We start from the raw sequence: 57,671 nt of genomic DNA, 5'->3' as shown, positions 1-57,671 counted from the left end.
GAGTGTGGGCCACCTCGGTTCTCGTCCTGTGCAGATGCCTACAGGGATTCGCTGCGGGTGGTGAGCTCGGAGGGGCAAACGCGTTCGTCTCCGAGTCCGCGCCGACGCGGTGGCGTGCGACCCAGACGTCGATGGTCAACACCGGAACCTATATCGGATCGTTGCTCGCCTCGCTGTGCGCACTGGCACTGAACTCCGTGTTCACCGACGAACAGATCCTCTCCTGGGCCTGGCGAATCCCGTTCCTACTCAGCCTCGTGATCGGCGGCGTCGGCATCTGGATCAGGAACCGTCTCGACGACACCCCGGAGTTCAAGGAGCTCGAGGACAAGGGAGAGACCAAGAAGCTCCCCATCTCTGAGCTACTGAGCACCTCGGGCGGCAGCGTTGTGAAGATCATCCTGCTCGGTGCGCTCATCACCGGCGGCTACTACATCGCATCGGTCTACGCCGCCACGTACCTCAGGACCGAGGGTGGCCAGACCTCGCAAGCAGCATTTCTGTCGACCTCGCTCGCGTTGGTTCTGGGAGTGATCACCCTGCCTGTTTCGGGCTACATGGCCGACAGATACGGGCGGAAGCCCGTCCTGTTCGCGGGTAGCTTCGCGGCCATCGTTCTCGGTGTCCCGATGTTCATGATGATGGCCGGCGGCACGCTGTGGCAGGCCGTCGTCGGGCAGTCGGTGTTGTTCATCGCGGTGTCCGTCGTCAACGGTGCCTCGTACGTGACCTACGTGGAAATGCTCAAGACCTCGGTACGGTACACAGGCCTGGCCCTGGGCAACAACACCACCAACATGTTGCTCGGTGGCACAGCACCTTTCATCGCCACGTACCTGATCTCACTCACCGGAAATCCGCTCGCACCCGCCGGGTACTTCGTCTTCTGCGCCGTCATCACCTTCGCCACGGTCTTCTTCGTGACCGAGACGAAGGGGACCGAACTGAAAACAGAGTGAGAGGCTCTCGCATGAACTTCGAGAACAAGACGATCGTGGTGACCGGCGCAGGCAGCGGCATGGGCCGAGTCGAATCGGAGATGCTGGCGGCCCGGGGAGCCAAGGTGTGGGTCACCGATATCTCGACGGCCACAGGCGAAGCGGTGGTGAAGAACATTCTCGATTCCGGCGGTCGAGCAGAGTTCTACCAGCTCGATGTCACCGCACCGGACTCGTGGACGGAACTGGTGAAATCCATCGAGTCATCGGATGGTGACCTCGACGGACTGGTGAACAACGCCGGTGTCAGTCACCGAGCGGGCATCGAGGACACTACCGTCGACGACTGGCACCGCGTCATGAACATCAATCTGAGCGCGGTGTTCTATGGAATGAAAGCTTGTGCGCCACTTCTCAAACGGGATGGTGGTGGTTCGATCGTCAACGTGTCGTCCATCGCCGGAATGCTCGGCTACTTCGCGGCAGGATACGGCGCCAGCAAATGGGGAGTGCGTGGCCTGTCGAAGGTAGGAGCACTCGAATTCGCCGAGTACGGAGTTCGAGTCAATTCGATCCATCCCGGCCTGGTCGACACACCGTTACTGCACTCCGGCTCAACGGCTTTCGTGGAGACAAGCCTGCAATCGGTACCCGCGGGGCGCGTCGCCGACGCCGAGGAAATCGCAGAATCGGTCACGTTCCTGCTGTCGGATTCATCGCGGTACATCACCGGCACAGAAATTGTCGTCGACGGTGGCCTGACCTCCGGCGGGATCTACCACCGCATCACCAACGAGTTGAAAGCTGGTTGCTGATGTCGAGTGACGACCGAGTGGAGATCACCGAGGTGCTGAATCGATACGCCCGGGCTGTGGACCGCTTCGAGGGACGGGACACGGGTGGCGGATAGCCGATCGAGTAGTCGTGTTCGACGAGTCGCTCCGCACCACTGCCGAAAACGTGCTCGACCGGTCTTGGATCACCTCCCGCCGTTCCCAAGCCGACCCGGTATTCGCACGTAGGGCCCGAAACAACAGGTGACACGTTGCCGACGCCAAGATCCGTTGGGTATCTACTATGGAGCCGGCATCATCGTCCACCCGCGCCGACAGGTTCGACCGGCGCGTCCGCGCTGCACTCGATGGGAGACTCGGTGAAACGTAAGTCCGCTTCCCAGTCGATGTTCCGCGACGGCGCTGGGAGCCTGGCGTTGGTGGCGGGCATCGTGGCTGTGATCTGCGCATTCGTGCCGTTCGTCGGAGACTTCGTGACCATCCCGGCCGGAATCGTCGCTGTGATCAGTGGCTGGATCGGTCTCGGCCGCGCGGTCGAGGGCGACGCGTCCAACGGTCGGGAGGCAGTGATCGGTGCGGCGCTCGGTGGCCTCGGATTGTTCATCGTGTTTCTGACCTTCGCGGCATCGTCAATGTGACCGCGACCGTCCCGAGCCGGTAGCGACGGAGCAGGCCGGATCGGACTACGCGCCGAGCTCCTTCTTCACAATCTTTCCGACGGAGTTCTTCGGTAGGGCGTCGTGGACGACCGTCCGGGTCGGCCTCTTGAACTTGGCCAGGCTCTGCGCGCAGTGCGCGTTCAGCTCGTCGACCGAGATACTGCGACCGGCTCGTGCAACGACGTGCGCGACCGGCACCTCACCGTAGATCGGATGCGCCTCGCCGACGACAGCCACTTCCAGGACGTCGGGATGCGATTGCAGGACGTGTTCGATTTCGCTCGGTGCGATGTTCTCGCCGCCGCGAATGATCATGTCCTTGAGCCGATCCACCAACACGAGATAGCCGTCTTCGTCGAGAACTCCGATATCGCCGGTGTGCAGCCACCCCTCTCGAACGGTCTTCGCGGTCACGTCCGGCAGTCCCAGGTATCCCTGCATGACCGTCTCTCCGCTCACCAACACTTCACCGGTCCGGCCAGGAAGGGGGCTCGGACCGTCGGGTGTATCGATCGCAATGTCGATACCGGGCAGCGCGATACCGACAGTGCCCGGCTTTCGAATCCCGTTCGGCGGGTTGATCGTTGCCGCCACAGTGCATTCGGACAGGCCGTACCCTTCGACGACGGGCACGCCGAAGATCGACTCGAACGACGCGATGAGGCCGGCAGGCATGGGCGCTGCTCCACAGATCACGAATCGAAGCGACGAGATGTCGCGGTCGGTCGAGCCGCGGTCCGCCAACAACGAGTACATGGTGGGTACCGCTGAGAAGTAAGTGGGCCGGACAGTCTCCACGTTGTCCCAGAACGTGTCCGGCGAGAAACGAGGCGCGATGTGCACACGTCCGCCTGCTCGCAGCGGAGCGACCGAGCCGACAACGAGTCCGTTGCAGTGAAAGAGTGGGAGCACCAACAGGCTCGTATCGGCATCGGTCAATTCGCAGGCCGTCACGATCGCGGCACTCATCCGGTCGACGTTGCGATGAGTCAGCACACAGCCTTTCGGCCGCCCCGTCGTTCCCGAGGTGTAGACGATCAAGGCAGGTGCCGAGCTGTCGACAGGCCCTGTTCCACGATGCATGCCGTCCAACTGCGGCGTCCGCGGACGACGGTCACAGGAATCCACGTCGATGAACGAAATACCCTGTGCACGTTCGAGAGTGCAGGCTCGCTCGCTACCGACGAGCACGCGGGCGGTCGAGTCCTCGAGCTGATAGCGCACCTCGTCGTCGGTGAGTGCGGGATTGACAGGAGTCAACGTTGCTCCCAGCACCCATGCTGCGAACATCGTGGTGATGATGTCGATGCGATTCGGGAGCAAGACTGCGACCACATCACCCGCTCCCAGCCCCGCGTCGACGAGTTCGGCAGCAACCGCGTCGACTTCGAGCCCGAACTCGGCATTGCTCAACCGAGTGGAGTCGTCGGACAGGCACGCGCCGTCGGGGTCGTTGTCGATGCGGCGGTACATGGACTGCAGAACCGGCGAGGAGGCGTCGAGAATTGGCAGCATGTGACGTAGGTTACGGATTGCCCATTCGAAAGACTTCGGTCCAGCAGCACAAAACCCGCGGATTATTTGTAGCCCGAAACGTAAAGGAACACCCGTGCCGATACCTGCCGACATCTCGCCTGCCTCTGCCCAGGCGGTGCGCACTCACGTGGCCGCGGTTGCCGCGCACCTCAATGCCCGGCTTGCAGATGTCGTGGCACAGATGCGCACGACACTCGCGTCGCGAATCACGGAACTGAACAACGAACCTTCGCTGATCGATCTGCTGGGATCGAGTATCGAGGGCAATGTCGACACGATCCTGCACGCCCTGCAGCACGACATCGGCGGTGCCGGATTCGAGCCGCCCGCGGCGGCCATCGAATACGCTCGCCGCCTGGCTCAGTGGGGCGTGCCGGTCAATGCCCTCGTTCGCGCCTATCGACTCGGACAGCAATTTCTGCTCGATCGAGCGTTCGAGACCTCGATGTCGTTGGACGCGCCCGACCCGGTCCGGATGGAAGCCCACCGCGTGATCGTCGATTCGGTGTTCGACTACATCGACTGGATCTCGCAACGGGTGGTCGCGGTGTACGAGACCGAACGAGAGTCCTGGCTGGCGGATCGCGAGAATGCTCGACTCGATGCGGTGCTCGATCTCCTGAACGGCAAGGGGTCGACGGATGTCGTCGAGCGAGTCACCGGGTATCGACTGCGCGGACGACACCTGGCCGTCGTGGCCTGGGTCGGCGAGTCCGCCGTTCGCGGCGACCGGATGCGCAGGTTCACCACCACCATTCGCGCTCTGGCGGCGGACGTGGACAGTCCAGCCCCTCCCCTGGTGGTCGGACGCGACGGCGCAACCGCGTGGGGATGGATTCAGATTCCATCGAACGACACAGATCTTGCCGCCGTTCTCGATCGCATCAACACTCGACTGCGGACCGAGGACGCACCCCTGTTGGCGGCCGGGGCGATCGGTCTCGACGCGGCCGGGTTCGTAACATCCCACAGGCAGGCTCAGCGCGCCCATCACGTGGCGGTTCTGGGTGGCCGAGGCCGAACGATCGAACGCTACGACGACCCCGGGTTGGCCGTGGTGGACCTGTGCTCTCGCGACCCGTCGGCACTGCAGGCCTGGGTCCTGGCCGTCCTGGGACCGCAGTTGGCCGCCGACACCGCACATGCCGAACGACTGCGCACCACGTTGCGGGTCTATCTCGCGTGCGAACGGAGCCTGGCCGCCGCGGCTGCGGTGATGACGATGCACAAGAACTCGATTCGCTACCGCGTCGACAACGCCGAGAAGCTGCTCCCCCGGCCATTGTCCGACGACCGACTTGCCGTCGAGGTTGCCCTCACCGCATGTCAGTGGCTCGGGGCTCGAATCCTCGCCTGAGAGTGCGTTTTGTGTCGGCGTCACAAATATCGACGTGAGCCTCGGGTCGGCGAACCATTGGGACTGCCGATACCGACCCCGTAGCTTTCTGTGGTGCAGGACACAGTCCGATGGTTGCATCACCGCAACCCGAGCCTCGGGCGACAGGGCTGACTCCTGCTCCTTCATCCTCAGCGCTCGCTACAGAAAGCTCACTCATGGGATTCAAGAACGGACAGTTTCCTCCTGTCGACCTCGAAACCTTCCTCGACCGGCCTCTGCTGGAACGGGTGAAAACCCTTGCACTGCACTGGGTCGACTACGGCTTCGGCTCGCCGAAGGTCATCCCCACCACCTATGTCGTCAAGCTCCTGGTGCTCTACATCGGGATCGGCCTGACTCTGGCAACACTGACATCCGGCGTCGGGATGCCGTGGGAATTCGGCTCGTGGTGGGACGACATGATCGTCTACCAGAAGTTGGTCTACTGGACGATGCTGCTCGAAACCGTCGGACTCGCGGGGTCATGGGGACCGATCGCCGGCAAGTTCAAGCCGATGACAGGCGGAATCCTGTTCTGGGCGAGACCGGGAACCGTTCGGATGCCTCCGTGGCCGGGCAAGGTGCCGTTCACCTCGGGGGACACCCGCACGCCGCTGGACGTCGTGCTGTATCTCGCGCTCCTGGTCAGTCTGTTCGTACCCGTCGTCGCGCCCGGAACACCGCCCGGTGCATTTGCCTCGATCCTGCCCGAGGGCATCGGCAACCTCGTCGATCCACGCTGGGCCATTGCGCCGGTCTTGCTCACCATCGCCGTGGGCCTCCGTGACAAGACGATCTTCATCGCTGCCCGCGCCGAGCAGTACGGTCCCGCGATAGTCCTGTTCGGCCTGGTGGGAATTCTCGGTGACAACGCCATCGTCGACCTCGTCGTCGGACTGAAACTACTCATCTTCTCGGTGTGGGTCGGAGCCGGCATCTCGAAATTCGGTGCACATTTCGCCAACGTCGTTCCACCCATGGTCTCGAACAGCCCCTGCATTCCCACTCGCTGGGCCAGGCGCAAGCACTACCGGAGTTTCCCGGACGACATTCGCCCCTCTGCAACGGCCAAGTCGATCGCGCACGTTTTGGGCACCACCGTCGAGATCGCAGTACCGATCGTGCTGCTGCTCACCACCAACACGACCGTCGCACTCGTCGGAGCACTTCTCATGGTGGCATTCCACCTGTTCATCATCTCGACGTTCCCACTGGCCGTGCCGCTGGAGTGGAATCTGCTGTTCGCCTACGCAGCGCTGTTCCTCTTCGTCGGACATCCTGCTGAACAGGGCTTCTCGATCTTCGACGCTTCGCCTTGGTTCGTGGCGACAGCACTGGTGTGCTTGTTCTTCTTCCCGGTTCTGGGCAACCTACGCCCGGACCTCGTGGCCTTCACGCCCTCGATGCGCCAGTACGCCGGCAACTGGGCATCCGGTCTGTGGGCGTTCGCACCGGGTGCCGAGGACAAGCTGGACCGAATCATCCGTCCCACGCGCAATCAGGTACGACAGCTCGAAGCAATGGGCTACCCGCCTGCCGTTGCCGAGATCACGATGCAGCAGACGATCGCATGGCGCTCGATGCACAGTCAGGGCCGCGGATTGTTCTCGCTTCTGATCCGCAACGTTCCCGATATCGACCGATGGACGGTGCGTGAAGGCGAATTCGCCTGCAACTCGATTCTCGGCTTCAATTTCGGCGACGGCCACCTGCACGACGCCTCCCTCATCGCAGCAATTCAGCGACGCTGCAGCTTCGAGCCGGGCGAGTTCGTCGTGGCCTGGGTCGAATCGCAGCCCATCCATCGAAAGACGCAGTCGTACAAACTCATCGATGCCGCCCTCGGCGTGATCGAAACCGGTACGTGGAACGTCGACGACGCGGTGTCCGCCCAGCCGTGGCTACCCGACGGCCCCATCCCCATGTCGGTGACGTGGCGGCGTCGCGCAGACTCGACAACCGCTCGACACTCGGCACCAGAGGCGTCGTCGGCGACGGCCGGTGCTGGAGAATCGACATCATGACACGATCCGCGACGATAGTGGGCAGCGGCCCGAACGGGCTCGCCGCCGCACTTGCTCTGGCACGCGACGGAATTCACGTCACCGTGCTGGAGGCGGAGAGCGAGATCGGCGGCGGCACCCGTAGCCACCGGCCGTTCACCACCGTCGATCTGCTCGTCGATCACTGTGCCGGTTTCCATCCGACGGCGGTGGGTTCACCTGCCCTCGCCGGTCTCGAGCAGCACGGACTGACGTGGCTGTGGCCCGAGATCGACTGTGCACATCCACTTCTCGACGATGCGGCGGCGCTGCTCCATCGTTCGGTAGACGAGACTGCCGCAGGTTTGGGTTCGGACGGCAGGCGATGGAAGGCGCTGTTCGGGCAGCCTTCGTCGGCGTACGACCGACTGTCCGCCGACTTACTCGGGCCGGTCGTCCACGCTCCCCGACATCCACTGCTGCTGGCGAGATTCGGTGCGCCGACTGCTCTGCCCGCTGCGGTGTTGTCACGCGCATTCGCCACGCCGCAGGCACGGGCATTGTTCGTCGGAGCAGCGGCACACGCGATGCGGCCGTTGACCGAAGTGTTCTCCTCCGCGATCGGGGTGGGAATCCTGACCGCGGGACACCACAACGGATGGCCGGTGGCAGAGGGCGGAACCGCGGCGATCTCACGGGCGATGCACTCCGCGCTCATCGAACTCGGAGCAACCGTGCAGACCTCGACGCGGGTTTCCTCGCGAGCCGATCTGCCGTCGTCGGACATCACGATTTTCGACACGACGCCGTCGGTGGTGTCCGACGTTCTGGGGCAGGAACTGCCGCCGCGCACACGTCGCTCCTACAACAAGTTTCAGCACGGACCAGCTGCGTTCAAGGTGGACCTCGCGGTGCGCGGCGGCGTCCCGTGGACCGACCCCAGAGTCGCACGAGCCGGCACCGTGCACGTGGGAGGTAGCGCCGCGGACACCATCGCAGCCGAGGCGGCAGTTGCAGCAGGACGAATGCCCGATCGGCCGTTCGTCCTCGTCGGGCAGCAGTTCGTTGCAGATCCTCGGCGCGCGGACGGAGACGTAGTGCCGCTGTACGCATACGCTCATGTTCCTGCCGGCCTCGACCGCGATGTCACCGACGTAGTGATCGACCGCATCGAGCAGTTCGCACCGGGACTGCGTTCGCGAATTGTGGAGACAGTCACCACGTCTCCGCGGAGCTTCACCGAAGGCAACGCGAATTTTGTCGGCGGCGACATTCTGTGCGGTGCGTCGTCACCGACACAATTGCTCCTCGGACCACGGCCCGGCCGAGACCCGTACCGCACGGGAACCCCGGGGATCTATCTGTGCTCTGCGGCAACTCCCCCCGGACCCGGCGCACACGGCATGGCGGGATGGAATGCGGCGCGACGAGCTCTGGACGACCTGAGGAAGTGCTGAACTACCTGCACAGAAGCAACTGAAATGCCTCCAGTGGGCTTTATCGGTCCTGACCGGAACCCTCGTAGTGCTGGGTGCTCAGCATGGTGAGCAGCCGAGGCCAACTGAGATCTTGTCGGGAAGCGCAGGAAAGCTGGTCGCGCGCGGGTAAGAAGCACTCGAATGCGCCCTTTCCCCCTCGCGGACTCTGCGGCGGGGTCGGACACTGTTGGGGCAGTGCCGACATCGGCGTGCGAGGTTCCGCGGTACGGCGGCTTCAGCAATTCCGGCGAAGGCCGGGAGTCATGGCAATGTCGGTCACTTGCCGGACCGTCAACACGCGGTCGGCGGATACATCGACGCGGCTGCCGTCGGTCCCGTATACCCGTACGCGACTGCCCCTTTCGGATGACCTGACATCGACGACGGTGCCGTCATTCAGTGTGCGACGCTCATCGACGTACCCGGCGATACACGGACCGGCGGGTTGGTCGGATGTCGACAGCATCACGTCCAGGTCGCCCACGGCCCCGCCCAGCGCAATTCGCCCGTACGCAGTGGCGCCGGTGTCGAAGGTGTCGAAGGTCAGCGGTGGGAACATCGCATCGGGCTCGACCGCGGTCCCAGCGGGCAGTGCCTGAATCAACGCGGCGGACTTGGCCGCTGCGTCGAACCCCACGGGGACAGAATCGGGTCCCGCGATTGCGTAATTGATTCTCTGCATGTCCTCGGGCAAGAGCACCTCCTCACAGCCGGGTATCGACACGGCGGCGGGTTGGGGATCGTGGAGTAGACCCGCGACTACGACGCCGGCTGCCACGGTGCCGACGACCACCGCCACTGTCGACCACACCGACCTCGGGTTACCTGGGCTTGTCATCTTGCCAGTGTCCACTGCCTACCTCGGACCAGAAAGAATCAGGCGACAGTGTCGAGACGCAATGCAGTTCGAACCCCATGCGAGCGGTCCTTCGACGGCATCGACAGCGCAATGTGCACGGACAGTAGATCGGCACCCATCGCGCGGACATTCACAGCATTGATCGCCCTGAGCGGATGCCACGCTGCAATCCGGCGCTGACGGGCCAGCGGATCGTCGTCCGGTCGAACGGTAGCGACACCGTCGATCCAACGGTACCTCCATCCGATGCGCAGGCGCACGCGTACTGCGTTGTTCTGCACTATGTTTCGGACGTAGCCGGCAGACCATCCGTGTTCGGCGATGATCCAGAAGTCGTCGCCCGAGCGCCCGTTACCGACAGGGGTACGCCGCGGTTGGCCCGAGATGCGTCCCCGAGTTTCGAGGATTGCAAGACCCAGCGGATTGATGTTCGACGCGAAGAGGAGCCGCACAACGGGGTTGACCACCCAGCGCTGCACCGTGCGGACCAGTCGAATCTTCACCCGTGGTGCGACCGTGGTGAGAACGAACAGGCCGACGTAGAGCCCACTCTGAACAAGCGCAGGGGTCGGACCTGTATCTATACCGAACACGAACGGTGCCCAGGCGGTACCGAGCAGGACCGCAGTGGCGGCGGCTGATCCAGCAGGAACTCTAATACGATCGTATTGCTTTCTCATACGACTGTATGATCCTCGTTATGGCAGAGAAGTCAAGGCCCCTGGATCGGCGTACGGCGATCTCCGACGCGATCCTCACGATCGTCGCCGAACGCGGAATCGAGTTCGCCAGCGTCCGCGAGGTCGCTGCGCTGGCGGCGGTGTCGATCGGCACGGTTCAGCACTACTTTCCGACCAAAGAAGCGATGTTGGCAGACGCATACACAGTCGTCTTCGACCGCATCCGGGCTCGCTTGAACGCAATCGCCTACGGAGACGACCTTCGCCGAAACCTGACGATGGTGATCGAGGAACTCCTCCCGCTCGACGACCGTCGAGCTGCCGAAATCCGGTTGCACGTCGCGTTCGCAGCCAAGGCGGCGACGTCGCCGTCGTTGAGGTCGATCGAAACGGAACTGTTGAAATCCGTGCACTCCGACTTGGCCGGCGCACTGGCGTCGATCTGGCCCGCGGGTACGTCGAACGGACGGCGCGCGGCGACTGCGCGAGCTCTCATCGCCTTCGCCGACGGTCTGGCGCTGCACGGCGTCAGCACAGACGGTCTGCTCACCCCGAGCGACTACAGCGACACGGTGTCGGTGATGGTGAAAGCGCTTCTTGCGGGCTGAGCGGAGTGCTCTCGAAAGGTGCAATCGAGCCGGCCGCGATGTCGACGAGCACGAAAAAACCCCGAACCGCATCGCTGCAATTCGGGGTCTTTCTTCTGTGCGCCCGAAGGGATTCGAACCCCTAACCTCTTGGTAGTAACTCACGCGGATTTGCGGACCGATATGGATCCACATACACCATCAGGCCAGCTGTTTTTGCAATTCGTGTATCCACCGAAGTTCTGGTGGAACCACACGACCCGAGATCAAAGTGTTGAGTAAGTGTTGAGCGAGTTCCAGGGTCGAGCGTCCTGCGGAGTCTCACGCAGTCCATCAACGTCTGCCCCGTTAACGGGCCCGGTGCCACCTAGGCAGGGCAGTTCCAACTGGTCTATGCGTCGACGAGCACGGAGGTCCGACGACGCAGCAGGTGACTGCGCATATCGGCACCGATCTAGCCGTGCGAATACGATGTCCTCGGGCGCTCCCGACGTAAAGGGCAGTTACCGCACCGTCAAGGAAAGTTGACGAAGGAAACCCACGGAGCCCGTCACACCGTGACCTCGTGTCAGGCGTCAGTCCGGCCCCTGTTCGGGAGGCGTCGAGCGGTGAATCCCGTTTTTCCCAATTTCTCGGTTAATCTTTCAGGAAATTACGGGCGCGAAAGTTGTGCTCGTTCGTCAGCTGAAAGTCCACCCCAGACGCCGTAGGGCTCACGTACTTCCAATGCTCGCCTAAGACAGTCGTTCCGAACTTGACATTGCCTACACACGGCTTTGGCGAACTGCTCGTCCATGATCTTGCTACGACGGCTCGCGTTGTAGGCCGAATAGAACATGTTCACCGGCATCGACCGGCACCGAGCCCTGAGCTGCCATTCCCAGTCCTGAGCGATTACCGGCGGAAGCGCTGGGGCGACGGTACGAATAGTCATCCGAGTCCTTTCGTGTTGGGTGTGGTTCGCTCCGAACGATTTCTATCGCGGCATGAAACCGTGAAGAGCATCGAGCTGCCACCCACCGGTTCAGCTGCCGCGGGTGATCCAGTCGGCGAGGTGGGGTGATTCGGTACCGATGGTGGTGGTGGCATCGCCGTGGCCGGTCAGAACGGTGGTGTCCTCGGGGAGGGCGAAGAGGCGGTCGCGGATGGATCCGATGATGGTGGGAAAATCGGAGTACGACCGCCCGGTGGCACCGGGGCCACCGGAGAACAGGGTGTCCCCGGAGAACAGGACACCGACCTCGGGGAGATAGAGACACACGGACCCCGGGGAGTGTCCGGGGGTATGGATGACCTGAATGTCAGTGCCGGCGATGGCGATTCGTTGGTGATCGTCGAGGGTCCAATGGGTGGTGTCGGGGTGGGTTTGTTTCCATAGGACGTCGTCACCGGGATGCAGCAGGATCGGGGCGTGGAGTTCGTGGCCGAGTTCGGGGGCGACGGTGACGTGGTCGTTGTGGCCGTGGGTGCACAGGACGGCATTGACGTGGCGTCCGGCGACGGCGTCGATGATCGGTGCGGCGGTGTGGGCGGCGTCGATGACGACGACGTCGGTGTCGTCACCGATGAGGTAGATGTTGTTCTCCACTTCCCATTCGCCGCCGTCGAGGGTGAACACCCCTGAGGTGACGACCCGCTCGATGCGTGCTCCGCCTTTGCTGACGAGGGTTTCGACAGTCATAGGACGACGACCGATCGCAGGACCTTGCCGTCGTGCATCGCCGTGAACGCAGCCTCGATGTCCTCGATACCGATCCGTTCGGTGACGAACTTCCCCAGCGGTAACCGGCCCTGCTCGTACAGATCCACCAACATCGGAAAGTCTCGCTCGGGCAGGCAATCTCCGTACCAGGACGACTTCAGCGAACCACCCCGGGAGAAGAAGTCGATCAGCGGCATCTCGAGGGTCATCTCCGGTGTCGGGACGCCCACCAACACCACGGTGCCGGCGAGATCGCGGGCGTAGAACGCCTGCTTCCAGGTCTCCGGGCGGCCGACGGCGTCGATGACGACATCGGCACCGAAGCCTCCGGTCAGCTCCTGCACCGCCTCGACCGCATCGATCTGCGAGGCATCGACGGTGTGGGTGGCTCCGAGATCCATTGCCCAGTCGAGCTTTCCCTTGTCACGATCGACGGCGATGATCGTCGACGCACCGGCCAGCCGAGCGCCGGCGATCGCGGCATCGCCGACACCACCGCACCCGATCACCGCGACGGAATCGCCGCGTGAGACGTGGCCGGTGTTCATCGCGGCCCCGAGTCCTGCCATCACCCCGCACCCGAGCAGACCCACCACCGCTGGATCGGATTGCGGATTGACTTTGGTGCACTGGCCCTCGTGTACCAAGGTCTTCTCGGCGAACGCGCCGATACCCAACGCAGGCGACAGCTCGGTACCGTCCTCGAGCGTCATTTTCTTCGACGCGTTGTGGGTATCGAAGCAGTACCAGGGGGTGCCTTTCTTGCAGGCCCGGCATTCTCCGCACACCGCGCGCCAGTTCAGGACGACGAAGTCGCCGACCTCGACGTGGCTGACGGCATCGCCGATCGCTTCGACGGTGCCTGCGGCTTCGTGGCCGAGCAGGAACGGGAACTCGTCGTTGATGCCGCCCTCGCGGTAATGCAGATCGGTGTGGCAGACCCCGCACGCGTCGATCTTCACCACCACATCATTGGGCCCCGGGTCCGGGATCGTGATGGTCTCGATCGAGACGGGCTCGCCCTTGGCCTTGGCGACGACGGCTTGAACGGTGTGCGGCATGGCGATTGGAACCTCTTTCAGCTGACGCTTGTTAGGGTTTTTTCTTCGTCGAGTGGGCAGGGAGTCGAAATGTATGAGGCCCGAAAGTCTCTGACGGGCTGACGGGCTGACGGGCTGACGACCGACACTGGGAGTCTGTGGAGGCCGAATGTTCCTGGCAGTAACTCAGTTCTGCACGGTCTCCATGAACGCTCGTACCGTGGAGACGAATCGGGCGGGATCGATGACGAACGGTCCGTGAGCTACACCCTCCCAATAGGATTCGTCGGCGCATGGGATCAGCGAGGCGGCGTGCCGACTCGACGAGATATCCACTACCGCGTCATCGCACCCGTGTATCAGCAGAGCCGGCACGTCGAGTCGCTCCAACACCTCATCGTTGGATGCCGTCCGGTCGAACAGTGCGGCGCGAACTCTGGGCGGCGTCACGAGACACAGACCCAGTAGAAGTTGCCGCTGCGCGCCGGTCACCGTCGCACTCGGAGCTATTGCCTCACAGAATGTGCCGAGAGCAATGGTTGCGGCCCCAGGATCGTCGGCCACCGCGTCGGGTAGCGCGGCACGCATTGCCGGGCCTACGCGGCCACCCTTCTCGCCACGGCCCAGGCTGGTCACTGCCCCCACGAGGATGACTCCGGACAGCGCGGCCGTGCCGTGGTGGGCGAGGAAGTCGCATATGACGAGGCCGCCGTACGACCACCCGAGAAGCACTGCATCTCGGGTGATGCACTCGGCATCCAGGATTCTTTGGACGTCCCCCGCCCAGATCGACGAGTTGTCGTAGCCGTCACTGGGCGCACCGGAGTAGCCGTGTCCACGAAGGTCGATTGCGACCACTCGGAAGTGCTCGCCGAGCGACGAGAGAACCTCATCACCCCAGCACGCCGACGATTGTGCCCACCCGTGGATCAACACGATCGGGCGTGAGGTCTTCTCCCCCATCGACCGGTATGCCAGTGTCGTTCCGTCGATGCCGATCGCACTGCAGTAGCGTTCTTCGATCTCAGCCAACGCCGACCTTACCCATCGCGGGCACCCACTCGACGATCGAGAGGGCTTCCACCAGACCTGCAGCTACGAACGGGTCACCGTCGAAGCATGCGCGCACCTCGTCCGGATCGTCTGCCTCGACGATCACCATGGCCCCGGTGCCATCAGGGTACGCACCCCCTACGTGTAGCCGGCCTTGGTCTGCCAGGTTCTGCAGCCATGCGCGGTGGTCGGCGCGGTGGATGTCTCGGCCAGGGCCAGACGAGGGTGAAAAGGCGTATTGCACAATGAAATGTGGCATTCGAGACCTCAATCTGTGGTTCGGTCGCTGGTCAGGTGTGCCTGCATGAATGCAGCTGTCAGTGCGAGATGGGCGGCACTGTCGAACTCGGGTCCCTCGTGTCCGGCCCCGCCCAGGGTGACCAACGTCGACGAGGCACCCGCGCGTGTCAGTGCATCGTGAAGGGTGTGGCTTTCCCTCTCGGCTACGAGCAGGTCGTGGTCGCCGTGGGCTAGGAGAAACGGTGGGGCCGCGGCATGAGCACGCCATGCCGGGCTGGCTCGGCGCACTCGATCCAGCTCGTCCTCGACCTTGTCTATCCCGAACAGCGGCGGCTCCGGCGGAGGTGGTACCAGCTGAGACTCCAGCGGACTACGCCGGGAACTCATCGTCAGATCGGACGGCGCGAACCACGCTACGGCGGCTTGCACCGAACTGTCCTGATCTCCGTGTGCACCGACGGTGCCTTCGAGCTCGGCGTCACCCGACGTCAGGGCGAGCATGCTGGCCACATATCCCCCGGCTGACGCACCCCACACTCCCAGCCGGTCCACGTGCAGGTCGAAGTTCGCGCCGTTGGCCCGCACCCAACGGACAGCAGCCTTGGCGTCGTGAACCTGTGCGGGATAGAGCGATTGGCTCGCGAAACGGTACTGCACCGATGCCACCACCACACCGCGTTCGGCCAGTGGGATCAATCGGTTCTGGGTGTCGGCCGCCTTGTCGCCGACTTGCCAGCCCCCGCCGTGGAAGTAGAGGACGACTGGTGCCTGCTCACTCCCAGCAGGAATGTGCAGGTCGAGTGTCAACGTAGTTCCGTCGGCACTCGCGTATTCGATGTCGCTGATGGTTCGGACGTCAGTCACAATGGTCCCGTCGATGAGTGCGGCGGCCGACAGTGTCAGCCTTTGGCGGAATGTGCCCCGGTCATGAGCGCCGCGAGATCGTCGGGTTCGAGGAACGAGGGCGGTGGCGGCGGGCCCCAGGCGTAGAGGCCTTGCAGGCCTTCGAGCACTTGGGGGCTCCACAACTCGTCCTCGGGGACGGTATCCATATCGGAGTAGTACTCGGAGAAGTTGCCGGCGGGGTCTTTGAGGTACCAGAAGAAGTTCGCGCCGGCATAGTGGCGGCCGAGCCCCCAGATGTGCCGCTCGGGGTTGTCCTGGAGCATCGAAAATGCTCCTCGCCCGACCTCGTCGACATCGTCGACCTGCCAACTGGTGTGGTGTAGGAAGTTTACCGGTGCCGCCATGACGAGTACGTTGTGGTGCTCGACCGAACACCGCAAGAACGCTGCCTTGTCGCCCATGTAGTCACTGACCTTGAATCCGAGACCCTCGGTGAAGAATTTCATCGTGGTCTCGAGGTCGGTGCTCCCGATCACCGCGTGCCCGAGTTTGCGGGGCCGTACCTTGTCGGTGCGCGAGAGGAACTGCGCCCGCCCCCACCGGTCGATGCGTCCGGGACCGTTGTACAGCGACGCTGCGACTGCCGGCTCGAAGACGAGGCGTGGTTTGACCACGACTCGAATTCTGGTTCCGGTGACCGGCTCATGGACCGACAACGACGTGGGGTCGCGCTCCACTTGCTGACCGAGGCCCACCAGTCGGTGAGCGATGGACTCGATATCGTCCTCGTTGTCGGCGGCGATGCTCAGCTCGACCATCCGTCGCTGTGGCGACCCGACGATCTGCAGCTGTTCACCTCCGTTGACCGTGCTGAAACTACCGTTGCCGTTGTGAGTGAGACCGAAATCGGTGTAGTAGCCGATTGTCTCGTCCACATTCGGTACGCCGATCGTGACTTTGGCCAATCCATGAAGTGCCATGTGTGCCTGTCCTTATGGGGTGCTCGGAGCCGCGACGAACCTCTGGTGGAGCTCGCCGATTCCTTCGATCCAACTGTCGAGCCGCTCGCCCGGTTGCAAGAAGCGTTGGGGGCTGCGACCGATTCCGACGCCTGAGGGGGTGCCGGTGAAGATGACATCGCCGGGGTAGAGGGTCACGATGTGCGACAGCGCGGCAACGAGTGTCGGGATCGAATAGATCAGATCCTTCGTCCGCCCCTTCTGCACCTCCTCGCCGTCGATCGCGCAACCCAATTCGAGGTCGTCGGGATGGGCGATGGCGTCCGCGGTAACAAGCCACGGGCCTTGTGGCGAGAATCCCGGGAGGGATTTACCGAGACCGAATTGCGGTGCGGGGCCTTGCTTCTGCAGAATCCGCTCGGAGATGTCCTGTCCTGCAGTCAATCCCGCTATGTGCGCCCAGGCGTCACCGGCCTCGATCGCATGAGCGATGCGACCGATGATGACGACGAGTTCGACCTCCCAGTCGACTGCGCCACCTGGAGGTAGAACGACCTCGGTGTCCGGGCCGCTGAAACTCGAGACGTATTTCGTGAACAGCGGCGGTGTCGCGTCTGTCGGTGCATCGAAGCCGGATTCGGATGCATGCTCACGGTAGTTGAGCCCTGCAGCGAATACCTGCCGCGGAGTCGGTGACGGCGCGCCGAGCGCCGCACGATCGATGGCCGTGCCGTTGGCCGTCGCCAACGTGTCCAGGTCTTGTTCTGAGAACCAGGATGTCAGTGAGTCCCAATTCTCGTAGATCGACGACAGGTCGGGGCCGAACTTGCCGTTGGAGACCTCTGCAATGTCGACGGCTGTTTCTGCGTCGGATTCTCCTAGAACCAAGAAGGCGCGGTCGTGCATGTTTGCTATACGCATCGTGTACTCCTCTCTGCGGTGTCAGTGTGTTCGATCAGAAGGTGTGCGACCGTCCACTTACTCACCGGTGTGGTCGAAGATCGGTACCTCGTCGCCGACGAAGACGTAGCCCTTTTTGTAATCGGAGAAGTTGGGCTCGTCCTCTGCGATGGTGGCCCACGCGGCCTTCCCTTCTTCGCTGTTCATGCCGGCGAAGAACTCCTCTTCACTGTCCCACCAGCATTCGACGAATCCGTCGTACTCCACGCCGTCGATCGAATTGAACCCCCGCGGTCCGACGATGGCGTCCACGATGGCGGGGTGCCCGGGATGGATCTGGATGTACTTCTTCATCCGGATCTCCTTGGCGAGACTTTTCACCAGTGGTGCGTGCACGTTCTGCCAGTGGTCCAGGAATTCCTCGCGGGTTTTTCCTTCGAGGCGATGGAGGGCGTTGATGAACTTGAACATGGGTGTTCTCCTATTTTTGTTGTGTTGGCATCGTGGGTCGGGCGGAAGATTCCAGGTTGTGGCCACCGCGTTCCCGGTCTGCTTCGAGCAGGTCACGTAACGGAGGCGACGAGGTTGTCGCTCTGCGAATGACACTGCGTACCAAGCAGACCGGCGGTTTTCGGGTGGGCGGGTATCGCTAGGCCGTAGGGACCGCAGCGCGATCTGTCGCCTGCAGGTAGCCGGCGAGCGGAGCGAACAGTTCGCGGAGCTCGTCCGCCGAGTCGGCAACTCCGAGGATGTAGCGATCGGGGCGGACCACGACTGCTCGGTGCCCGAGGCGGGCGAGCCAGTCCCGCGCACTGTCGGAATCGGCTGCGACACCGACGACGTCGAGTGCACCGAGAACCGGATCCGAGGCGAGGTCGGCCTCGGCCAACCACTCTGCGTCGGCCAGCACGGAGAACCGGTATCCGACATGGTCGTCGTAGCGCACACCGCTGGCGAGCAAGGGTTGCTCCGAGACCATGCCGGCCGGGAACGGTTCTTGCTGAAGTCCCGGCCCCAGGCGCGGCCAGGGATGCGAAAACGCACTGTCCAATGCGAGATTGGCGCGGTAGGTGTCGGGATCGTTCGCGATGGCGTCGATAGCCTGGGCGATGGCATGGGAGAGAACCGTGAATTCGCGCACGTGGGGGCGGCGTTCGACGGTGTACGTGTCGAGAATGGACTCGTCGAAGCGGCCGTTGACGACGCCGGCCAGCTTCCACGCGAGATTCATGACGTCGCGGAGTCCGGAGTTCAAGCCCTCCCCGAGCTCTGGAGGCATGACGTGAGCTGAGTCGCCGGCGATGAGGATCCGGCCGTCCCGCCACTGGTGTGCGACCCGGGTGCGGAAGGTGTAGACCGTGACGCGAAGGAGCTCGACCTGTTCCGGTGTCAGCCACGGGCTGAGCAGCTCGTACACCTTGTCCAGGTTCGTCAGTTCTTCGTGGGTTTCTCCCGGTAGCACCCGGAACTCGAACAGGCAGATGTTCCGGGGCAGACCCGGAATGAATGCAGCGGGGCGTTCTGGGTTGGCCCACTTGAAGATTCGCTCGGGAAGCACAGCCTTGTCGTCGAGAACCCTCAGATGCACCAGCAGCCATGACTGATCGCCACCGAGATCTTCCTGCTCGCCGGTGCCCACCGAGTTTCGGATAGTGGAGTTCGAGCCGTCGCAGCCGATGACCCACTCCGCATGGAGGGCGATCTGCTCATCGCTGTCGATCGAATCGAGTAGGAGATCGACACCGGTACCCGGCGTCCGCTCGGTGCTGACGACCTTGTAGCCGAGGTACTCACGAACGCCAAACTTCGAGTTCATCGCCCGTACCGCAGTCTCGAGCTCGGGCTGCAAGAAGGTGTAGGTATGCGCCCACTGCTGGGTCGGTGGGCCCATCTCCGGGGTGCGTTCGAGAATTTTGTTCCAGTCCTTGTCGACGACGTCGTACCAGAAGGTCCAGTCGTTCATTCCCTGGACCAGCTCGTCTGCGAGGTCGAGCATCTGCAGCAGGCGCATCGACTCCGGTACGAGTCCGCCGGCGCGCGGCGTCGGATAGACGTTGGCGTGGGACTCGATCACCACGACGTCGATCCCCTGCCTCGCCAACAGGTTCGCCAGCGTCCCTCCGACCGGTCCGTATCCGACGATGGCCACAGTGCACTGCTGCTTGGTTTCCATCTACTCGAGCTCTCCTTTGGGTTCGTTACCGACACAACCCTTTTGCGACTGACAACGCCCTTCGGTGCAGATGCGGCGCGAAGGCGCGGATGTGTGGTGCACATCGAGGTAGTGGACGTTTGTGACTGAGCTCATATAAACATACAAATAACGAAGATGCAAGCAATGTTCGAAATTATGCTCTAGTGTTGAGACTATGCGCTGACCTGGCGTATTCGGTTCGGAGCGAGCCATTCACACGAGCCCGGAGACTGCCATCAGACGATCACCCACAGCGGCCATGTCCCGCGGTCCGGCCCTCGCCGTCACCTCGTTCTCACTCGCCTCGCTGATGGCGGTGGCGGGCGCACCTGCGCCCCTATACGGGACGTACCGCCAGTTGTACGGCGTGACGCCATCGGGGGTGACAGGTTCGTTCGCGGTGTACATCGTCATGGTCGCCGCCACCCTGCTCGTCTGCGGTCGCCTGTCGAATTTCGTCGGTCGCCGCGCAGTGTTGGCCGCCTCGTTGATGCTCGGGATGCTGTCGTGCGCGATATTGGCACTGATCGACGGGACCGAGGACCTCATGATCGGACGCTCTTTGCAAGGCGCGTCGTCGGGTTTGGCCATGAGCGCGGTGAGTGCCTATGTCATCGACCTGCAGTCGCCGCGCCGGCCGGCGATCGGCTCGATACTGAGCAGCGCCGGCCCCACGGTCGGACTGGCTCTCGGAGCGCTGATCTCCGGAGCGCTGGTCCAATTCGCCCCCCACCCCACACAACTCGTCTACGGGATATCCATCGCTGTGCTCGCGGTGTGCCTTCTGAGCGTGCCACTGCTCCCCGAGACTGCTTTCCGCTCCCGCGGAGCCCTGGCGTCGTTGAAACCACGAATCTCGGTTCCTGACCACGCGCGCAGAGCCTTCATCGGCGTCTGCGCGTGCGCGCTGGCCGTCTGGGCGCTGAGCGGCTTCTATCAATCGTTGGGGCCCGAACTGGCCGCAACCCAGTTGCACCACACGGGGCAATTCGTCGGTGGCCTCGTGGTGGCCTCTCTGGTGGGACCGACCGTTCTCGGCGGACTCGTGAGCTCACGCGTGCGGCCCGTCACCGCGATGTGGGTCGGGCTCAGTGTTGTCATCTCGGCGATACTCGGTGTGCTGATGGGCCTGCAGTGGGGTTCGACGGCCCTGTTCTTCGCTGCGAGTGTGGTGTGCGGGTGTGGGTTCGGGTGCGCATTCAACGGTGCTATGCAGGCCATGCTCGGCCAGGCACGTCCCGGTGACCGGACCGGCGTCCTGTCGGCGATCTATCTCGTCAGTTATTTCGGCGCTGCGCTCCCCGCGTATCTGGCGGGTGTTGCCGAACCCTACTGGGGCCTGCAGACGGTGGCAGTCATGTACGGATGCCTCGTGATAGCACTGTCCGCTTTGGCCATAGTCCTTGTTCGATTGCGTCGTGGACCCCAGTAAGCGGGAATCTCCACCTGTACGTTAGCCGTCGAGGTCCTCTACGGATGTTCACGTCCGCGAGTCGTGCAATCGACGGGTCTACTTCGCGATCCGCATGCCTGGACCCCACCACTGGAGCTGTCAGCGAGCCGACGCCGTGAACACGGCGGCCGGGCCTGAAGCCATGGCGATCGCGTCCCACCGTCCAATTCGGTTGCGCTCCCACCAGCGCTGACCGGATCCATCGATGTGCCGGGAGTGTGCCGTGGGTTCCTGCGGAGGCGTTCGTCGCATTCGGCAGACGTCGACGGTCTACAGCTGGAGGAGGGGCGAGTCCGGCGCAGCTGCCGGACTCGCCCCTGTCTTGGCAGCCTCGAGGTCTGTTATGTCGTCGATGTTCCGTGAGCGGTCACGCGGTTTCGACCGAAACGACGAAGCTCTCCAGACCGCGAACTGTGCTGTTGAGATGCATTTCAGGTTCTGATTCCCCATGGAAGCGCACAACGTGGTCGGCCAGGATGTTCAGAACTGTGTGCGCTTCGAGCCGCGCGAGCGCTTGACCGACGCATCCATGGAGCCCGTATCCGAACCCGAGATGGTCCGAGGAATCTCTAAGGATATCGAATTCGGCTGCGTCGGAACCGAAGTGGGTCTCGTCGCGGTTTGCCGAACCATAGAGCACCATCACTCGCTGACCCGCTTCGATGTGGGTACCTCCGAGTTCGACATCGGTGGTGGCCACTCGGGTGAACATTTGCACCGGGCTTTCGAAGCGCACGATCTCGTTGAATGCGCCCGGAATCAGCGAGCGATCGTCGCGAATGGCGGTCCATTGCTCAGGGTGCCGGGTGAAAAGTTCGATTGCCCATCCCAGCGCGTTGATGGTGGTGTCCATTCCCGCAGCGGTGTACCCCGACAGCAGACCCAGCGCCGTCTGCTGGTCGATGATGCCGTCGTCCACGGCCTTGTAGATGTCGCGCCCCCAGCTTCCCTCGAGCAACGTCGACGATTCGACGGTCGCAAGCCATGCGTAGTGCTCGGCAACGAGGTCTGCGCGCGCGAACGTTCGAGGTTTGTCGGCCGGCCCCATCATTTGGAAGATCGCATCCCCGAAGCCGACGAGGGTGGGGCGCACCTCCTCCGGGATTCCGACGAGGTCGGCGACGATGGTCGGGGGAAATACGCGCGCAAGGTCGGTGATCGCGTCGAAACGCCCAGCGTCGATGAGCGGCATCACCAGCTCGCGCGCCCTACTATTGATCGATTCACCCAGTGCACGAATGGCTTTCGGGCTCAATTGGCCCGCCAACACACTACGGAGCTGATCGTGAAGCGGAGGGTCCGACGCGATGAGGGTGTCTTTGAGGGCAGTATTGACCTCGTCGTTGAGGCCCACGCCCTTTGCGGAGGTGAATGTGTCGTTCTCTCCCAGGACGCGGCGCACCGTCTCGTATTGCGAGGCAACCCAGCAATCGAGCCGATCGAGCCAGACCACCGGGCCCGCTGCCCTGAGCCGGGCGTAGTTCTCATAGGGGTTGCGGAGATGATCGTCCGAGAACAGGTCGATGTCGGCCAACGTGGTAGTGGGGGTTACCATTTCAAACTCCTGAGGATGTAGGGACGTTGCCCGCGTAGCGGTGCAACTTGGCAAGGGAAAGCCGCTTGTTGATGGTCGCGGCGCGGTGCGGGTTGCCGTTGTCGGCCCACTGCAGGAGGACCGAATTGTCGTCGAGGGATCCATCGAGGACGGTGGGTGCGTCGACGACGGGTCCTGCGCCGGCCATCTTGATCGCCAGGCCGAATTGGTCCGTCCAGAAGAACGGTCTCGGCGCATACGGTTCGGATGCATCCCCCACCAGAAGCGTTCTCGCCGCAACCCGAGCCTGGTCCAGAGCGTTCGACCAGTGCGGCGTCCGACGAGCAGGGCTACCGAAGGCCGCGACGTCGCCCGCTGCGGTGATGTTCGACGCGGCGCGGCACCGGTCGTCGACGAGCAGTCCCCCTTGAAGCTCGAGGCCGCTGCCGTCGAGCCACTCGACGTTGGGCATGCACCCGACAGCTGAGACGACGGTGTCGGCCTGGAAGATTTTGCCGTTGGCACTGACTGCAGTGTTGCCGTCGACGTCGACCAACCGGGCACCACCGGGGGCGAGGACGAAGTCGACGCCGCTGGTGCGCGCGCACTTTTCGACCAAGGCCGAAATGTCGGGCCCACAGTGGGCGAGCAGCGGCGGCACGAGGTCGATCACGGTGACCGACACGCCCCGTTTGACGGCGGTGGACGCGACCTCCATGCCCAAGATCCCACCACCGACCACGAGGAGGCTGTCGGTGACGGTCAGTCGATCGCGCAGCCACACTGCGTCCGCCATCGTTCGGATGAGGTGCTCACGTTCGAGCGGAACGTCGCTGGAGCGAAGATCGCGCAATGTGCGCGCACGCGCCCCGGTGGCGATGATCAGACCGTCGTAGGGCACAGCGTCGTCACCGTCGACCAGGAGGCGCTGCCGTTCGGTATCGAGTCCCGTGATCCGAACACCACGCACGTAGTCGAGGCCGAGGTGATCGAGATCCGGTAGGCGAGCGTCCTCCGGTTGTTCGCTACCGGCCAAGATCGCCTTGGACAACGGGGGTTTGGAGTAGGGGTGGCCGTCTTCTGCCTCCACCAACACGATGCGGCCATCGTGCCCGAGCGAGCGGAGTTCTTCAGCAGCCGTCACCCCGGCAGCCGACGCGCCGGCGATTGCGATCGTGTGGGTACTCGCGCTCACGCGTCGTGCGATTCGATCAACCGAAGAGCGGCCACCGGGCAACTTCGCACGGCTTTGTGCGCGTCGTCGACGTCGGACCCGTTCAGCTCGCCGCCCTCCAGGACGACCAGATCACCACTGTCATCGAGTGCGACGAGTCGAGGTGCCTTCTCCTCGCAGAACCCGTAGCCCTCACAACGGTCCGCGTCGAGATGAATCTTCATGGTGTCTCCCAGTTTCTGCCCACCCGCAGGGGCGAGGCCATCGCATGCTCGGCCGGGGTGAACGGCCCGCCAGCCTGTCTAGCTCCGATAGATGCGTGACTCAGTTCACAATCACTGCCAGTAGTATCAGCGGTCATATGTCGAAGTGTCAAGCAATGTTCGAAATTCGGTACGGTGGTGCCGAGGACGCTAAAGAGGCGCAGAATGCAAATTCGGTCCCGTCATGTCACACTCATATCGAATACCTCGCCGGAGTTCGAAATTCGGCACCTCCACAGGACCATCAGCATCGAACCTTCAGAAATCGACTGGGTTCAGCGAAAGGAGAACCGTGACTTCGCGACCTCGGCGTAATGCAGGAGCCCCGACACGAGCCGGCATCGCGTACTCGAAACTGCGCGAGGACATCCTGGGAGGCCGTTTCACTCCTGGACAGCAACTGCGGTTCGCGGAGATGGTGGACCTGTACCAGTGCAGCATCGGAGCACTTCGCGAAGCGCTCCATCTCCTGGCCTCCACAGGACTGGTCGAAAGCGAGGCGCAGCTCGGATTTCGTGTCGTGTCCGTCTCTGCCGATGACCTCGTGGACCTCACCACCGCCCGCTCGGAAATCGAAGTACTCGCGCTGAAATACGCAATCCGTGATGGCGACGTCAACTGGGAAGCCAAAGCCGTAGCAGCGCACCACCTCCTCGAGCGCGCTCCGCAATTCTCCGACGCCGAGAAAGGCATCTTCACCGAGGAATGGGCCGTGGCACATGCGGCATTCCACCAGGCGCTGCTGAATGGATGCAGCAACCGCCGAATACTGTCGACCGCATTGAGCCTGCGCGACAGCGCAGAGCTCTACCGCAGGTGGTCCGTACCGTTGGGACACGACCTCGGCCGCAACATCGCCGGGGAGCATCGTGCGATCCTCGACGCCACGATTCGCCGCGACCGTGACGAAGCCGGAAAGCTACTCGCGTCCCACATCCAGCACACGACCAAGTCTTTGCTTACGGTCCTGCAGAACGAATCGTCCAGCAAAGAAAAGGTTGCGACGCCGAGCTGAACAGCCCGACGACCTGACCGTATTGGAAGGGCCGTCCGTCGCCCACCTGTCCACGATCGGAATCGGTGCCACCTGGACCATCGACCATTTGTCGAGAGCTCACTTGACTGCACAGCAAACCTGCAGCGACACAGAAGTATTCGAGCGTTTCGGGCTTCCCGATTCGAGCGAGTATCACCCCGGCGCATATTTGCGCCTCCGGAAAAGGAGAGCGACAGTGGCCGAGCGAAGCCTGAGATGTCCGTGCGGTACGACGGTGCGCGGTGCCAACGATGACGACCTGGTCGAGATGGCGCAGCAACATCTGGCCGAAAAGCATCCGGGCCGCAACTACTCTCGAGACGAGATCTTGTTCATGGCCATCTGACTCATCGCTGCGGGCACCGCACTGCGCTACGTCTTACACTGTCGCGCTTCGGAATCGGCTGGCGATGTGCGGTGATCGCTCGAACAACGGCAACCACTAGTCGTTCTGTTGACTAGAACAGTGACCATCAGGCAGAATTACAGGCGTGAGCCAAAGTGATGCGATTCGTCGATGCGACGTTGCTGTAGTGGGCTACGGCCCAGTGGGGAAAGTGCTTTCCGGTTACCTCGCCCGGGCGGGGCACTCGGTGGTCGTCATCGAGAAGCATCCCGAGGTGTTCCCTCTGCCCCGGGCCGGCCACCTCGACCACGAGATCATGCGCATCCTGCAGGGACTCGGCTGCGCCGACGCTCTCACCGAAGTCACCACTGTGGCACGACGCTACGAGCTCCTCGCACCCGATCACTCGCTTGTCGCCGAGCTGCCGCGCACATGGAGCGCCCCGTCCGGGTGGGATGCGTCGTACCACTTCTATCAACCCGACCTGGAACTTGCGCTGGATCGCCATGTCCGCGAACAGGGTGTGACTGTGTTGCCATCGACCACTGCAGTCGAGATCGACGAGGCCGCCGACGGAATCTCGGTGGTCGTGACCGCCGAGAACGGTGCCCGCGACATCATCGATGCTCAGTACCTCGTGGGTGCCGACGGCTCCAACAGCTTCGTTCGCGAGACCGCGATGCCCGGTTGGGAGGACCTCGGTTTCAAGGCTGATTGGCTGGTGATCGACGTGGCCATTCCAGATCCCGCACAACGGCCCGACATCCCCGATACCGCCCAGGTGCTCGACCCGGAGCGGCCTCATCACATGGCACTGCTCAACGACGAGGTCGTCCGATGGGAATTCATGCTGCTTCCCGGCGATGATCGCGGTCGAATCCAAAACCCAGCCACGGTATGGAAATTGCTCTCCTCGTGGGTGACCCCAGAGACCGCGACCATCCTGCGAAACGTCGTCTACACCTTCCGATCCGGGGTTGCGCAACACTGGCGCAAGGGACGCGTCGTGCTTGCCGGTGACGCGGCACATCTCATGCCACCGTTCCTCGGCCAGGGAATGTGCTCGGGCATTCGGGACGCGGCAACGCTGTCATGGACCCTCGACCGCGTTCTGCGTGGCGCTTCGACTCGTGATCTGCTCGACACCTATCAGATCGCCCGTGCACCACACGTCACTCAATACATTCGCGAATCGGTGAGGATCGGCCGTATCGTGTGCGAGACCGATCCATCGCAGGCCGAAAAGAACCGAGCGATGCTCGCGGCAGCTCCGGAGACCGCGCCATTCGAACCGTTCCTCGGCCCCGCCGTCACGGTCAGCGACAAGTCCGGGATCCTCTCCCTGCAGCCACTGCTCACGGACGAAGACGGCCGCACAATCAGACTCGACGACATCACCACGCCAGGATTCACCTTGCTCACCGATGACTGCGCAGCAGCCGACTTCGACACCACTACCCTCACGGCACTGCGCACTCTAGGTGTTACCGTGGCCGACCTCCACGAGATCGCGGTCCGAAACGAACTCGACCCGGGCGATCCGACCCGACTGACGGAGTGGCTCCGCGACCACGATGCCGTGGCAGTGATCGTGCGGCCCGACTTCTACGTGTTCGGCGTCGTCGGCGAATGGTCGCAACTGGACTCAGTTCTCGACAATCTGGAGGAGCAGCTGTGCGTCGCGCAGCGGTAGGCACGACACCTCGACGACAGGCCGGGGTCGACGATCTCGACCCCGCTGTTGCTGCAGCCCTGCGCGCGTTGCCCATCACGCGCCTCCAGGACTACGGGCTGTCGACCGCTGATGCCCAACTGATCCACGAGTCGGCACGAGCGGGCCGCGTCTGGTCGACCATCGGCAACGACATGGCGGCCGTCAGCCTGGCTGCGGCAGCCGAATTACGTGCCGCTGGTTGGCAATCCGCAGCCACTGAGCGCGAGCTCTACGCTGCGCTGGCACTGAATGTCTGCCAGGTTCCGGTGTTGGACCCAGTCGAGAAGGCCCAGCAGTACACCCGCATAGGCTCAATCATCGGCGCCGCCACTACCCAACCCGGGTCGCCGTGGACGGTCATCCAGGACGGCTCCGACGGGCTTTACTCCGTCCTCGCGCGCCCCGCCGGGAACGATCCGGTCCCCACGGTGCTCATGTGGGGCGGTCTCAGCGGTTGGGGTATCTCATACAAACGGCTCGGGGACGTTCTGGTCAAGAACGGTATCGCCGTTGTGCTCCTGGAACTTCCGGGACAGGGAATGTCTCGCCTCCGTAGCTCCCGACGCCTCGACGAGTCCTTCGTCGACGACCTCGATGCCCTCTCCGACGACCTTCTCTCGCGCGGCGCGACATCGAGCATCGGACTGCTCGGCAACAGTGCTGGTGGACTTTTCGCGGCCTATGCAGCAAGCAAACTGAACCAGGTGTCGGCGGTGTGTATCAACAGTGGCATCCCTGACCCAGCCAGCACGATACTGCGGTTTCCTCGGCTCAATGCCCAGTGGGCAGCCCTGTTCGGAGTCGAGCCCAGCGAAGTCGATTCCGCGATCGAACCCTGGGCATTCTCCGGCGATGCCCGCCATCGCATCGCCGGCGACATCCTTGTCTTGCACGGGGGCGTCGATTCGCTCGTCCAGGAACACGAGCAGGAGGCATTCCTGCGCGCGGCGAATCCAGCGCGTTCGTCGATGGTGGTGTGGGTCGATTGCGGCCATTGCATCTACGAGAGATATGCCGAACGCGACGCCGTGATCTCCGAGTGGTTCGCCCGCGTACTGGACTGAGAGACAACTATGACACCAGAGGAAACTTCCGGACGATTGCCGCGACTGACTCCGGATCAGCTCGACATAGAACAAAAAGCGTTGTACGACAACATCACCGGTGGCGAGCGTGCACACGGTGTCCAACATTTCCCGCTCATGGACGATTCCGGTGCTCTCAACGGACCGTTCGGTGCGATGCTTCACGCACCCGTCCTCGGTATGCCGTTGCAAGCCGTCGGAGCCGCGCTGCGATTTCACACCGATCTGACACCCCGCATTCGCGAGATCTCTATTCTGCACGTCGCCCAGGCCGTCGACAGCAGCTTCGAATGGTGGGCCCACGAACGAGTGGGGCGAGCTGCAGGCTTGACGAACACCGAGATCGACAGCGTGCGCTCCGGCACGTTCCACAGCGGCGACCCGTTCGAGGCTGCCGCTGCGACACTCTGCACGCAGTTACTGCAGTCGATCGATCTCACCGACGACGAGTTCACGGCGGCCGTCGGTGCACTGGGAACCCGACGTGTCGTCGAAATCACCACTCTGGTCGGTTATTACCGAACGCTGGCCCAGCTGATGGACGTCTTCCACATCGGGCTGCCCAGCTCCGATCAGTCCTAGCAGCACTCCGGATGGCGGCGGCACCCGCACATCACGGATAGTATGTTCTGCACTACAGAACAGTGTCCCGAGGAGTGCTCAGTGAACGCTACGGCGACTTACCCCATCGAATCGGTGGACAACGCCGCTACCATCTTGTTGATGTTCCGCGGGGCACCTGGAGTGCGTGTGGCGCAGGTGGCCCAGGATCTCGGGGTCGCACGATCGACGGCTCACCGCATGCTCACGACGCTTCAGGCGAGCGGACTGCTCCGTCAGAACCCCGGCACCAAGGTGTACGAGCCCGGTCCTGGACTGATCGAAATCGGCCACGCCGTCATCGGTGCCAGCGACCTTCGCACCGAGATTCGGCCGCTGCTCGAATCGGTGTCCGCAGCCACCAAGGAAACCACCCACTTGCTCGTGCTCGAGAACACCGCGACCAAGTTCATCGACGGTGTCGAAGGTCGCCACATCGTCCGCTCGGGTCTGCGGGTGGGTGAGCGCGGTTTCGCGCACGCTTCGGCGGCCGGCAAGGTGATGCTTGCCGATCTCAGTACCGAGGAACTCACCAAGCTGTACCCGTCGAACCGGCTGTCGGGCGGGACGGGACGCGCGATCCGCACCCGGAGCGCACTCATCGCCGCCCTGGACGAAGTGCGGGAGCGGGGGTACGCCATCAACGACGGTGAGAGCGAACCGGATCTGTATGCCGTGGCGGCCGGAATACGCGACCACCGCGGGGCTATGCGGGCTGCAGTAAGTATCTCGGGCCCCAAAGGCCGCGAGGGCCTGGACCTCGACGCCTTGGGGCTGTGGCTGATCGAGCACATCGACGAAGCCCGAAAGTGAGCTTACCGCCAGGGATTCGACCACACAACGATCGATGGATCACCGATCGGAACGGCACCGAGCGGATGCGTTCGCGGGTATCGAGATGTTTCTCCGCAAGCGCACCCCGCGCGGTACTCGCTAGATCATCGGGGATCGCGCAGCGGAATGACCGGCGATGCTTTCGTCACCACGTTCCGTAGCTCTCCGAGCCCCTCCACAGTGGCAACGACCTCGTCACCGGGCTGCAGAAACTGGTAGCGATCCGGATCGGAGCGGAACAGTTCCATGATGCACCCTGTTCCACAGGTGCCGCTGCCGAGAATGTCGCCGGGCCGTACGTCGGTGCCACGGCTGGCATACGACACCATCTCTCCGAACGACCAGTAGACATCCGACCACCGTGCCTCGGAGTACTGCTGGCCGTTCACTGTGCAGCTCATTGCCAGGTCGTACCCGGTAGCTGTTCGTCGATCCTGCAGCTCGTCTTTGGTGACCAGGTAGGGCCCGATCGCGGTGCTCGTGTCTTTGCCCTTGACCGGCCCCATGGAGAGCTTCATCTCGCGTTGCTGCACGTCGCGGCCACTGAAGTCGTTGAGGACGCAGTAGCCGACGATGGCGTCGTCACCCTCGGCAGATGTCAGGTTGCGTCCGCCCTTGCCCACTATTGCAGCGACTTCGAGCTCGAAGTCGAACTTATCGGCCCCAGGCGTCATGGCGACGTTGCCGCAGCCGACAGTGGCGTAAGGGTTGGAGAAGTAGAAGATCGGCAGCGCGTACCAGTCCGGGTCCATCTCCAGATTGCGCCAGGCGCGGCCGGCCTTGACATGCTGCTCGAATGCATAGAAGTCCCGTACGGTCGGCGGGGTGGCGATCGGCGACAGGGGCTCGACATCGATGAGATCGACACCGGATCCTCTACGGATAGCCTGCGCTCCAGCGTCTTTCAAAGATTCTTCCCCTGCCTCGATCAGAGGCAACAGATCGTTCGCGCCGTCCACGATGTACACGGTCCGGGAGTCCGAATCGAGCACTCCCACCTGCACGATCTGGGTATCGTCGTTGCTGAGGAACCGTACGAACTTCATCTGGCCTCCACCGCCGTCGTTGCTTCGTTACCGCTGCGCTCGGTCCATTCGCGATATGTGGTCTCGGTGAACCCCGTGTCCCCGAACGCAGTCACCGAGCGACGAATGGCGGTGACGAGTTCGTCGGGGTCGGTGTCCAAATCGATGTTCTCCACGAATGGCTGTTTCGCCTGTAACCCGGTCTGCCAGTAGACCTCACAACGATTGCCTTCAGGATCGTAGAAGTACACGCCGACCGCATTTCCATGCGAGACCACCATGTCGAGCTCGACCTCCTCCTTCCGGAATCGGCGATAGAAGCCGATGACGTCTTCCAATTCCTCGCAGCGGAAGGACACTTGCTGGATGAGTTTCGCGTCAGCGGGAACGCTGCGTCCAGACGCCAGAAGCACCTCGTGATGCTCGGTCTCAGGACGTGCAGAAAGGAACCAAATCCCCAGGGCTTCATCGTGGTCGGTGACGGTCAGGCCCAGAACATCGGTATAGAAAGCGAGTTGCTGGGCCACGTCGTGGCACCGCAACCCGACGTGCCCGAGCTCGGCGATGACTGGCCGTTTGGTTGTCATGTACGAATCCCTCTCGTTCTGTCAGTCAGAAGATATTCTGCAAAGTAGAACAATATCGACCCGCGGTCAAGCGCTCGCCGAGTGAAGGATCGGCAGGACTGGCTACGTGATCGATTTCACGCAGACGCATTGACAAATTCCTTTAGACGGACCAATGTCTGTTGTGCAGAACACACTTACCGCCGTACACGGAGACGAATCACGCTCCGTCGAGAGGAGTTATCGATGGCCCGAACCATCGCCGGATCGATCCCACCGGAAGCCGAGACCGGCGTTCGAGCCCACAACAGGTCGACCGATATCGATACCCTGCTTACTCGCCGTCGGAAGCTCTTGATGGTGCTCGGAATTCCAGCTGTTCTGTGCACCCTGGCCTACGTCGGTCTTCTGATATGGGGCCGCGGAACCATGAGCATCGCGATCGGCGAACTCAATGTCGGATGGGTGATCACTTTCGGATCGCTGCTCGTCGGCCCGGTCATCTGCACCATCTACGGTCAACTCTCGACGAGCCACCTGGACCCACTGCGTGAGCGCATCGCCGCCAGTAGGAGCAGTACATTCACCTCGAACGGAGCCCAGTGATGAACGGTCGCGGAATTGCACTGATCATTTTTGCGGTCCTGGTGACAGGAGGTCTGATCGTCGCTTGGTACTACGGCAGACGTGGCCAGAGTTCCTCGGAATACTGGGCGGCCGGTGGCGGTATCACCGCCAGACGAAACGCTCTCGCGACAGTCGGCGACTTCCTGTCCGGGTCTTCGCTTCTCGGTGGTGTCGGGCTCCTCTTCCTTGCCGGCCTCGACGGCGGGTTCTACATCGTTCTGCCCGTCATCGCGTGGATTCCGGTCATGCTCCTCATCGCCGAACGTATGCGCCACCTGGGCAGGTTCACGATGAGCGATGTGCTAGCCCGCCGCTTCGAATCGCGTGGAGTGAGGAATTCGCTCGCCATCTCCACCCTGGTTATCAGCAGTGTGTATCTACTCGCCCAGATGCTCGTCATGGGCAACCTGTTCACCCTCCTGTCCGGCGTCGGATTCAACATCGCAGTGGTGATCGCAGGCGCAGTCATGATCGTCTACGTAGTACTCGGCGGCATGCAGGCAACGACAATAATTCAAGCTGCCAAAGCGATTCTTCTGCTCGGCGTCCTGTTACTCATGACGGTATTTCTGTTGGCCCACTTCAACTGGAATCCGGCCCAGCTGATCGCCGACGCGACCGCACCGGTGGGCAATTTCGACCCACTGCGGCCCGGCAACCTGTTGAAGAACCCATGGGATATCATCACCGTCGGACTGGCCCTCACCTTCGGCGTCGCCGGCCTGCCCCACGTCATGATGAGATTCTTCACCGTCCCCAACGCGGTCGAAGCGCGTAAATCGGTCACCATGACCGTGTGGATCATTGCAGTCGCCTCGGTACTGATCTGCTTCGTCGGCCTCGGCGCGGGTGCACTGCTGCGCGACGAGACCACAGAACTGGCTTCCACGGGCGGGAATCTGGTCACACCGCGCCTGGCCGAGGTCCTCGGTGGAGGCGAAGGCACGCTCGGCGGCACCGTCTTCCTGGGCGTGGTTTCGGCCGTCGCATTCGCGACCGTCGTCGCGGTGGTCTCGGGTCTACTTCTCAACGCAGCCAGCACCATCGTGCGAGACCTGCTCCCGTCGAAACTTGCTGCAGACGGAACGCCGGACAGTGCGCGAGAGGTGGTGCGGGGGCGTATCGCATCCGCTGGGGTCGGTGTTGCAATAGTTCTACTGGCTATCGGGCTCGGACCGAACTTCAACGCAACTCAGCTTGTCACTCTGGCCTTCGGAATCGCAGCAAGCGCGAACTTCCCTGCCCTGCTGCTGACACTGACGTGGAGTCGCCTCACCGACACCGGGGCAGTGATCGGCATTCTCTTGGGCCTGGTCACCTCGGTGGTCCTCATGCTGCTCGGTCCACTGTGGCCGGGAGACTCCGCAGTGATCAGCCTCGCCGGGCCCACAATCGTGGCTATGCCCCTGGGGTTCCTTGGATGTCTGTTCGGAAGCCTCGTCACGCGAAGACGAGAGTCGGACAGTTTCGAGCTCCTGCTGATCGAATCGGAGGTCGGTGCGGCAACGCAGCTCCCAGCGACGGATACGACAAGTACAGGTAAGCACTGATTTCAGGTCAGCTGCACACGATTCCGGCGAGAACGAAAAGTTGCGCCGATAGTCGAATTACGGTGTCTCGAGCAGCCGCCCGGTCCGGTGAAGGCGGTCAAGTCCGACAGCTCATCGCGTTCGCCGACGCGCACGACTCGGACGTGGCCGGATGTTCGGTGACGAACTCGATGAGACAGCGCGATCGGATCACGCGTCTCGGGTAGCTACGTCGTCGATCTCGTTCTGGTAAGTGAGACCACTCCCATTCGCCGCGACGGACAGAACACGCTGATAAGCAGCCGGTCCGAGGGCGCAGCCGGCTGCGGTGGGCAATGCCGCGGCTCAACACCGGACCCTTACGGCGCAGCCGGTCGAGAAATACGACCGCAGTGCCCCAAACCGCTGAACGCAGGCGGCCGATACTCAGAAAGAGCAATCAATGAACTGTGTCTCCGACACCGACCCCACTCGACGAAAGGCCTGTCCGCCGTCAGTGGCGGTGGCGATAGCCGTTGCGGTGGCCATGGTGGATGGTTACGACTTGTTCCTCTTCGGTGCCGTCGGCCCGTCCTTGCTGGCGTATCAGCCGTGGGGTGCAACCGCGGCCACCCTGGGTTTGATCGGAAGTCTGACAACGCTTGGCATGCCGTTCGGCGCGATCGTAGGTGGGCGCTGCGCCGACAGATTCGGGCGCAGGACACCACTAGCCATCAGTTTGACCTGGGTTTCGGTATGGATGCTCGCCAGTGCGTTGGTGCCGAGTGTGGAGTTGTTCGCCGCAACACGCTTCGCGACCGGGCTCGGGCTCGGCGCGCTCGTCCCTATGCTGACCGCTTTCGTCGCGGACTCGGTACCCGCGCGCAGGCGCAGTGTCTCGGTCGGCATCGCCCTGGCAGGTATCGCGGTCGGCGGACTCGCTGCGGCCTTCCTCGCCCGAGCAGTACTACCTGAGATGCACTTCCAGCATCTGTTTCTTCTCGGTGTCGTCCCGCTCGCCTTGGTTCCCGTCGTTTTGCGGCTGCTACCCCCAGGACGACCATCGTCTGCGACCATGACCGACGAGAAGAAGACTGTCTCCGCCGAGACAACCAGCTTCCGAACTCTCTTCTCGCCAGGATTCAGTCGAGCTACCGTCTTGTTCGTCGCTGCTGGGATCGTCGGATTGGCACTCGTCTACGGTGCCAGCACCTGGCTTCCGACGCTGATGGTGAACTCCGGGTACGACATCAGCTCGGCGCTCGAGTTCACCATCGCTTTCAACGCCGGGGCGATCATCGGCACACTCGCCATGACGCTCATTGCAGATCGTGGCTACCTGCAGTCGACCACGATCGTGTGTTTCCTTCTCGCGGCCGTCGCCTTTCTGGTGCTCAGCGCGCCACAATCACGCGGGATCGTATTGTTGGCATCGGCCGTCGCCGGACTCGGCGCGCTCGGCACGCAGAACTTGCTGAACGCGTTCGTCGTGTACTTCTATCCGCCGAATCTGCGCGGTACAGCCCTGGGATTCACTTTGGGTATCGGCAGAGTCGGTGCCATTGCGGGGCCGAGCTACCTCGCATTCGCCGCGACCACCTTCGATTCCCCACGTGCTGGCTTTTATGCGTTCGTGGCACTTGCTTTGGTCGGTGCCGTCGCCCTAGCCCTCGTTCCACGTCCGAACAACGCCACGCCACAGACTTCTTCACTGAAACAAGCTGCACGCGCTACTGACACGGAGGCCTCCGCCAAATGACGAATTCCATCGACACAGACGTCATCATCGCCGGCGCCGGTCCTGTAGGGCTGACCCTCGCCCACGAACTCGGCTCCCGCGGTGTCCGCAGTCAAATACTCGATCCCAGGCTCGACGCAGGACTGATGTCTCCTCGCTGCAAACAGATGAATCCACGATCGATGGAAGTGTTTCGCAGACTCGGTCTCGATACCGATATCCGGGCGAACGCGCGCCTACCTTTCGGATGGTCCGACTCGGCTGCGTTCTGCACCAGCCTTCTCGGCCATCCGCTCGAACGCTTCGACGGAGTATTCGCCCTGTCCGACATCCAGCGCACCGAACTCGCCGCGCCAGCGCTGTGGTGCGGACAGAATCGGCTCGAAGAAGCACTAAGAAGCGGACTCCCCCCGCGTGCCGACGTCACCACACGTTGGGGATGGAAGGTGACAGACTTCGACCAAGACACTTCAGGAGTGCACGTCGACGCGGTCGACGAACTCCAGAACGCGCATACCATCACAGGCCGGTATCTAGTTGCTGCGGACGGCGGTCGGAGCATGATCCGTCGCTCGCTCGGGATCGCATTGCAAGGTCGCAGCCACGAGTTGACCAATCTGCAAGTCATCTTCAGAGCGCCCGGTCTGGGTGACAGGCAACGCAACGGCCGTGCCGTTCAGTACTGGGTTGTCAACCAATCGGTCAATGGCCTCATGGGCACCTTGGACACCGAGGACACTTGGTGGGCGATCATCATCGACGCACCGCAAGACCCGACCACCGAGTGGATCGAACACGCGCTGCACACAATGATCGGTGCCAACTACCCCGTCGACATTGTCTCCCGCGACCCGTGGACGGCCCGCATGCTGGTCGCCGATCGGTACCGAGATGGAAACATCTTTCTCGCAGGTGACGCTGCCCACCTCAACCCGCCGTGGGGTGGGTTCGGTGCCAACACAGGTATCGGTGATGCTGCCGACCTGGGCTGGAAAATTGCGGCAGCACTACAGAACTGGGGCGGTGCGAAGCTACTCGACAGTTACGAGTCCGAACGCCGACCCATGGCCGTCCGCGCCATCGCCGAAGCAGAACAGAACATGCAGGTTTTGACGGGTGAGCTCAGTCGTCCCGAGCTTGAGCAAAGCACCGCGGCGGGTGATGCGGCGAGAGCTCAGGTGGCGGCGGCAATCAGAAAACACAAGACTGCCGAGATGTACACGCTGGGCTTTGTGCTCGGGGCCACGTACCGCGACTCTCCGTTGATTGTCGCTGACGACGGCCCCGCCCCGCAGTCCACGACATCGACCTACAGGCCGTCGGGGTCGCCCGGCTCCAGGCTTCCTCACCTATGGCTCGGACCGGAACAGTCTCTCTACGATGACCTCGGGCCGGGATTCACCTTGATTGAGATCGCGGCGGCACCCGCGTCGAGCGCATGGGAGCAATCTGCTGTCAAACGAGCGGTGCCGTTTACCCGACTGCGGCTGAATCGACCTGATCTGCGCGAAACATACGGTGCTCGGTATCTACTTGTTCGGCCCGACCAATACATTGCGTGGCGAAGCGACACCGACCCATCGGAGCCGGGTGCCATTCTGGATTACGCTCGCGGTGAATAGCAAACATTGCCACCAAGGCTCGCAGAGTGGTCATCCTGCACCCACATTGGCAAGTTACCGCACCGTCAAGAGATGTTGACGACGACGTATAACTAGACGAAGTAGTATGCGGGCGGCCTGTGAGCAGGAGCGGGCTTCGGCTGGTCCTGCCAGGTCACGTCTCCTCGACATTGGTCTGCGTCTTTGGCTCGCAGCTAGACGGCTTGTCGAAAAGAGATGCTTGGGTTGCGTCCTGGGATGCGACTTTCGCGCTTTCGCCGACCAACACGCTTTGTTCTTGATCGGGATCGACTACGCGTTCGTTGAAGCTTTCAAGTATCGGAGCTGTCAGCACGCGGTCGACAGCTGATGGAGGTGTGAACTAACCCCGGAGGAACGCTGCAATAAATTTGATCTGGCGCTCTGTTCGCGCTGCAACGTGTAGCCCGTTCACGACCTCAGAAGGGAGGTCGCGCCGGCGCACTAAACGTTCGAACAGGATTGCGTCGAGCTGTCGAGGCACAAGCGAAGTTGATTCAGCGTCGCTGGCAAGTCTGGAAAGGCGGTAGAAACGGGATCCTCTCCCAGTCTTGCTCGATGGTCTCGCCATTCAGAAGCCGCGCGGCGCGAGGCACCTGCATCATGCTTCGGTTCGACCGTCAGACCAGGCATTTTGAGCTCGACAGGGACTTCCTCTTGGATTCGACTCAGCGCCTGTACATATCGCAAGAGTGTGTTGTTCCACGCGGACGCGTGAGGGTCCGGTCGGCTCTGTCTTGAGGATAGGCTGGTCCAGCGGGGCTGTTGCCCACGAACCGCTGCAATCCGCAGCATGTTCGGAGGCTTGAAGTGCTGCAAGCCGACGGGAGCCTGCACAGTAATCTAGGGTCTTGCCAACTCAACTCTCAGTTTCCGCTACTTTAGTTGTCGAAACCCTTACGTAGTCGAGGCCGTCATAGCACTAGAATGAGACCTCACGTTCCTGGAAGCACTGACTTCGCCCGAGGCGAAGCAGCATGGTTCTCTCGGCGTCGCTCGGATCGCGGCCGTGACCGGTGTCGACAAGAGCGTGGTGTCACGCGCACTCAGGGCAATGGAGCGAGAAGGCGTCGTTATCCGTGATCCCACCACGCGGGGATACCGACTTGGTTGGCGCCTGCCGATGCTTGTTGTGTCCACCGAAATCAGCGACCTGATGCACCTGGCGAACAAGGCGATGCACGACTTGGGTTCGCAATTCCCCAATACCGTTCAATCTTTCGTGATTCTTCGTGACAGCCGTGTGTTCGTTCCCTACAACATGGCCAACGGGGGCTTCTTTCGCGACCAGCCGTGGAACGCACGCGGGTACCTTGCATTTTCGACGGCACCAGGCCGCGCATTGCTCTGTGACTATTCGTTGGCGGATCTGCGCCAGGTATATCCGGAAGGTTTCGATCTATCTGAGGCGCTGGCTACTTACGGCGCTTTCGACCGAGCCGACGTCATCGCCGCAGCCCAAGGAAAGCAACGGTACGAGCGCGTACGGCACCCTCTGGTTGTGGAAGATCCAGAACACCCGATCGCCACGCACGTCACGGCCGCCGCACCCAAGCGGACCGTGACAGTCTCGGAGCTGAATTGGTCCGAACGCCAACAGCTGCTGATTGCACGCCCCACCGGTACGCCGCCGACCCCGGTTCCTGGCTGGCCGCCGTCGAGGCCAGCTCGAAATCTGCCATCCGGTTCTGCGTTGTGGGGTCAGTGCCGTGATCTCGGTACCGATACCGCTGGGCTGACCTTGGTGCTGTGCCGCGGCGACGTTGGCGAGCATGCTGCGGCTGTCCGCGTACTCGCGGATCGTCCGAATAGCCTCGCCGACCCCGTGTTCGATCACTGGTCGTATGAATCAACGGTTCCGTTCCCGGCCACCGAGAAGACTGCTAGTCAACGATTGTTCGACTCAGCGTAGACCTATCCGACACGCGTGTTGAACCGGCGTGGGCGAGGCGCACCGATTCCGAATCAGCCGGGAACTCTTGGGGTCGCCGGCCCGACTACTGCACGAGAAGGCCGGCCAGCAGCCTTGTGCAGACCGAGGAGAATCCGCAGGTGCCCACCACTGAAATCGATCGAGTGTCAGCGTTCGGTGACGCCCCGCCTCCGGCGACGAGGACGAAGACAAAGACGCCACAGTGTGCACAGATCAAGCCGTTCGTGTTTCCGGCTGCACCTCTACGCCGGGGTTCTGGTGGGACCGTTACTGCTCGTCGCGGCACGCCCGACCCGGGTATGTCGAGTGCCGTTCAGGCCGCTGGCCAAACGCGTTGTGTTGCACACGGATACCGCCCTAGGACGCGGCGGTGAGAATATCAGTCCTGGGTTGGTACACGCGTTTGTTGTAATAGCACTAACTGTGTTCGTTGCTGTCGACGTGGCTCCGGGACTGCGCGCCGCCACCGCTCGTCCGCAACCGCCCTTGAATTCCTGTCATTGCCGGTACGGGAAGAAGGAATCGAATTTCGTTTCTTACTCAGAACAATGCGGATGAAGGCCCCGAAGATCGAGCACAGGGCCACGATACAGGTTAGGACAACTCATGATCGCTGATACCCCACTGCGGTGGGCCACCACTGCACTGTTCGTGTTTGCTGCCGGATACTGCCTGTATCGCATCACCTGCGCAGCTCGGTGGACTGTGCGGATCGATCACGGATTCCATCTGGTGATGTGCGTAGCGATGATCGCGATGGCGTGGCCGTGGGGACTCGGCGTGCCGCCGATCCCGCAGGGAGTTTTGTTCACCGCCGCGGCGGTGTGGTTCGCGATTTCGGCAGCGCGCACGGTGCCGAGCAGCGTCGGTGTCGACGAGCACCCCCACGGGCCGCTGATGGGCAGCTATCACGCGTTCATGATGGCTGCGATGGTGTGGATGGTGGCGGTGATGGCGGGATGGCTTCCTGGTACGGCCGCGCACGATCACACCGCCGATGCCTCCCCCGACGACATGGCCGGAATGGGCACCCATACGCACACCCCGGACATGGACATGAGCACCCATTCCCACACCGCCGCGATGAGCGGGCCCGAATGGATCTCCACGATATCCCTCACGCTCACAGCGGCTTTCGCCGTCGCAGCGATCCTATGGCTCTACTGCCTTGTCGCCGCGGAACAGACCGCGGCACTCGCACTGACATACTCGTCGCGCTCGGGGTCATCGCCATCGCACTCAGGGACACCGGACTTGGGCAATGCTGCTGTGGCTGTTCTGCCGGCATTGCGGCGTCAGAGTGTCGCTGCGGCGTGCGAGGTGGCGATGGCAGCAGGAATGGCGATCATGATGGGCGTGATGTGACCCCTGCACGCGACATACACCTCTGCAGTACATCGACTTTGAAAGAGGCTCTGTGACAACAGATTCGCTGCGCGGGATGCCGCCCAGCCGCCAGTCTGTGGGCGCGCGTTACGGTCTCGCTGTCGCGTTCGCCTGCGCGACAGTGTTTGTCGTTGTGGTCACCGCCCTTTCGGGGGACGCCAGGTATGCCGCGAGTGGCGACTCGTTCCCCGGCACGGTCACCTCACTGTCCTACGTCCTGCTCCGTTTCACCGCATCCCTCGCCGGCGCAATCACGGTGGGTTCGCTGACGTACGGGATGATGTGCACTCGTTTCAGCCGCGCTGGTCGAGTTGGTCCAGAGGGGTACGCGGCCCTGCTCACCGCGGGCCGGTCGAGTCTGATCTGGCTGGCCGCGGCGCTGGTGTTGATTCCGGTGTCAGCAGCTGATGCCACCGGAATCGGCATCGGCGATGCGGTGACGCGCGGGGTGATCTTCGATCTCATCCCGCCGAACGAGGCCCCTAAAGCGTGGATGGTCAGCGCGGTCGCCGCTGCCGTCGTCGCCATCGGGGTCCGGTGGACCCTGAATTGGGTAGTGATGGCCGTCTCGGGGTTCGTCGCCGCCATCGGGGTGTTGCCCGCGTGGGTTGTGGGCAATGCCGGTCAAGGACCGAACCACGACATCGCTACCAGCGCCGTGATCATTGCGGTGCTGGCTCTGTCGGTGTGGACCGGGTCGACTACGAGCCTGTGGTCACACCGTCGCCGGGTAACTGGCAGCGGCAACTCCGACCCCGATGTCGCGGTCGCGATGTCGCGGCAGAGCATCGTTGCTGCTTGCTGCGCGGTTCTTGTGACCGCCCTGTCCATCGTGCTGATGATCATTCTGCTTCCGGCCGGTTCTGTGTTCTCCACCTCCTACGGGCGGCTCGCGGTTGCAGGTGCCGCGGTTCTACTTCCTGCTGCGATGTACCTCGGCAAAGACGTGCTGCGGAAGCGGAGCGGTGAAGTGCGGCCGCAGCTCAATCGTGCTGCGGTACAGCTGGTCGGCCTGATCGTCCTCTGGGCGATCGTAACCCTGATGGCGGTGCTGCCCGCTCCGGCGTTCTTCACCTCTCCGGCCACGGTGTACGACGTTCTTCTCGGATTCGAACCGCCCGGGGTCCCCTCGCTCGGGCAGTTCGCGACCTTCTGGCGGTTCGACTTCGTTACCGGCGGTGCCGCAGTTGTCCTGATCGCGTTGTACGGGTGGGCGGTTCTTCGGTTACGTCGACGCGGCGATCACTGGCCGATCGGGCGCACCATCAGCTGGATGGTTGGATGTCTGGCGTTGTTGGTGGCGACGAGTTCGGGCGTCGGTGCGTACGGTTCGGCGATGTTCGGCGTCCATATGGGCGTGCACATGACGCTCAACATGTTCGTCCCGGTTCTGCTCGTACTCGGCGGGCCGGTCACACTTGCGTTACGGGCGCTGCCCCCAGCTCGGGAGGACGGCATGCCGGGGCCCCGAGAGTGGATCGTGTGGGTGGTGCATTCGCCGCTGATGCGGGTGCTGTCGAACCCCGCTGTCGCAGTCGGGTTGTTCGTCCTCTCCCTCTATGCAGTGTATTTCAGCCCGCTGTTCGACGAGCTGGTCCGCTACCACTGGGGTCACGAGCTGATGAACATCCACTTCATCGTCACCGGATACCTCTACTACTGGGTCATCATCGGTATCGACCCCGGCCCCAAACGCCTCCCCCACCTCGGCCGGTTGGCATTGCTGTTCGCGGTCATGCCTTTTCACGCGTTCTTCGGCATAGCTGTGATGACCATGGACCGCATCATCGGCGGAACGTTCTACCGCTACCTCGATCTCCCATGGGTCCACGATCTCGCCGGCGATCAGCGTTTCGGCGGTGGCCTGGCATGGGCATCGAGCGAGGTTCCTCTGGTCCTCGTGGTCGTCGCGTTGGTCAGCCAGTGGGCGCGTCAGGACAGGCGCACCGAGGTTCGTGAGGATCGGCTCGCCGATTCTGGTACCGACGACGAACTCGCCGCCTACAACGCGATGTTGGCGCAGCTCTCGCGTACTCGAAAGTGATTGGACCACAACACATCGTGACCGAGACCGTTTTCTTCACCGGAATGATCCTCTCGGCGGGCGGAGCGGCGTGGCTCGCCTCCCGCGCCGAGCACTGGCGCGACGTACGGTGGGTCGGTGTTGCGGCCATCATCGTGTTCGCTGTCGTTCTCGCCGCAGCCACCGGTCGTATGACATCTACCTGACGTACACCACTACGACCCCGCGGCCGCGGACTATGAGAGGCAGTCTGGTCAGAGCAGAGTGCGCCAGTACTCCCAGAACCGCTCAATGCACAGCAGCACTACCACGGTGTACCAGATCGCTACGATCGGCCAAGTCCATGCGCGCAACACCGGCCAGGCACTGGCCCGTGCCAGTTCGGTGAGCCAGAGGGGGATCGTCACGGCCCACACGGCCATGCAATACGGGCACAAGGCCCCGATACGGTAGAGACTCTCGAATATCAGCCAGTGCACGAACACCACACCCGCCGACAGACCTGCGGCGAGGCCTATCCAATACCAGCGCGGTACCGCGACCGCGCCGAGGATGAGGACTCCAGTGACCACCACGACACTGAACGCAGGGATCCCGATGATGGGGTTGGGGAAACCCAGCAGCGCTGCCTGCGGCGCGGTCATCACCGACCCGCAGGACAGCACCGGGTTCAGGCTGCACGAGGGAACGTAACTGGGGTCGAGGAGTAACTCGTACCGTTCGATCACCAAGATCAGCGATGCGAGCAGTCCCACGGTTCCTGCGACGAAAATCCCCCATCCCGCCCCGGCAGCTCCGTGCCTACGCCGTTGCGTAGGAGCGGTGTCGGTCATGTCGTTCACGGGATGGCGCGCACTGCAGCATCGAGAGCTGCGGGTGTGCTCAGATCGAGGGGTTCGCCGTTGAGCAGAACGGTGGGCGTGGCGTTGATGTTGGTCTCGAGCACCGAGCGGGTCGAATCGCCAACCCAGTCGGCGTAATGGCCGCCGGTGATGCAGTCCTGGACGGTGTCGGGCGCTCCCGCGGCGACGGCCATGTCGGTCAGTTCCTCGTCGGTCAGCCCTGAACCGCCTTCGGCTGGCTGCTGCTCGTATGCCGCGGAGTGGAAGCCCAACCAGGTGTCGATCGACGAATCAGCTACGCACAGTGACGCATTCGCCGCACGGGTGGAATAGTCGGTGGAGGACATGCGGTCGAGGATGGCAATGGGATGATAGTCGATCGCCGCAATTCCGCTGGTGCGAAGCTCGTCCAGGTTGCTACCGAACGTGGCTTCGAAGTTCTTGCACACCGGGCATTGAAAGTCCTCGTAGATCGTCAGAACACGCTTGGGTGAGCGTGCGCCCTCGGCGAGTTCAACATTCGGGCTTGCGGCGCGCAGAGCCCCGGTCTCGGTGACCGATGTCGGTTCCGCCGCAGTCTGCGTCGACGAATCGCGGCTTGCGATCACGATGATGCCGACGATCAATGCGAACGCCACCAGTGCGGCGGTGACGCCGATGCGGACCCAGATCGATCGACGATGTTCGGCCGCGGCGAGGGTGTTGAGCTGAGTCCGGGCAGTCTTGGGCACGGGAAGGGATCCTTTTGTCGGTTCGGTCGGTACGGGTCGATCAAGTGCGTGAGAAGGTGCCGGTCTGCCCTGAACGCCAGACGCAGCCACAGCGCGGTCAGGCTGCCGCACCGAGCCGCCCGATGACCGCGCCGGTGCCGCTGTCGCTGTCGCAGGACTCGGTCAATCAGCAGTCGCGGTGCGGTATGGAAAAGTTCCCGGACGAACGCGGACACTTCCGAGCTGGTGCGTGCGACCGACCGCGGTTATCGCGGCGGCGGCTTCGGTGCGAATCCACCTGGTGGCTGACCGGGCGGGGTAGAGGGCGTTCACCGAGGCGGCAACACGAGTTTTTCGGTGCCGAGGTATTCGGTCGTACGTTCACTACGAAGCGCGGTATCGGCGCAGCCGGAGGCTGTTCGAGACGACGAAGAACGACGAGAACGCCATGGCAGCACCCGCGAGGAGTGGGTTGAGCAGACCGGCGGCCGCGATCGGGATGGCGGCGATGTTGTATCCGAACGCCCACACCATGTTTCCCTTGATGGTCGACAGCGTGGCCTTGGCCAGGCCCAGTGAATCGACCACAGCACCGAGGTCGTCGCGCACGACGATGATGTCCGCGGCACCGATGGCGACGTCGGTGCCTGCGCCGATGGCCAAACCGAGATCCGCCGTCGCCAATGCCGGCCCGTCGTTGATGCCATCACCCACCATTGCCACCGTCCGGCCGGCCTCCTTCAGTGAGGCGATGATGTCGACCTTGCCCTCGGGCAGTACCTCGGCAATGACCTCGTCTATTCCGACTGCGTCGGCGGCGACCTGTGCCGCGTAGGCGTTGTCGCCGGTGACCAACAATGTCCTCAGCCCGAGAGCGTGCAGGTGGGCGATCGCAGCGGCAGCGGAGGGTTTGACGGTGTCGGAGAGGGCCAGCACGGCCCGGACGATCCCGTCGACCGCCAGGTAGACCGAGGTGGCTCCGATCGTGTCACTGCGGTCCTGTGCGCTCGTCAACGTTCGCGGGATCACCGATCCCCGGTCCTCGAACAGTCGTCTGCGGCCGATCTCGACGAATCGCCCGTGGACCCGGCCGTGGGCTCCCATACCGGGCACCGCTACGAAGTCCTCGACCGGCTCGAGCTCGCCGCAGCGGGAGCGGGCTGCGTCGACGATCGCGGCGGCGACGGCATGTTCGGAGGCGTGTTCGACGGCACCGGCGAGGAGCAGCATCTCGTTCTCATCGGCACCATGGGCGACGACGATCGATTCGAAGGTCAACGCGCCGGTGGTGATGGTGCCGGTCTTGTCGAACACCACGGTGTCGACGGTCCTGGTTGCTTCCAGGGCGTGGTGGCCTTTGATGAACACTCCGAGCTGGGCCCCGCGGCCGGAAGCAACCATCAGGGCCGTCGGTGTCGCCAACCCGAGCGCGCAGGGACAGGCGATGATCAGCACTGCGAGCGCAGCGCTGACCGCGGTGTCCACCTCGCCGGTCCCGATCCGCCACCCGATCAATGTCAGCGCGGAGAGTACGAACACGATGGGCACGAACACCCCGGAGATACGGTCGGCGAGACGCTGCAGATCAGCTTTGCCCGACTGTGCTGCGTCGACGAGTCGGATCATGCCTGCGAGCGCGGTGTCCGATCCGACCGCCGCAGCTTCGACCACCAGACGGCCATCGAGGACCACGGTTCCGCCGATCACCGCAGACCCGCTCTGTATGTCGACGGGCAGCGACTCACCTGTCATAGCGCTGGTGTCGACGGTGCAGGAGCCGTCGATCACGAGGCCGTCGGCTGCGATCACTTCACCGGGCCGCACCACGAACCGCTGGCCTTCCTTGAGCTCGGCGACCGGGATGCGTAGTTCGTTGCCGTCGCGCAGCAGCACCGACACATCGCGTGCGCCGAGTGCGGCCAAGGCCCGCAGCGCGCCCCCTGCTCGGCGTTTGGCTTTGGCCTCGAAGTAGCGGCCGGCGAGAACGAAGACGGTGACACCGGCCGCGACTTCGAGGTAGATCGAATCGCTCGACACGATCGCGGCCCAGATGCCGCGGGTTTCGTCTGCGGTGGAGATACGGAAGAACATCGAATACAGCGACCAGCCGGTCGCGGCGATGATGCCGGAGGAGACCAGGGTGTCCATCGTGCTGGTGCGGTGCCGCAGGCCCACCAGAGCGGCGCGGTGGAACGGCAGGGCCGCCCACCCCACCACCGGAATTGCCAAGGCCAGCAGGACGAACTGCCAGCCGGGGATGCGGGTACTGGGGACCACCGCGAACATGATCGACAGGTCCGCGATCGGTATGAACAACACCAACGCGACGACCAGGCGTCGGAAGATGTCGCGGGTGTGCGCGTCCTCGGCGGAGGTGTCGACGCTGGAGTGGTCGACGAACGGCTCGGCACCGTAACCGGCGGCCGCGACGACCTCGCATAGTTGTGTCGACGTGGATGTGGTGGGTGCATCGATGGTGGCGATGGCGGTGGCGTAGTTCACCGATGCCCGGACCCCGTCGATCTTGTTCAGCGTGCGCTCCACTCGGTTCGCGCAGGCTCCACATGTCATCCCGGTGACCGAGAGCGCGATTCGAATCGTGTCGGTTCCGGCAGGGGCCGAAATGTCACCGGGTTCGGAGGTAGGGGCGGGTGTGGTGCTCACAGACATCGGATCAGTTCTCTCGTCGGTAGTGCGGGCTGTTCACGCGAGCGCGGGTCAGGCCGCCGGGTCGTTCGTATCGCGAAGGTGTCCACGCCGTCGTCCGTAACGAGCGCCGTCGGGAAGCTCGATGTCCGCCTCGGGATCGGCGGGCAATCGATGTGGGGTCGGGGACCCGGCGTCGTTGTAGCGGTGCCGAACCATCACCGTCACCAGCACTCCGACGGCAATGATGGCGTGCGATGCCACTCGTTCGGCGGTGACCTGCCCGGCTATCGAATCGGTGATCACGAAGACCGTCAGCAGGACAGTGAACGTCGCCAACACCGGTAGCAATCCGTTGGTCGCTGCCGGGCGCCATGCGGCGAACAGGAATCCGACGCCCACAGCAAGGTTCCAGGCGGTGCTTTCGTTGAACAGATGCCCGGTCATCGCCTCGCTGTCCATGACCATTCCGCCGTGGACGTGATCGTGCCCGATGCCGAAGATTTGGCTGAGCCCGAGGGCCAACTGGGCCAGTGCAATCACGGCCAATGCAGCACGCCAGGGGTGATCACGGCTGACCCAACGTAGGAATCGCTGCGGCCGGCTGCCCGGAACGGGCACACCGACGGTGGTGAGAATGCTCGCTGTCAGATCCGGGGTCCGACCGACCGATCTGACACGCAAGCTGCGGGTGAGCGCGGTTGCCGATGCGTACCATGCCTGGCATTCGGTGCAGGTAGCGAGATGCTCGTCCGTGCGTTCGGAGGGCACGGGCTCTCGTTCTCCGTCGACGCGCGCTGACAGAGCTTCTCGCACTAGTGAGCAGTCCACTTCTACAGTGTCGCGCAGGGCTGGCGCTAAGTTCCCGGCACCGGTCCCCTACTGTTGCGGGCGTGAGTTCACGGGCCGAACACGACGCGCACACCACCGAGTTGGCGCTCGCTGCCGGTCGGGGCGATCACCGAGCCCTCGAATCGTTCATCCGAGACACCCAACGCGATGTGTGGCGTTTTCTCGCTCATTTGAGCTCGGTGTCCGCAGCCGACGACCTCACCCAGGAAACCTATCTGCGCGCGATGAAGTCCCTGCCGCGTTTTGCCGCTCAGTCCTCGGCGCGAACGTGGCTGCTGTCGATCGCCCGGCGCGTGGCCGTCGACCAGGTGCGTTCGGCGATGTCCCGTCCTCGTCTGGTCGGCAGCGACGATTGGATCGCCGTCGCCGACTCCGCCCACGCTGCCTCGGCCTCGTCCTCGAACTCGTCCGAAGACCTCGTCGAGGTACGGATGTTGCTCGCGGGGCTTCCGGCCGAGCGGCGCGAAGCGCTGATACTCACGCAAGTACTCGGCCTGTCCTATGACGAAGCCGCACAGGTGTGCGGGTGCCCGATCGGGACGGTCCGCTCCCGAGTGGCACGCGCCCGCGAGCAATTGATCACGGCATCGCGCGCCGACGGGCAGAACACCGGCTAGAGCGTCGGATACGCGGGCGGTCACAACACTTCCGAACGCAGAAACCGGTGCCGTCATTCACTGCCCGCGAAGTGCGACCCCTGACGGAGCACTGCATACGGCAACGCCGAGTTAGCATCGCCTCGAACTGCAGCGATTGCGCCATCAACGGATGTTGTTGCCGTCGAACCGTCTTCGCGTCTGTAAGGTCGGCACCGGCCGCGTTGGGGTAAAACTTACGCGGCAGGACAGGATCGATGATCGCTTCGTGCGGAGTCCAGCGCGAGTCGCAGCAAGGCCGGTAGTCGTCCTGGATCGAACAAGCACCCCCCATGCAGGTTGAATCGACCCCACCGATCGACTGAAACTGTACGACGGTACCGGCGGCGAAATCGATACCCGAACCGGAGGCGTAACCGTCGCAGCCGATACGGGCGACGGCAGCAATACAGCGGGTTCAGGTGTACCGGCAGTCAAATCGGAATTCTCTGGTGCTCGTTGCAGTAAGCCACATGGGCGATGTCACCCTGGTTCGCCGAGGTAGTCGATCGAGATCTGTAATCCCCCGGTCAACGGGTGGGTACCGACGCTGGCACGAATGGCGAATACGGAACGCAGCAACTCCGAGGTCAACACCGCACGCGGTGGTCCAGACGCTACAACAGCTCCCCTGGACAGCACGTAAAGGTCGTCGCACACCGCCGCAGCGACGCCGAGGTCGTGCAATGTCATCAGGCAGGTGTCACCCCGATCCTTCAACAGTGTCAACAACTGAACCTGGTGGGCGACGTCGAGATGGTTGGTGGGCTCGTCGAGTACGAACACATGCGCTCGTTGCGCAAAGCAACGGGCGAGCAGCACTCGCTGCTTCTCGCCACCGGACAACGATTGAAAGCGTCGAGTCGCCTTGTCGCTCAGGCCGACCTCCGTCAGGGACTGCTCGATGGCGTCGCGATCCTCCGAGGACTCGCGGCGAAAGCTCCCCTGGTGCGGAACGCGTCCCAGTCCCACGACGTCGCGGACGGTGATTCCGTTCACGCTGTCGCGCTCCTGGGGTACCGAGGCAACGATCCGTGCACGAGCGGCAGGCGAGATATCGGACAGGTCGCAGTCCCCGACGACAATGTGACCCGCTGTGGGCTTCAGATGCCGATACACCGCGCGCAGCAAGGTGGACTTTCCGCTCCCGTTGGGCCCGATCACACCGGTGATTCGTCCGGCCGCGGCCGTCAACGACACTCCGGACACGATCTCGTTACCGGATAGCCGCACGGTCAGGTCGTCGACCTCGAGCGTTCCGGCATCCGTGTCTGTCGCATTCATGTTCTCCTCCCTCGAACGATCAGCATCACCAGCAGCAGCGGTCCCCCGAGTGCAGCGGTCACGATGTTCACCGGAAGTTCTTGGTGTACGACGCGAGTGGCGACCCGGCACAGCAAGTCCACGGCTATCATCAAAGTCGCTCCCACCAATGCTGCTACAGGAAGCAGCGTCCGGTGATCCGTTCCGACTACCAATCTGCACAGATGCGGCACCAGTAAGCCGACGAAACCGATCGCGCCCGAGACTGCGACCACAGCGCCGGTCATCAGACTGACGACGACGAACACCTCCCGGCGCACCTGCGGGACCGAAATACCGAGGGCAGAAGCGCTTTCGTCGCCGAAAGCGAGAGCATTGAGTTGACGTCCTCTTCCGTAGAGCATGACTGTGCCGAGCGTGACAACGAGCGCAGTAATCGGAACCTGGGACCACGTCGCCCCTCCCAGCGAGCCCATCAGCCAGAACAGCACACTGCGTGTCTGAGCTTGATCGTCGGTCTGTAGAACCATGAAACTGGTTCCTGCGGAGAGCATTTGACCTACCGTAACTCCGACCAGGATCAGCCGAGTCGGACCCATTACTCCACTGATTCCACCAGCTGCACCGGTGACCGACCACACGACTCCGAGAGCCACTATGGCACCGAGGAACGCGGCCAACGGCAGTAGCGTGTGGCTTCCGATCGCCGTGGACACCGCACCGACGACTCCTCCGCCGAAGACCAAGACCCACACTGCCCCGACCGACGCCCCCGATGACACCCCTAGCAGATACGGATCGGCCAAATCGTTGCGTACCAGTGCCTGGACTGCGACCCCAACGACGCCGAGGCCAGCACCGACGATCATTGCCATGATCGGACGAGGAACCCGAACCTGCCACACGATGACGTCGATGCTGCCGGGTTGAAACACTCTTCCGCTCAGCCCGTCTCGTACCGTGGACCAGACCTGCCCGAACGGAACTGCAGTCGATCCGTAACTCACTGCGAGGGTGAATCCCGACAGCAGAACGAGCAGTGTGACTGACGCAAGTAACGCGCCACTGCGTTTACCGACCACGGACGGCCTCGGCGATAGTGGCGACCGCGTCCGCATTTTCGATTCCGGGAAGCGCCGTCTCTTCGGCACCGAGATCGATGAAGCGCCCGGCACGAACTGCCCGCATATCGCGAGCGCGCGGGTCGTTGCGCAGTGTGTCGATGGCTGCTGCGAAGTCAGCGGCACCTTCTTCGGCGGACGTCTTGCGGCGGGTGGCGATCTGAATGTAGTCGGGATCGGCAGCTATGACGTCTTCCCAGGACACAGACTTCACACTGGTTGTGTCGTCGGCGAATACGTTGCGTGCACCCGCCAGTTCGTATACCGCATTGGCTATCTGCTTACCGCCGACTGTGGTCATGCCCTGGCTCGTGGCGTCGGGCGAGTAGTAGAACACGGACGGCCGCTGATCCGGCGCTGGATTTCCCCTAGCGACAGCAGCCACCGTTGCTCGCATCTGCTCGATCAGGTCCGCCGCCGCCGGTGAAGCATCGAGAACGGCACCTATGCTCTGCATATCTCGGTACACATCGTCCAGGTCGGTTCGCGCGGCCGACAGCGTCGATGCACATGCGCTGGATGCGAGAAACACGTGCGACATTCCGGCATCGGCGAAGTCCTGCTCGGTCATGCCATCCCCACCCATCAACTGCATGGATCCCCAGGCATCGATGTAGGCGTCCGCCCCGGCAGTGAGAAGCACTTCTTTCGGAATTGCGCCGGTGGAGAGAACCGGTGTCGACTGCGCGATCCCGCGCACATCGTCGGGAAGCGTGGCTATGCCTGCCGCCCAACCTGTTCCAGCGAGACGATCGGCCTTGCCGAGCCTGATCACCAGCTCCAATGCCGCAAGGTTCGCCGTGACCACTTTCTCCGGGGCAGCGTCGAACGTCGTCGGACGGCCGCCGCAATCTTGCACCGTGACAGGAAACGACGCACCAGAAGTGCCGGTGGCATCCAGATCGCCGTTGTCGGAACCGGGAGTGCGTACGCAGGCTGTCGTCATCAGCGGAACCAAGGCGATGGCAAGCCCTGCCCTCATCCCGGAACGTATCTTCATATCTCATTAGTCGCGCACGCCGATACTTCAGTTCCCGCGGGAACTGAACTCAGTTTCCCGAATAGGTTGCTCCGCGGAAATTTATAGACTAATCGGACAGATGCAGGGAGGTTGACTAGCCATCCTCGACTCGTCCACTCCTGCTGTCGGACTCGAGAACGTGGCAAGTGCATCCCGAGCGGCAGGGAATTTACCCGACCGGGATGCGAGCCGTAGGCGACAGGGACCGCTATCTCCGTTCGCACATCACTAAGGCGTTGTTCTCACTGACCGCCAGCCGTCGACGGCGCTTCATGTACGGAGTGTCGGTGCCTTTCGAAGATGAGATCTTCGATCGGCAACCGATCCGCGGTCTACCGACCACTTTGTCAGACCCGTTGCGAAAAGCGGAGACGGTTGAGATACCGGAGATCTCGAAGTCGAATATCTTTGTTGCGCAGCGGTGCTGAGGGCAACCGCACCAGCACACTCGTTCTTTGCCTCGTGTAAACATGTAAACCATGGCCGACAAAATCAAGCATCTCGGAATCTTTCTGTTCGACGATGTCGAGGAACTCGATGCTGTCGGCCCATGGGAGGTCTTGTCCTTCTGGACCGACAGATGGCCGGAGGACGGATGGAAGGTCTTTACCTTTTCCCAGACCGGCGGTGAAGTCAGGTGTGCCAAGGGCTTGACCGTCCGATGCGGCTACAGCGAATCCGACCGGCCCGACCTCGATGTACTCGTTTATCCCGGCGGGCGAGGCACGAGAACGCATCTCGTCGACCGAGCACGGCTCGATTGGGTGCAGCGCCTCGCTGAGGAGGGAACACTGATGACCAGCGTCTGCACGGGAGCCCTGGTGTTCGCTGCGGCCGGCATCTTGCGAGATGGCCCCGCGACAACCCACTGGGCCGCACTCGACCAACTCGCTGAGCTCGATCCCACAATCGACGTGCGGGGCGACGATCGGTTCGTCGATTGCGGCGACACGATCACCTCGGCCGGTATCTCCGCGGGTATCGACATGGCACTACACCTGGTTGCACGGCTCGCCGGTGCCGACCGCGCACGGCAGGTTCGGCGTGGCATTCAGTACGACCCGCAGCCCCCTGTATGAGAAGCTGAACCCACGCCCCGCCGGGTGGTAATGGTGAACGCTCGTGTCGAGCGAATCCACCTACACTAGCGAATAAACCTCTGCACTAGCCCCTTTCGTGCGGCTGAGAACACAACCGAAAAAGCCACCAGCAGCATCCGAACGGCCGGAACCTTACGCCGCCGAATGGTCGGTGGGCAGTTGTAACAACACCACCAACCGCTACGTCCGCTCGACCAACGTCCCGATCGTCGACCCTCCCCTGGTGCCGATGATCAGATCACCCTCCCAATGGCCGGAACGTTGCGTCGGCGACCGCGGCGGGCCGTTCGGAGATGTTGACCATCCCGGGTTTTCGACCGCTGTTCGGTGGTTCGACGATGCGCGAGACGCACCGGCCGACCCGTCCGGAGGTGCCTGGTCAGCTCCTTGGTCAGGCCACCTTTGCTCTGAACGTACAAGCTTTGATAGATCGTTTCGTGCGACACATGCATCTCCGGCGAGTGAGGAAATTCCTTCCTCAGTGTCGCCGAGATCTGCTCCGGGGAGTAGTCCAACTCCAGTAGTGCCTGCACTCGACCCCGCAGCAATGGGGTCAGCTCGAGCTTGTCCTTCTTCGGGCGTCTGGCTGCTTTGCGGGCATCGCGCTCGGCCTGATGTGGCTTGTCCTGGCTCCGGGAATACTTGTGCCGCTTCAGTTCTTGACTGATTGTCGATACTGCCCGACCTAGGCAAGTCGCGATTGCGGTCATCGTCCAGCCGTCGCGGACACCGTCGGCCATAAACTCTCGCTCTTCGAGCGCGAGGAAGCGGCCGCTCGGTGGTGGGGTCGAGCGTGGCCGTACACCACCGCATTCATAGATCCAGTTTCAGCCGCTGCCCTCGCTGATCCCGACGGCGAGGGCAGCGTCCTTGACCGTCACGCCACTGCTAAGCAGTGACCAGAACGTCATCCGTACAAGTTGTGAAAAAACCGGGTGAACCATTTCAAACATCCCTAATGATCAGGCACGTTGCGACCACCCGCTCGAATCCGCCCTTATGGACGGACCAGGTTACCGACCCCGCAAACGACCCGGCACCAAGACCACCTGACAACCGAGCCCGTCGCCGATATCCTCACCTCAGCAGGTCCGGACGTGGGGGAATTACGTGACAACTACCCCTGGGGAATTAGGAGACCATCGACAGTCAACAGTTCGACATTAGCCATGCTTCGCCTAGTAATGCCTGTTTGGCAGTACCAGCGTAGATTTATGCTCCCTGCATGTCGCTTACCTTCGAGTACCTCTGCACTCAGACGTACAGAAGCGTCGTTCCTGGGTCGGCGAGGATCGCCGCGGTGCGTGCCAATACTTTTGAGCCCAGTTCCCCATCGACAAGTCGATGATCGAACGACATGGCCAGCTGGGTAACCTGGCGGATCTCGATTTTCCCGTTCACGACCCACGGTTGTGCTCGAATGGCGCCGAAGGCAAGGATCGCTGCTTCTCCAGGGTTGAGAATAGGGGTTCCCGCGTCGACTCCAAGTGCACCGATGTTAGTGATGGTCACAGTTCCTTGCGACATATCTGCAGGGGATGTCCTGCCGCTACGAGCAATCGTGATGAGGTTAGTCAACGCGTCAGCGAGCCCACGCACATCGAGGGTGTGTGCATCTTTGATGTTGGGGACGATCAGTCCACGCGGGGTCGCGGCCGCGATGCCCAAGTTGATGTAGTGCTTGATCACGATCTCTTGAGCTTTGTCGTCCCACGTCGCATTGATCTCAGGGTGCGCACGAATGGCGAGGACGAAGGCCCTGGCAACAAGCACCAGTGGATTGACCCGAATGCCGTCCCACGACCTGTCCGCTTTGACCTGCGCAATCAGATCCATCATCGGTGTTACGTCGACAGTCAACCATTCGGTGACATGCGGGGCAGTGAACGCCGACTTGCACATTGCGTCGGCAGTCAACTTGCGTATCCCTCGTATCGGAACCCGAGTTTCGAGCAAGTCCGCAGGGCGCTCAGCGGAAATCACCCCGTGCTGCCCGTTCTGCTTTCCGGCCGCTGCTTCGACGTCGCCGCGGGTGATGACTTCGCCCTGTGCCGGGGTGACCGAGTCCAGTTCCACACCCAGCTGTTTGGCGAGAAGCCTGACTGGCGGTGTAGTTCGCACATCAATACGCCGTTCTGTCACCGAGATCGACTTCGAAGTTCCATCACGAGATGACACCTGTTCTGCCGTCACGTGTTCGAGTGGCGTCGCCCCCGTCGTTGGCGCTGCGCTGCGGGCAGGGTCGGTCGGCGGTGAAACCCGTCGACGACGTTCGGCAGCTTCTTTGGGGCCAGGGCCGACGAGCACCTGAGGCCTTTCGTCATCCTCCCCCTGTATTGGTATCGAAGGAACTTCGTGCGTTCGACCAGTCTTGGGGCGTAAGGCACTCGGTTCCGGTTCCGAAGTAGCCTGCGCGGCAGGCTGATCCGACGCGATTTCGATGATTACGGTGCCGACCGGGACTGTAACGCCTTCACTGACAAGTAGTTGCTGCACTACCCCGGCGTAAGGGGAAGGCAGTTCGACAGCGGATTTGGCTGTCTCGATTTCTACCAGAACGTCATTGATCGCGACCGTATCGCCGACGTTCACGTGCCAAGCGACGATTTCGGCCTCGGTGAGGCCCTCCCCTACGTCGGGGAGGGCGAACTGCTGCGGCGTGTCCATGTGTTTCCTTCAGTACTTCAACGATGTTTCGATGGCGTCGAGGACACGATCAATATCGGGCAGAAACTCGTCTTCGACTTTGGCCGGTGGATAGGGGAGGTTGTACGAACCGACCCGTAGGACTGGGGCTTTGAGCGCGTAGAAGCAGCTCTCGGTAACCGCTGCGGCGACTTCGGCACCGATGCCGAGGAAGGTCGACGCCTCGTGAACGACTATCAAGCGACCGGTGGCCTTGGCGCATCGCTTCAATGTGTCGAGGTCCAAAGGCGAGATGGTACGGAGGTCGACCACCCCGACCGAGTAGCCGTCCTCTGCGGCAGCCTCGGCAGCGGCGATCGCTGTCTTGACCGTCGGACCGTGTGCGACCAGTGTCAGATCGGTTCCGGTTCGCCATACACGGGCGCGATTCAGTGACGCAGGTTGGGCATCTAGATCGAGTTGGCCTTTATCCCAGTACCGCCGTTTGGGCTCGTAGAAGATCACGGGATCGTCGCTTGCTATCGCGGCTCGGAGCATTCGGTATCCGTCGGATGGGCTCGAGCAGGAGACGACCCTGAGGCCAGCGGTATGCGCGAAGTACGCTTCGTTTGATTCGCTGTGGTGCTCGACGGCGCCGATACCGCCGCCGACAGGGATGCGGATGACTATAGGCAGTGTTGTTCGACCCCCTGACCGCGCCCGCATCTTCGCTAGTTGGCTGACGATCTGGTCGAAGGCTGGATAGACAAAGCCGTCGAATTGGATCTCGCACACAGGCCTATACCCGCGGAGGGCCAGACCGATGGCCGTTCCGACAATCGCTGACTCGGCAAGGGGAGTATCGATTACGCGATTGTCACCGAATTCTTTGTGCAGACCTTCGGTGACTCGAAATACACCGCCCAACGCTCCGATGTCCTCACCGAGCAGGATTACGCGATCGTCGTCGAGCATGGCTCGACGCAAACCGGCGTTCAACGCCTTGCCGAGTGTCGATGTGGTCGAACCGGGTTCAGGACTTGCCTTGGTCATGGATTCGAGCGAGAGAGTCATGTGGTCGTGTTTCCCGCCATCATCTCGTTGTACATGTGCAGAGTATGTTTTTCCGCTGTGACGCCGGGATGTGGGTCGACGTATACGTTATCGAACATGCTCTCGAATTGAGGCTCTTCAATCGAACGACAGGCTGTTCGAACTTCGATTGCGAGTAGGTCCAGTTCTTCGTCGAGTTCAGCGAAAAACGATGTCGGAACTCCGATTTCGTTTAGGACGACTCGTAGTCGGTGTAGCGGATCGCGAGCAGTCCATTCATCGAATTCTGCGGCGTCACGGTATCGTTTCGGGTCGTCCGATGTCGAGTGACCCGCCATTCTGAACGTGATTGCTTCGACGAGTGCTGGTCCTTTGCCGGATCGTACGAGGTCGGCGGCAACTTTGGTTACTTCGTAGACAGCGAGGGCATCATTTCCGTCCACATAGAAGCTGCGGAGTCCGAACCCTGCTGCGCGTTGATGGACAGGTGCAGCGTATTGCATATCGGTGGGGGTCGATATCGCCCATTGGTTGTTCTGGCATACGAACAACACCGGTAGGCTGCGTGCGGCTGCCCAGTTGAATGCTTCGCTGACATCGCCTTGGCTTGCTGCACCATCACCGAAATATGTTGCGACAATTGCATTTCCGCCGCTGAGTCGGCACCCGAGGGCGTATCCGTTGGCATGAAGGGTCTGCGTTCCCAGTACCAACGAGTTGTAGTGAAAATTGTATCGGACCGGGTCCCAGCCTGCGTGTGTAGCTCCGCGCCACTGACTCAGTAGCTCTGCAGGTCCGATGCCCCGGACCATCGCGGCGGCGTGTTCTCGGTACGACGGGAAGACATAGTCGTGAGCGGTGAGTGCGTACATGGATCCAACCTGCGCCGCCTCCTGGCCCCAGCTTTGCAACCACAGACCGAGTTCGCCTTGGCGTTGCAGAGCAAGTGCTTCCTGGTCGAGCCTGCGAGCTCGTGCCATGTCCCGGTAGAGCTTCCGTGCCAAATCGGTGTCGATACGATACAGGGTGCCGGTTTCGGTGAGACTGCCGTCCGGTCGTACGAACTGAGTCATCGGCAACGCCGTCGGCAGCGAGTCGGCCTCGAAGTCGTGGCGATCGTGTAGTGGGATGGGGAGACTCATCGGGTAGTCCTTAGGTGCTTAAGAAGTGTCCACGCGGAGACAATTTGAAGTGATCGGCCGAATTTGGGCTCGGCAAGGGAGGCTCTGCGCACTGGTTTGCCGCCCGATACGCGGGTGCAGCCGGTCACGCTGTCACGGGTACAGATTCGGACAACGTCACAGCACAGACTGTCGGTGTAGCTTCGAGTGACCTCAGTAGGAGTGCGGCTCGACGAGGGTCGGCAACGAATACGACGAAAAAGGTGCGCCTTTGCTCGTCGCACTGCGACAGCCGGGCTTCGATGACTGGAATGCCGCGGCGGTGTAGGACCGAGGCCATCGATAGCAGATCCGATTGCGTTCCCTCGGTGG

Annotated in this window: 53 protein-coding genes (1 of these 53 running past the window's edge); 24 read left to right on the top strand and 29 right to left on the bottom strand. The window is 62.6% G+C overall.

Features of this window, described 5'->3' with window-relative positions; all coding sequences use genetic code 11:
• The 3 genes from O4220_RS24940 to O4220_RS24930 all read left to right on the top strand — a co-directional run.
• Window positions 1-959: the 3' portion of an MFS transporter gene (locus O4220_RS24940; RefSeq protein WP_094616014.1), read on the top strand. It extends 373 nt beyond the left edge of the window; the window shows 959 of its 1,332 coding nt (coding positions 374-1,332); its start codon lies off the left edge, out of view; its stop codon occupies window positions 957-959.
• A gap of 11 nt (window positions 960-970) precedes the next feature.
• On the top strand, window positions 971-1,753 hold the full coding sequence (locus O4220_RS24935) for an SDR family NAD(P)-dependent oxidoreductase (protein WP_269608240.1): 783 nt from the start codon (window positions 971-973) through the stop codon (window positions 1,751-1,753).
• A 338-nt stretch (window positions 1,754-2,091) separates the two neighbouring features.
• Complete coding sequence (locus O4220_RS24930; RefSeq protein ID WP_332112879.1) at window positions 2,092-2,370, top strand: hypothetical protein; 279 nt, start codon at window positions 2,092-2,094, stop codon at window positions 2,368-2,370.
• Between the two features lie 45 nt (window positions 2,371-2,415).
• Here O4220_RS24930 and O4220_RS24925 read toward each other — a convergent pair whose 3' ends face one another.
• On the bottom strand, window positions 2,416-3,906 hold the full coding sequence (locus O4220_RS24925; protein WP_269608239.1) for a class I adenylate-forming enzyme family protein: 1,491 nt from the start codon (window positions 3,904-3,906) through the stop codon (window positions 2,416-2,418).
• A 94-nt stretch (window positions 3,907-4,000) separates the two neighbouring features.
• Here O4220_RS24925 and O4220_RS24920 point away from each other — a divergent pair, with 94 nt between their 5' ends.
• The 3 genes from O4220_RS24920 to O4220_RS24910 all read left to right on the top strand — a co-directional run bounded on the left by O4220_RS24920 (window position 4,001) and on the right by O4220_RS24910 (window position 8,744).
• Complete coding sequence (locus O4220_RS24920; protein WP_269608238.1) at window positions 4,001-5,284, top strand: PucR family transcriptional regulator; 1,284 nt, start codon at window positions 4,001-4,003, stop codon at window positions 5,282-5,284.
• Between the two features lie 197 nt (window positions 5,285-5,481).
• Window positions 5,482-7,329 (top strand): DUF3556 domain-containing protein, encoded by a 1,848-nt coding sequence (locus tag O4220_RS24915; protein ID WP_269608237.1) that lies wholly within the window; start codon window positions 5,482-5,484, stop codon window positions 7,327-7,329.
• Complete coding sequence (locus O4220_RS24910) at window positions 7,326-8,744, top strand: phytoene desaturase family protein (protein ID WP_269608236.1); 1,419 nt, start codon at window positions 7,326-7,328, stop codon at window positions 8,742-8,744. The genes O4220_RS24915 and O4220_RS24910 overlap by 4 nt, the downstream gene beginning before the upstream one ends.
• A 256-nt stretch (window positions 8,745-9,000) precedes the next feature.
• Here the strand turns inward: O4220_RS24910 and O4220_RS24905 are convergent, their stop codons facing one another.
• Both O4220_RS24905 and O4220_RS24900 read right to left on the bottom strand, forming a co-directional pair.
• On the bottom strand, window positions 9,001-9,603 hold the full coding sequence (locus O4220_RS24905) for a hypothetical protein (RefSeq protein WP_269608235.1): 603 nt from the start codon (window positions 9,601-9,603) through the stop codon (window positions 9,001-9,003).
• A gap of 38 nt (window positions 9,604-9,641) precedes the next feature.
• A complete protein-coding gene (locus tag O4220_RS24900; RefSeq protein ID WP_420030464.1) occupies window positions 9,642-10,304 on the bottom strand; it encodes a nitroreductase/quinone reductase family protein in 663 nt (220 codons plus the stop codon).
• 20 nt (window positions 10,305-10,324) lie between these two features.
• Here O4220_RS24900 and O4220_RS24895 point away from each other — a divergent pair, with 20 nt between their 5' ends.
• On the top strand, window positions 10,325-10,912 hold the full coding sequence (locus tag O4220_RS24895) for a TetR/AcrR family transcriptional regulator (RefSeq protein ID WP_269608234.1): 588 nt from the start codon (window positions 10,325-10,327) through the stop codon (window positions 10,910-10,912).
• A 631-nt stretch (window positions 10,913-11,543) separates the two neighbouring features.
• Here O4220_RS24895 and O4220_RS24890 read toward each other — a convergent pair.
• The 10 genes from O4220_RS24890 to O4220_RS24845 form a co-directional block, all read right to left on the bottom strand.
• Window positions 11,544-11,825, bottom strand: a complete 282-nt coding sequence (locus O4220_RS24890; RefSeq protein WP_269608233.1) for a WhiB family transcriptional regulator — start codon at window positions 11,823-11,825, stop codon at window positions 11,544-11,546.
• A gap of 90 nt (window positions 11,826-11,915) precedes the next feature.
• A complete protein-coding gene (locus tag O4220_RS24885) occupies window positions 11,916-12,572 on the bottom strand; it encodes an MBL fold metallo-hydrolase (RefSeq protein WP_269608232.1) in 657 nt (218 codons plus the stop codon).
• Entirely contained in the window at window positions 12,569-13,654 is a 1,086-nt protein-coding gene (locus tag O4220_RS24880; protein WP_269608231.1) for an S-(hydroxymethyl)mycothiol dehydrogenase, read from the bottom strand. Before O4220_RS24880 ends, O4220_RS24885 begins: the two co-directional genes overlap by 4 nt.
• A gap of 165 nt (window positions 13,655-13,819) precedes the next feature.
• Window positions 13,820-14,596, bottom strand: a complete 777-nt coding sequence (locus O4220_RS24875; protein ID WP_269608285.1) for an alpha/beta fold hydrolase — start codon at window positions 14,594-14,596, stop codon at window positions 13,820-13,822.
• Between the two features lie 61 nt (window positions 14,597-14,657).
• Window positions 14,658-14,945 (bottom strand): YciI family protein, encoded by a 288-nt coding sequence (locus O4220_RS24870; protein ID WP_269608230.1) that lies wholly within the window; start codon window positions 14,943-14,945, stop codon window positions 14,658-14,660.
• 8 nt (window positions 14,946-14,953) lie between these two features.
• Complete coding sequence (locus O4220_RS24865) at window positions 14,954-15,790, bottom strand: alpha/beta hydrolase (RefSeq protein WP_269608229.1); 837 nt, start codon at window positions 15,788-15,790, stop codon at window positions 14,954-14,956.
• Between the two features lie 35 nt (window positions 15,791-15,825).
• A complete protein-coding gene (locus O4220_RS24860; RefSeq protein WP_269608228.1) occupies window positions 15,826-16,752 on the bottom strand; it encodes a VOC family protein in 927 nt (308 codons plus the stop codon).
• Between the two features lie 12 nt (window positions 16,753-16,764).
• Window positions 16,765-17,652, bottom strand: a complete 888-nt coding sequence (locus O4220_RS24855) for a fumarylacetoacetate hydrolase family protein (RefSeq protein ID WP_269608227.1) — start codon at window positions 17,650-17,652, stop codon at window positions 16,765-16,767.
• A gap of 57 nt (window positions 17,653-17,709) precedes the next feature.
• Window positions 17,710-18,102 carry an EthD domain-containing protein gene (locus O4220_RS24850; RefSeq protein WP_269608226.1) on the bottom strand — a complete coding sequence of 131 codons (393 nt, stop codon included), beginning with the start codon at window positions 18,100-18,102 and terminating at the stop codon, window positions 17,710-17,712.
• Window positions 18,103-18,280: 178 nt separating this feature from the next.
• Window positions 18,281-19,804, bottom strand: a complete 1,524-nt coding sequence (locus O4220_RS24845; protein ID WP_269608225.1) for a bifunctional 3-(3-hydroxy-phenyl)propionate/3-hydroxycinnamic acid hydroxylase — start codon at window positions 19,802-19,804, stop codon at window positions 18,281-18,283.
• 280 nt (window positions 19,805-20,084) lie between these two features.
• Between O4220_RS24845 and O4220_RS24840 the strand changes: the two genes are divergently transcribed.
• Window positions 20,085-21,257, top strand: a complete 1,173-nt coding sequence (locus O4220_RS24840) for an MFS transporter (protein ID WP_269608224.1) — start codon at window positions 20,085-20,087, stop codon at window positions 21,255-21,257.
• A 388-nt stretch (window positions 21,258-21,645) separates the two neighbouring features.
• On the opposite strand, the gene O4220_RS24835 is transcribed toward O4220_RS24840, so the two are convergent.
• The 3 genes from O4220_RS24835 to O4220_RS24825 are packed head-to-tail and all read right to left on the bottom strand — an operon-like array spanning window position 21,646 to window position 24,210.
• Entirely contained in the window at window positions 21,646-22,833 is a 1,188-nt protein-coding gene (locus tag O4220_RS24835; RefSeq protein WP_269608223.1) for a cytochrome P450, read from the bottom strand.
• A gap of 1 nt (window position 22,834) precedes the next feature.
• Window positions 22,835-24,007, bottom strand: a complete 1,173-nt coding sequence (locus O4220_RS24830) for an NAD(P)/FAD-dependent oxidoreductase (protein WP_269608222.1) — start codon at window positions 24,005-24,007, stop codon at window positions 22,835-22,837.
• On the bottom strand, window positions 24,004-24,210 hold the full coding sequence (locus O4220_RS24825) for a ferredoxin (protein WP_269608221.1): 207 nt from the start codon (window positions 24,208-24,210) through the stop codon (window positions 24,004-24,006). The genes O4220_RS24830 and O4220_RS24825 overlap by 4 nt, the downstream gene beginning before the upstream one ends.
• A 331-nt stretch (window positions 24,211-24,541) precedes the next feature.
• On the opposite strand from O4220_RS24825, the gene O4220_RS24820 reads away from it, so the two are divergent.
• The 6 genes from O4220_RS24820 (at window position 24,542) to O4220_RS24795 (ending at window position 29,843) form a co-directional block, all read left to right on the top strand.
• A complete protein-coding gene (locus tag O4220_RS24820) occupies window positions 24,542-25,264 on the top strand; it encodes a GntR family transcriptional regulator (RefSeq protein WP_269608220.1) in 723 nt (240 codons plus the stop codon).
• Between the two features lie 217 nt (window positions 25,265-25,481).
• Complete coding sequence (locus tag O4220_RS24815) at window positions 25,482-25,631, top strand: DUF1059 domain-containing protein (protein WP_269608219.1); 150 nt, start codon at window positions 25,482-25,484, stop codon at window positions 25,629-25,631.
• Between the two features lie 145 nt (window positions 25,632-25,776).
• Window positions 25,777-27,324 (top strand): bifunctional 3-(3-hydroxy-phenyl)propionate/3-hydroxycinnamic acid hydroxylase, encoded by a 1,548-nt coding sequence (locus O4220_RS24810; RefSeq protein WP_269608218.1) that lies wholly within the window; start codon window positions 25,777-25,779, stop codon window positions 27,322-27,324.
• Window positions 27,306-28,409: an alpha/beta hydrolase family protein gene (locus tag O4220_RS24805; protein WP_269608217.1), complete on the top strand. Its 1,104-nt coding sequence runs from the start codon at window positions 27,306-27,308 to the stop codon at window positions 28,407-28,409. The genes O4220_RS24810 and O4220_RS24805 overlap by 19 nt, the downstream gene beginning before the upstream one ends.
• A gap of 9 nt (window positions 28,410-28,418) precedes the next feature.
• Window positions 28,419-29,012 (top strand): carboxymuconolactone decarboxylase family protein, encoded by a 594-nt coding sequence (locus tag O4220_RS24800; protein WP_269608216.1) that lies wholly within the window; start codon window positions 28,419-28,421, stop codon window positions 29,010-29,012.
• An 81-nt stretch (window positions 29,013-29,093) separates the two neighbouring features.
• Entirely contained in the window at window positions 29,094-29,843 is a 750-nt protein-coding gene (locus O4220_RS24795; RefSeq protein ID WP_269608215.1) for an IclR family transcriptional regulator, read from the top strand.
• 125 nt (window positions 29,844-29,968) lie between these two features.
• Here the strand turns inward: O4220_RS24795 and O4220_RS24790 are convergent, their stop codons facing one another.
• Together O4220_RS24790 and O4220_RS24785 are read right to left on the bottom strand one after the other, a co-directional pair.
• Complete coding sequence (locus O4220_RS24790) at window positions 29,969-30,910, bottom strand: fumarylacetoacetate hydrolase family protein (protein WP_269608214.1); 942 nt, start codon at window positions 30,908-30,910, stop codon at window positions 29,969-29,971.
• A complete protein-coding gene (locus O4220_RS24785; RefSeq protein WP_269608213.1) occupies window positions 30,907-31,476 on the bottom strand; it encodes a VOC family protein in 570 nt (189 codons plus the stop codon). Before O4220_RS24785 ends, O4220_RS24790 begins: the two co-directional genes overlap by 4 nt.
• A 225-nt stretch (window positions 31,477-31,701) precedes the next feature.
• On the opposite strand from O4220_RS24785, the gene O4220_RS24780 reads away from it, so the two are divergent.
• The 8 genes from O4220_RS24780 (at window position 31,702) to O4220_RS24745 (ending at window position 42,516) form a co-directional block, all read left to right on the top strand.
• Entirely contained in the window at window positions 31,702-32,061 is a 360-nt protein-coding gene (locus O4220_RS24780; RefSeq protein ID WP_269608212.1) for a DUF485 domain-containing protein, read from the top strand.
• Window positions 32,061-33,632 carry a cation acetate symporter gene (locus tag O4220_RS24775; protein ID WP_269608211.1) on the top strand — a complete coding sequence of 524 codons (1,572 nt, stop codon included), beginning with the start codon at window positions 32,061-32,063 and terminating at the stop codon, window positions 33,630-33,632. Before O4220_RS24780 ends, O4220_RS24775 begins: the two co-directional genes overlap by 1 nt.
• A 421-nt stretch (window positions 33,633-34,053) precedes the next feature.
• Complete coding sequence (locus tag O4220_RS24770; protein ID WP_269608210.1) at window positions 34,054-35,349, top strand: MFS transporter; 1,296 nt, start codon at window positions 34,054-34,056, stop codon at window positions 35,347-35,349.
• Window positions 35,346-36,950: an FAD-dependent monooxygenase gene (locus tag O4220_RS24765; RefSeq protein WP_269608209.1), complete on the top strand. Its 1,605-nt coding sequence runs from the start codon at window positions 35,346-35,348 to the stop codon at window positions 36,948-36,950. The genes O4220_RS24770 and O4220_RS24765 overlap by 4 nt, the downstream gene beginning before the upstream one ends.
• A 961-nt stretch (window positions 36,951-37,911) precedes the next feature.
• Complete coding sequence (locus tag O4220_RS24760; protein ID WP_332112880.1) at window positions 37,912-38,880, top strand: helix-turn-helix domain-containing protein; 969 nt, start codon at window positions 37,912-37,914, stop codon at window positions 38,878-38,880.
• Between the two features lie 627 nt (window positions 38,881-39,507).
• Window positions 39,508-40,266, top strand: a complete 759-nt coding sequence (locus tag O4220_RS24755; RefSeq protein WP_269608208.1) for a DUF5134 domain-containing protein — start codon at window positions 39,508-39,510, stop codon at window positions 40,264-40,266.
• Window positions 40,267-40,318: 52 nt separating this feature from the next.
• Window positions 40,319-42,331, top strand: coding sequence for a cytochrome c oxidase assembly protein (locus tag O4220_RS24750; RefSeq protein WP_269608207.1), 2,013 nt, complete (start codon window positions 40,319-40,321; stop codon window positions 42,329-42,331).
• A gap of 17 nt (window positions 42,332-42,348) precedes the next feature.
• Entirely contained in the window at window positions 42,349-42,516 is a 168-nt protein-coding gene (locus tag O4220_RS24745) for a hypothetical protein (RefSeq protein ID WP_269608206.1), read from the top strand.
• A 48-nt stretch (window positions 42,517-42,564) separates the two neighbouring features.
• On the opposite strand, the gene O4220_RS24740 is transcribed toward O4220_RS24745, so the two are convergent.
• From O4220_RS24740 to O4220_RS24725, 4 genes are all read right to left on the bottom strand, one after another.
• Window positions 42,565-43,143: a vitamin K epoxide reductase family protein gene (locus O4220_RS24740; protein WP_269608205.1), complete on the bottom strand. Its 579-nt coding sequence runs from the start codon at window positions 43,141-43,143 to the stop codon at window positions 42,565-42,567.
• 5 nt (window positions 43,144-43,148) lie between these two features.
• On the bottom strand, window positions 43,149-43,883 hold the full coding sequence (locus O4220_RS24735) for a DsbA family protein (RefSeq protein ID WP_269608204.1): 735 nt from the start codon (window positions 43,881-43,883) through the stop codon (window positions 43,149-43,151).
• A gap of 363 nt (window positions 43,884-44,246) precedes the next feature.
• Window positions 44,247-46,532 carry a heavy metal translocating P-type ATPase gene (locus O4220_RS24730; RefSeq protein WP_269608203.1) on the bottom strand — a complete coding sequence of 762 codons (2,286 nt, stop codon included), beginning with the start codon at window positions 46,530-46,532 and terminating at the stop codon, window positions 44,247-44,249.
• Between the two features lie 48 nt (window positions 46,533-46,580).
• A complete protein-coding gene (locus O4220_RS24725) occupies window positions 46,581-47,324 on the bottom strand; it encodes a zf-HC2 domain-containing protein (RefSeq protein ID WP_269608202.1) in 744 nt (247 codons plus the stop codon).
• 77 nt (window positions 47,325-47,401) lie between these two features.
• Here O4220_RS24725 and O4220_RS24720 point away from each other — a divergent pair, with 77 nt between their 5' ends.
• Window positions 47,402-47,977 carry a sigma-70 family RNA polymerase sigma factor gene (locus O4220_RS24720; RefSeq protein WP_269608201.1) on the top strand — a complete coding sequence of 192 codons (576 nt, stop codon included), beginning with the start codon at window positions 47,402-47,404 and terminating at the stop codon, window positions 47,975-47,977.
• A 501-nt stretch (window positions 47,978-48,478) separates the two neighbouring features.
• On the opposite strand, the gene O4220_RS24715 is transcribed toward O4220_RS24720, so the two are convergent.
• From O4220_RS24715 to O4220_RS24705, 3 genes are read right to left on the bottom strand one after another with little or no spacing between them, the layout of a single operon-like run.
• Window positions 48,479-49,279, bottom strand: a complete 801-nt coding sequence (locus O4220_RS24715; protein ID WP_269608200.1) for an ABC transporter ATP-binding protein — start codon at window positions 49,277-49,279, stop codon at window positions 48,479-48,481.
• Window positions 49,276-50,340: a FecCD family ABC transporter permease gene (locus tag O4220_RS24710; RefSeq protein ID WP_269608199.1), complete on the bottom strand. Its 1,065-nt coding sequence runs from the start codon at window positions 50,338-50,340 to the stop codon at window positions 49,276-49,278. The genes O4220_RS24715 and O4220_RS24710 overlap by 4 nt, the downstream gene beginning before the upstream one ends.
• The gene (locus O4220_RS24705; protein ID WP_269608198.1) at window positions 50,330-51,379 is read right to left on the bottom strand and encodes an ABC transporter substrate-binding protein; all 1,050 of its coding nucleotides are present in this window, start codon (window positions 51,377-51,379) and stop codon (window positions 50,330-50,332) included. The genes O4220_RS24710 and O4220_RS24705 overlap by 11 nt, the downstream gene beginning before the upstream one ends.
• Before the next feature lie 500 nt (window positions 51,380-51,879).
• Here O4220_RS24705 and O4220_RS24700 point away from each other — a divergent pair, with 500 nt between their 5' ends.
• Window positions 51,880-52,479, top strand: coding sequence for a DJ-1/PfpI family protein (locus O4220_RS24700; RefSeq protein ID WP_269608197.1), 600 nt, complete (start codon window positions 51,880-51,882; stop codon window positions 52,477-52,479).
• Window positions 52,480-52,733: 254 nt separating this feature from the next.
• On the opposite strand, the gene O4220_RS27965 is transcribed toward O4220_RS24700, so the two are convergent.
• The 4 genes from O4220_RS27965 to O4220_RS24685 all read right to left on the bottom strand — a co-directional run bounded on the left by O4220_RS27965 (window position 52,734) and on the right by O4220_RS24685 (window position 57,320).
• Window positions 52,734-53,321, bottom strand: coding sequence for a transposase (locus tag O4220_RS27965; protein WP_420030465.1), 588 nt, complete (start codon window positions 53,319-53,321; stop codon window positions 52,734-52,736).
• 433 nt (window positions 53,322-53,754) lie between these two features.
• Window positions 53,755-55,167 (bottom strand): dihydrolipoamide acetyltransferase family protein, encoded by a 1,413-nt coding sequence (locus tag O4220_RS24695; RefSeq protein WP_269608196.1) that lies wholly within the window; start codon window positions 55,165-55,167, stop codon window positions 53,755-53,757.
• Window positions 55,168-55,176: 9 nt separating this feature from the next.
• A complete protein-coding gene (locus tag O4220_RS24690; RefSeq protein ID WP_269608283.1) occupies window positions 55,177-56,178 on the bottom strand; it encodes an alpha-ketoacid dehydrogenase subunit beta in 1,002 nt (333 codons plus the stop codon).
• Between the two features lie 17 nt (window positions 56,179-56,195).
• Window positions 56,196-57,320 carry a thiamine pyrophosphate-dependent dehydrogenase E1 component subunit alpha gene (locus O4220_RS24685; protein ID WP_269608195.1) on the bottom strand — a complete coding sequence of 375 codons (1,125 nt, stop codon included), beginning with the start codon at window positions 57,318-57,320 and terminating at the stop codon, window positions 56,196-56,198.
• Between the last annotated feature and the right edge of the window lie 351 nt (window positions 57,321-57,671).

It is taken from the genome of Rhodococcus ruber (genome assembly GCF_027270735.1).
GTDB lineage: Bacteria > Actinomycetota > Actinomycetes > Mycobacteriales > Mycobacteriaceae > Rhodococcoides > Rhodococcoides rubrum_A.
Note: the sequence above shows the minus strand (reverse complement) of the source record. Positions and strands in the feature narration are given on the sequence as shown.

What these genes read in the sequence shown, in the direction of transcription:
- O4220_RS24935 (WP_269608240.1), top strand. Translation starts at nt 971, where the DNA reads ATGAACTTCGAGAACAAGACGATCGTGGTGACCGGCGCAGGCAGCGGC.
- O4220_RS24925 (WP_269608239.1), bottom strand. Translation starts at nt 3,906, where the DNA reads ATGCTGCCAATTCTCGACGCCTCCTCGCCGGTTCTGCAGTCCATGTAC.
- O4220_RS24915 (WP_269608237.1), top strand. Translation starts at nt 5,482, where the DNA reads ATGGGATTCAAGAACGGACAGTTTCCTCCTGTCGACCTCGAAACCTTC.
- O4220_RS24910 (WP_269608236.1), top strand. Translation starts at nt 7,326, where the DNA reads ATGACACGATCCGCGACGATAGTGGGCAGCGGCCCGAACGGGCTCGCC.
- O4220_RS24905 (WP_269608235.1), bottom strand. Translation starts at nt 9,603, where the DNA reads ATGACAAGCCCAGGTAACCCGAGGTCGGTGTGGTCGACAGTGGCGGTG.
- O4220_RS24900 (WP_420030464.1), bottom strand. Translation starts at nt 10,304, where the DNA reads ATGAGAAAGCAATACGATCGTATTAGAGTTCCTGCTGGATCAGCCGCC.
- O4220_RS24895 (WP_269608234.1), top strand. Translation starts at nt 10,325, where the DNA reads ATGGCAGAGAAGTCAAGGCCCCTGGATCGGCGTACGGCGATCTCCGAC.
- O4220_RS24890 (WP_269608233.1), bottom strand. Translation starts at nt 11,825, where the DNA reads ATGACTATTCGTACCGTCGCCCCAGCGCTTCCGCCGGTAATCGCTCAG.
- O4220_RS24885 (WP_269608232.1), bottom strand. Translation starts at nt 12,572, where the DNA reads ATGACTGTCGAAACCCTCGTCAGCAAAGGCGGAGCACGCATCGAGCGG.
- O4220_RS24880 (WP_269608231.1), bottom strand. Translation starts at nt 13,654, where the DNA reads ATGCCGCACACCGTTCAAGCCGTCGTCGCCAAGGCCAAGGGCGAGCCC.
- O4220_RS24875 (WP_269608285.1), bottom strand. Translation starts at nt 14,596, where the DNA reads ATGGGGGAGAAGACCTCACGCCCGATCGTGTTGATCCACGGGTGGGCA.
- O4220_RS24870 (WP_269608230.1), bottom strand. Translation starts at nt 14,945, where the DNA reads ATGCCACATTTCATTGTGCAATACGCCTTTTCACCCTCGTCTGGCCCT.
- O4220_RS24860 (WP_269608228.1), bottom strand. Translation starts at nt 16,752, where the DNA reads ATGGCACTTCATGGATTGGCCAAAGTCACGATCGGCGTACCGAATGTG.
- O4220_RS24855 (WP_269608227.1), bottom strand. Translation starts at nt 17,652, where the DNA reads ATGCGTATAGCAAACATGCACGACCGCGCCTTCTTGGTTCTAGGAGAA.
- O4220_RS24850 (WP_269608226.1), bottom strand. Translation starts at nt 18,102, where the DNA reads ATGTTCAAGTTCATCAACGCCCTCCATCGCCTCGAAGGAAAAACCCGC.
- O4220_RS24845 (WP_269608225.1), bottom strand. Translation starts at nt 19,804, where the DNA reads ATGGAAACCAAGCAGCAGTGCACTGTGGCCATCGTCGGATACGGACCG.
- O4220_RS24840 (WP_269608224.1), top strand. Translation starts at nt 20,085, where the DNA reads ATGTCCCGCGGTCCGGCCCTCGCCGTCACCTCGTTCTCACTCGCCTCG.
- O4220_RS24835 (WP_269608223.1), bottom strand. Translation starts at nt 22,833, where the DNA reads ATGGTAACCCCCACTACCACGTTGGCCGACATCGACCTGTTCTCGGAC.
- O4220_RS24825 (WP_269608221.1), bottom strand. Translation starts at nt 24,210, where the DNA reads ATGAAGATTCATCTCGACGCGGACCGTTGTGAGGGCTACGGGTTCTGC.
- O4220_RS24800 (WP_269608216.1), top strand. Translation starts at nt 28,419, where the DNA reads ATGACACCAGAGGAAACTTCCGGACGATTGCCGCGACTGACTCCGGAT.
- O4220_RS24790 (WP_269608214.1), bottom strand. Translation starts at nt 30,910, where the DNA reads ATGAAGTTCGTACGGTTCCTCAGCAACGACGATACCCAGATCGTGCAG.
- O4220_RS24785 (WP_269608213.1), bottom strand. Translation starts at nt 31,476, where the DNA reads ATGACAACCAAACGGCCAGTCATCGCCGAGCTCGGGCACGTCGGGTTG.
- O4220_RS24780 (WP_269608212.1), top strand. Translation starts at nt 31,702, where the DNA reads ATGGCCCGAACCATCGCCGGATCGATCCCACCGGAAGCCGAGACCGGC.
- O4220_RS24775 (WP_269608211.1), top strand. Translation starts at nt 32,061, where the DNA reads ATGAACGGTCGCGGAATTGCACTGATCATTTTTGCGGTCCTGGTGACA.
- O4220_RS24770 (WP_269608210.1), top strand. Translation starts at nt 34,054, where the DNA reads ATGAACTGTGTCTCCGACACCGACCCCACTCGACGAAAGGCCTGTCCG.
- O4220_RS24765 (WP_269608209.1), top strand. Translation starts at nt 35,346, where the DNA reads ATGACGAATTCCATCGACACAGACGTCATCATCGCCGGCGCCGGTCCT.
- O4220_RS24755 (WP_269608208.1), top strand. Translation starts at nt 39,508, where the DNA reads ATGATCGCTGATACCCCACTGCGGTGGGCCACCACTGCACTGTTCGTG.
- O4220_RS24740 (WP_269608205.1), bottom strand. Translation starts at nt 43,143, where the DNA reads ATGACCGACACCGCTCCTACGCAACGGCGTAGGCACGGAGCTGCCGGG.
- O4220_RS24730 (WP_269608203.1), bottom strand. Translation starts at nt 46,532, where the DNA reads ATGTCTGTGAGCACCACACCCGCCCCTACCTCCGAACCCGGTGACATT.
- O4220_RS24715 (WP_269608200.1), bottom strand. Translation starts at nt 49,279, where the DNA reads ATGAATGCGACAGACACGGATGCCGGAACGCTCGAGGTCGACGACCTG.
- O4220_RS24705 (WP_269608198.1), bottom strand. Translation starts at nt 51,379, where the DNA reads ATGAAGATACGTTCCGGGATGAGGGCAGGGCTTGCCATCGCCTTGGTT.
- O4220_RS24700 (WP_269608197.1), top strand. Translation starts at nt 51,880, where the DNA reads ATGGCCGACAAAATCAAGCATCTCGGAATCTTTCTGTTCGACGATGTC.
- O4220_RS24695 (WP_269608196.1), bottom strand. Translation starts at nt 55,167, where the DNA reads ATGGACACGCCGCAGCAGTTCGCCCTCCCCGACGTAGGGGAGGGCCTC.
- O4220_RS24690 (WP_269608283.1), bottom strand. Translation starts at nt 56,178, where the DNA reads ATGACCAAGGCAAGTCCTGAACCCGGTTCGACCACATCGACACTCGGC.
- O4220_RS24685 (WP_269608195.1), bottom strand. Translation starts at nt 57,320, where the DNA reads ATGAGTCTCCCCATCCCACTACACGATCGCCACGACTTCGAGGCCGAC.